The following is a 52,760-nucleotide window of genomic DNA, read 5'->3' as shown; positions in this document are numbered from 1 at the left end:
AGTCAGCTACTGCCAATATTAAAAGAGGTTGGAACAAATCAATATTGTCCCAACCTCTTTTAATAATGCCGAAAATAAATTATACTCGTTTATCTTTCGTCCACCACAATGCTTTATCCGGATTTTCAACAAAATAATCATAGTCTTCTTGATTGTCGACATTTGGATACGAACCTTTAAGTGATTTATGTGATGTACTAACATGTAATAAACCTACAACTAAAATCCCCACAATACTCATCGCCATTAAATAGTATGCTGGTGATAATGGATCGCCCGTTTTCGCTACTAAAGAAGATGCGATTAATGGCGTCGTACCACCAAATAACGAAACAGAGACGTTAAATGTTACAGCTAATGTACGATAACGAATATGTGTGTAGAACATTGTCGGTAATGAACCAGGCATCGTTGCTTCATATGTTGATAGGAAAAATCCTAAAATGAACACACCGATCACAATAAATGCAATATGTTCTAATTGCATTAGTGAGAATGCAAATACACTTGTCAATGTTAACCCGATTAACCCAATTAAAAAGACCTTTTTCTCTCCAACTTTATCAGCTAATCGTCCAAACATTAAAGCTAACGGTATCATAAATGCCATTACTAGTGTGATAATGACTGATACTGTTCCACTCTCCATTTTAATTGTACCTTGCAAATACGATGGTAAATATGACGTTACCATGTAATTTGTACAGTTGAAGAATGCCACTGCCACAAAGCAGACAATAATATCTTTATAGTAATAACGTATAATCGTATAGAAACGAATGGTGTCACGTTTTGGTTGTTTTTGAATGTCATTTTCATATACTGGTGATTCTTCTAGTTTTCTACGTAAATAGAAACCAAAAATACCGAAGAATAATCCTAAGATAAATGGAATTCTCCAACCCCATGTTGCCATTTGCTCATCATTTAACGCATAAAATAAAATTGCTGTAATTACTGAAGCACAAATGTACCCTGATAATGTCCCAACTTCTAGGCCACTACCTAAAGTATTTCGCTTTTTATCTGGAGAAGATTCAGCTACATACACCATTGCACCTGCATATTCTCCACCGGTTGAGAATCCTTGCAAAATACGAGCAACTAATAATAATATCGGTGCCCAAATTCCAATTTGATCATATGTAGGTAGTATACCTATTAACAATGTAGAAAATGCCATCATGATAATAGTTGTTGTTAATACTACTTTACGTCCGTACTTATCACCAATGATACCAAAGATAATGCCTCCTACTGGTCTCAGTAAGAACGCAATAGCGAAGGTTGCAAAAGTGAAAATTAATTTTAATTGGTCATTTTCAACTGAGCTGAAAAAGTTTTGACTAATGATGACTGCCAAGTAGGAATAAAGACCAAAATCAAACCATTCCATAGCATTGCCAAGGCCAGTAGCAAAAACAGTTTTTTTCGCTTTCTTGGCATTGACCATGTTTATTTCGTTTTTATCAAAATCCATTGAACATGTCACTCCTTTAACATGTTATAACATTATACGTAGTTAAAATTTTTTGTCAAATTTTAACAAAAATTATTTATTTAATTTTTAATAATCATACAATAGTCAGTTTTTTAGCATTTGTAATAATTATTTTTAAAATTAAGAAACGCATAACTTTATAGTTCATCGTTTTTAGTTAAGATTACTTTCTTTACTCCATTATCCGCATTCGAAACTATAATACAGGAGTCTGACAAGTCGCTTATGGTAATTTGTTCATTTATTTCAATCGGTTCAACGTATTTTATTTTAAAGTATTGCCAAGTTATATTGCACTCTGCAAAGACTATTTCTACCACTAATTGTCCAGGTACAATATCCTGATGTATGGGATTAGGGTCATTCACTAACGTTAAATATTGTTGCAACATCTCCTCAGAAATTTGCATTTTCAGACCTCCATTCTATGAACTGTTGTGTTATGGCTAGACACAATGAATGGTGTTCAAAAATTTCTAAAACAAATGTATATTTCGTATATTTTTTAAGTTGTTTAATATTTTTACATGTTAATTTAGCTTGATATGTCATATCACAGTTTAATTTATGATGTTGTGTTAAGTCAGTGCTGACAAGTGCAATACTACGGTCTTTAAATATTTGAAATAGCTTAAAATTTTGCCACACCCGAGCACATAGTAAAGGTGGTACTTCATCTGTTGCACCGTGTTTTATTTGGCATAAGTCTTTATAGTCTGTTACAAGTTGTGTGGAAAAGTAAATAGTTTGCCATTCACTACCAACGTTCGAAAAGTATTGCATTGCCCATGCCACCTCCGATACCCATCGTAGCAATAGATTTACGCGCTGCCGTCATATAGAATAAGCGCGTCACAAGTGCAGCACCACTGGCGCCATACGGGTGACCGATTGCAATGGCTCCTCCATATTTATTTAACTGTTGCGGTGTAATATGTAACTGTTGTTGACTTGCAATTACTTGAGAAGCAAAGGCTTCGTTTAATTCTATGGCATCAATATCTTCTATAGTTAATTGTTGACGCTCCAATAATTGTTGCACTGCTGGGAATGGTCCAATACCCAACAGTTGAGGGTCGACCCCAGTTGTACGACCATCAACAAAACGTAAGCCGGTAGTATAACCGTAACGTTGTGCAGTTTTCGCCTCCATAATCAACAGCATGACTGCCCCATCATTTTTCATACAACAATTACCAACTGTAACAGTACCATCAGGCAATATTGAACGTAAGCGTGATAATTTTTTCAATGTTAATTTAGGCTTGATGCTTTCATCTAGTGCAACCTCTTCTCCTTTAACTGTTAAAGGAATTATTTCCTGGGACATAACCCCTTGTTGATGCGCTAATAGAGATTTTCTATGACTCTCATGGGCATATTTGTCTTGTGCTTCTCGCGACACATGATAAGTACGTGCCACATTTTCTGCTGCTTGAATCATAGATGGGTCTTGACCCTCTGGTGCAAAAGCAGCACGTTCATAAAATTCAGGTAATTTTGTATCATAGACGGATTGTGGTCTTTTAATTTTCCACGGTGCCCGACTTGTACTTTCGACACCACCAGCAATATAAATTTCGCCTGCGCCAGCTTGAATCATTCTACATGCATGCATGATTGCCTCCAAACCAGAACCACATTGTCTATCAAGCGTGACCCCTGGTATCGAGTGCGCTAATCCTGCTTCTAGCAATGATTTTCGTGCAATGTTACCACCATTTCCAACAACATTACCTAAAATAATATCATCCACACCGGCCAAACTATCAGAGTGTTGTAATTTAAAGTGATCATATAAAGTCATCAATAAATCTTCCGGCTCAAGGTGCTTCAAAACACCGCCATATTTACCAAATGGTGTACGCTTAGCTGCCACTATAACTGGTTGTTTCATCCCTTAAACTCTCCTTTTAAATAACGTTCCTTCATATGTGCACGTGCTATTTTACCGCTATGGGTATATGTCATTTTAGGTACTTTTACTACTTTAGATGGCACTTGATAACGTGCCAAATGCGTAATCAAATGACTTTTCATTGCTGTATATGAGATTTCACTTGATCCGGTATAAAGTAAAATAGCCAGTTCACCTAATTGTGCATGCGGACGACTAATAATCACAGCTTCTTCAATATCTGGATGTAACACTACTGCTTTTTCAATTTCCATAGGATAAACATTTTTGCCTCCGATAATCAGGCGATCATTTTCTCTACCATGTAAAAATAAATATTGATGAGTATCTAAATGAGCATAATCACCAATAGTAATCCACTCTTTAGTAGGTGTGCTTGCATCGACATAACCATCAAAGACCATGTCGCTGTTTACATACAACAAACCTATGCCCTCATTATCAGGTTCGACAATCTGGACTTTTACATTTGGAAATACTTTGCCAACGGATTGTGCTGGCGCACTATTATCAATGTTATAACTAATAAAACTAGCCTCTGAAGAACCAAAAAATTCTATCAGTGTTGCCTGACTAAATAATTGCTGAATGCGTGTTCTCAACGCAATATGTAATTTGTCACCTGTACTAAAAATATAGTGCAGGTATGGTATATGTGCGTAGTAATTAACTAATTGTTGGAGCATCGTTGGCACTCCCATAAATGCGAAAGTACCATCGTTCTGTTGCATGTTCCGTATACACTGTTGTGCTTCGAAGTGTTGTTGCCCAATAAATGTTCTACCAGTATATAAGGCAAACACACACGCATATAATGATAGTGAATGCGCAAGCGGTCCTGGAGCTACAATAACTTCAATGGGGTGAACCATTAATGCCTCATTTTGTTTATACGATGCAATCCAAGAGTTTTCACCACGATAATAAGCTTTAGGGATACCTGTCGTTCCTGAAGTAAATCCAATATGTAATAAATCAGTCACCTGTTGTACATGGTTATATTTGTGTTTTTCTGTTAATACGCCATCATCGTTAAGTTGATAATTAATATGATAATGTGCACAAATCTCTCTTAATTTGGCATCAGGCCATCTAAAATCACATACACACGGAACGCCACCCTTTAGTAATACCGCAAAATAGGCAATCATCGTAGCTAATGGATTCGTCATCGTCAAGGCAACACGTTGCCCATCGCTAATACTATCTAACATATCCGCTTGTTCTTTGATAGCGTGACACAGTTCCTCATACGTGACACAGTTAGCATCAAATATCAAAGCTTTTTTGTCAGGTTGAGTTTGTGCGAAATACTGTATATTGCTCCAAACTTTCATCTTTTCACCTTCACCCCTTTGTTAACCTATATATATTATATATTAACATTTATAAGCTAACAACGTATATGGCATTACAGTAGTAACCTTAACCCAATTTATCCTATAAAAATAGCTAACATACCTTTTAAAATGGTAAAGATACGTTAGCTCAAATCGTTTATCAACACTCATGTGGTGAACAATCCCACTTCTCCTTCAACAATAAACAATCTTATTATTTAGGGAAGCGTGAAAATACTGTGACAATATAACATTGTCTCCACGTTTGAAATTTATCGAAGATAGAAAAAAGTCTGAAACAGCTTACTGTTCCAGACTTTTTATTATTACTATTATTCTAAATTAGCGTGGTTCTGTTGCATTGTTTCTTCATCAACTGATAATTTTTCCATTAAATTCAAAACTAAACTATCTAGGAAAATTTGTGATGCTTGCTCAAACAAACTACCTAAAGGTTGAGCTGAACCTTCAGCATCATATTTAGTGCCAGCTGGAAGCTCGATGACTGAGTCTGCCAATGTGCCGATTGGTGACTCAGGTTGTGTTGTTAATACAACAACCTGCGCCCCACTCTCTTTAGCTTTTTCTACTAATATTTTCAGGTGAGCAGTTGAACCAGAGCCAGAAATGACTACAAACAAATCTTCTTGATGAATAGAAGGTGTGGTAGATTCTCCCACAACATGTGCTTGTTTACCAAGTTGATTTAGGCGCATAGCAAAACTATTTGCTACAAAACCAGATCTACCTTTACCAGATACAAATACGTTTTTAGCATCCAATAGCTGCGTTAAAAAAGTACTCGTTTCTTCTGATTTAATATTAGATAGTGTTTGTTCTATTTCATCTAATATTAAACGATAATTTGTAATTTCTGCCATAATTATTTACCTTCTATAGCTGCTTTACAAGCTTTTGCTGCAGCAACTGGATCATCTGCATTAGCAATGCCGCCACCAACAATAATTAAATCAGGATTTTCTGAAACAATATCTTTAATTGTATCTGGTTTAATACCACCTGCAACTGCTACTTTAGAATTACTAATTACAGATTTAACTTTACGTAAACTTTCTAAAGGAGATTGACCTTCAGCTTGTAAGTCATAACCAGTATGAACAGCGATATAATCTGCGCCTAAATCATCTAAATCTTTCGCACGTTTTTCTAAATCTTGTACTGCAATCATATCTACTAATAATTGTTTGCCATGTTTATGTGCTTCATCAACTGCTGCTTTAATTGATGCATCTTCTGCAACACCAAGGATGGTTACAACATCTGCGCCAAATTTAACTGCTTGGCTTACTTCGTAATCGGCAGCATCCATAATTTTTAAATCTGCTAAAACTTTAACGCCGTCAACATTGTCATTTAAATGCTGTACAGATGGTAAACCTTCATTGATTACTATTGGTGTACCAATTTCTACAATATCAACATAGTCTTTTACTTTATTAGCTAACTCTGCTGCTTCTTCTTTGTTTAATAAATCAATTGCTAATTGTAATTCCAATAATCTCATCCTTTCAATATTTCATCATATCTTAATGCTACTAAAATACACTTCAATATGCATAAAAACTGCTTATATTTCGTACATTACATCTCTACCCTGAGAAAACATGATTAAAACGATATGTTAATTAAAAAGGTGCTGCCGCATCGTCTACATATATTTCCACATTGGGATGTGCATGTAATATAGTTGCTGGCACATCTTTATTTACTTCTTTTTGTGCTAATTTTGTTATAGCTGCTTGTTTTTTCTCTCCAAATGCTAATAAAATAATCCGCTTCGCCTTTAAAATTGATGCTAATCCCATCGACACTGCTTGTTTTGGTACTTCAGCTTCATGTTCAAAATAGCGACTATTTGCCTGAATGGTACTTTCTGTTAAATCTACAATGTGTGTTGGGCTATTAAGATCAGTGCCTGGTTCATTAAAGCCAATATGACCATTTTCTCCAATGCCTAATATTTGAATATCAACCGGCCCTAACTCATCTATAAGTTGTTCGTAGCGCTTAGCTTCTTGATCTAAATCATCAGCATCGCCTCTTGGAATATAAGTTTGTGTTGTAGTAAAGTAAGGATATTGATTAAATAATATATCATTCATATAATAATGATAACTTTGTGGATGGTTTGAAGTTAAACCGACATATTCATCTAAATTGAACGTTATAACATCACTCACATCAAGTTGATTTTTATGCAATAACTCTACTAAAAATCGATACACGTCAACCATCGTCCCGCCAGTAGCTAGGCCTAACTTACTATGCTTATCACCGTTCATCTGCTTAAATAATTCACACGCTACATAAAAAGATGCATAAGACTGCGAACCTAAATTAGTTATTTTCACAAAACTTCCCCCTCTATAAACTTTTCGATACTTTTATTTAAATGTATACTGTTGGCATCATTAACAGCAAATAACATTATCAACTCTTAGTTTATCATGGGGCTAGTTATTTAACCTAAAATCCTGTATCATTAATATTCAATTTATAAAATTAATTGAGCATAGTTATACATTTCTACCGCAGTTTTTAGTAGAATAGAAAAATAATAGTAATTAAATGTAGTTATTTTAATAAACTGGTATAGGATGTTTTTTCCTATTTAAAATATATTCTTATTCCGATTTTTAGTATTAGCATTCATGATATTAGTGAATGTTATGTTTAATCACTTAAATTACTAAACATCAAACAGGGAGTGAAGTTGTTGGAACTTATCGAACGAGAAAAAGTACAATCCATACTAACATCATATGCAAATAAGCCTGTTTATATCCATGTTGAGACTACAAATGGCGCGTATGCCAACCATTTTGATCAACGTGTTTTTAATGCAGGGACATTTTTAAGAAATATCAATATTACCTTTGAACATGCACAATTAAAAGGTGGCGACAAAGACCCATTTCGCGTTGGTTTAAAACTTACAAATAATGGATGGGTTTATGTACAAGGATTAACACATTACGAAATCAATGATAATGGAGAATTTCTAATTGCAGGTTTTAATTATGAAGGTCAACTTGCAGCTACATTAGAAATCAGCACACAACCATTTAATATTTAAAGGAGGACACCACATATGTCAGAAGAAAATCACGTACTGGTTGTCTTTCCACATCCAGACGATGAAACATTCTCATCAGCCGGAACACTTGCACGCTATATTGATAACGGCGTTCCCGTCACTTATGCATGCCTAACTTTAGGTCAGATGGGTCGTAACCTCGGGAATCCACCGTTCGCAACTAGAGAGTCGTTACCAGATATTCGCGAAAAAGAGCTAGAAGCAGCAATGGAAGCAATAGGCATCACAGATTTACGTAAAATGGGATTGCGTGATAAAACTGTCGAATTCGAACCAAATGATGAAATGGACGCTATGATAAAATCATTGATAGATGAATTAAAACCGTCAGTGATTATTTCATTTTATCCACAATTTGCAGTGCACCCTGACCATGAAGCCACTGCAGAAGCAGTCGTACGTACTGTCGGTCGTATGCCTAAAAATGAAAGACCAAGATTACAATTAGTAGCATTTAGCAATGATGCTCCCGAAAAATTAGGTGAGCCTGATATCTTAAATGAGATCAGTGATTATAAAGAGGTAAAACTACGCGCATTTGAAGCACACGCATCACAAACAGGTCCTTTCTTACAACAATTGGCCACACCGGAACTATCTGGTGAAGCAAAAGGCTTCTTAGAAGTTGAACCTTATTGGACTTATAACTTTGAATCTTAAGTGGAGGCAATAGCATGACTGAATTTGATTTATCTACAAGAGAAGGCAGATGGAAACACTTCGGTTCTGTCGACCCTATCGAAGGTACTAAACCAACAATTAAAGAAAAAATGAAAGACCTACAAAGTACGCATAAAAATTTCTTGTTTGAAATAGAAGAAGTTGGCATTAAAAACTTGGTCTATCCTGTACTAATTGATCGTTTCCAAACTGCTGGTACATTTAGTTTTTCAACGAGTTTAAAACTAGATGAAAAAGGCATTAACATGAGTAGAATTTTAGAAAGTGTGGAAAAACATTACAATAATGGGATTGAGTTAGATTTCACTGCTTTATATCAAGTATTACAAAGCTTACAAAAAAGTATGAATCAAAATGATGCCGGTGTCGATGTGTCTGGTAAATGGTTCTTCGATCGCATTAGCCCAGTAACTAACATTAAAGCAGTCGGACATGCAGATGTTACTTATGGTTTAGCTATCGATAAACACTCCGTTACCAGAAAAGAATTAACTGTCGAAGCGGCAGTTACTACACTGTGCCCTTGTTCAAAAGAGATTAGTGAATATTCTGCACATAATCAACGTGGTATTGTTACGGTCAAAGCATATATGAATAAAGATAAAGAACTTATCGATGATTATAAAGAAAAAATCTTAGATGCTATGGAAGCAAATGCAAGTTCTATCCTTTATCCAATTTTAAAAAGACCTGACGAAAAAAGTGTCACTGAACGTGCCTACGAAAACCCTCGTTTTGTCGAAGATTTAATTCGTTTAATCGCTGCAGATTTAGTAGAATTAGACTGGATAGACGGTTTTGATATTGAATGTCGTAACGAAGAATCAATCCACCAACATGATGCTTTTGCTAAATTAAAATATCGTAAATAATTTCATATAAACATTTTAAGAGACTGGGACAAAATTGATTCGTCCCAGTCTCTTTTTGTATTAGCATTAAATTGCCCTTAAATTTTAGGTCTCCTAAGCGTTTATCTATAATATTGGCAGTCTTTTGTGCCAACTCCTGCGGGAATAGCACTTGCCGAAGACTACAGGCTAAGGCAGTGCCCGCGGAAAGCGTGCACAAAAACTGCCAACAAAGCCGGAAACTTGGTCAGTTTTAGCCATCCATGTCGAAGTAAGACAACGCAATCCATTTAATAAATTCAGATTTCTATCCCACCCCCATTTTGTTAATTTGTAAATAAAAGCATTATTTATTAATATTTTAACAATATCTAGATTATCAACATTTTATATAGTAAATATTTAGCTACTAAGAGTAAAAAAACTTTATTTCTATCTAGTCAAAAAAATATTACAATAATGGGCATATAGTAAATACTTATATGGCTACTACTTAATACCTGTTAACCATCTTATTTTAAATTTATTTTCCACCTATTATACATACATTAAAGTGACACAATGTTCGATAACACACTATCATTTCAAACACAGAAATAACTCAGCTTAATTGATTTTTTATATAGCCGGAATTTATTAAAAATCCGACTCACTGACATTGTCACTTTATTCATTGGAGGTTTTATATTATGAATATTATTCATTACGAAGAAAAACGTACTTTAATAAAACGATTAATCAAGCAAGATTTAAATTTAACATTAGTTGAAATTGTTATATTAGATAAAATTGCGACAATTAATAAGCACAGCATCGAAGCAACTGAATTAAAACAAGCACTGTACAACAAAAACACACCCATTTCAACACAACTCAGTAACCTTATCGCTTTAGGTTTACTCAAGAAAGAACGTGATTTACACGATGAACGCCGCATACACTTATATGATATTCAATTAGCTAAAATCAACAACTTACTTTTACGGTTCAAAGAAATTGTTAACACTGTAATTATGACGCCACAATAAAAGCTACTTAAGTACGACGCCTTACGTAGACCGATGTAACTGTCTCTAACGCAAACATCATATTTAAGTAGCTAAGAAAAATGGTTTATTTTAAATGTTCATATGGACTATTTTGAGCAAATGAAACAATTTGATCTACGAACAATCTCGCACGTAATTGGAACTCTTCATTTGCTAAATAATATGTACCATCATCTAATTTTTTATAATCAGAGTCATGTGTAGCAATTTGAGTTGGTATCGCGATACCTAATAATGTACGGACGATCAAACGTAAATGAGATAGTGGTTCTGCACTGACAATTCCACCACTGTTACCAATTAAGCCAACTGGTTTCATTTTAAAATCATCCATAGTTAAATGATCTAACGCATTTTTTATAATACCAGAGTACGAACCGTGGTAGTTTGGTGTACCTAGCACGAAAAAGTCCGCTTCGCGTGCTTTAGTTTGTAGCTCTTGTAAATTTGCTTTGTAAGTTTCTAGAGGCGCTAACGCTCCTGAAACATCTAACTGATGTATAGGTTTATCAGCTAAATCAAAAATTTCTACTTCAAAATCATGCGTTTCAAAATGACCTTTCAAATATTTTGATAACGCTGTTGTATGAGAGCCAACTTTGGCACTTCCAACAATTATTAAACCTTTCATTTATGTCACCTCATAGTATTATTTGTTACATTCTGCAAGCAATTTCATGATGGCTTTGCCCACACCACTGTTTTCATTTGTTTCAGTGATATATTTAGATGCTGCTTTCACTTCTTCAGTACCATTTGACATTGCTACCGGATAACCAACACGTTCTAACATAGAAATATCATTGAGATTATCTCCTATCGCCATAACATTATCCATATCAATATGTAGTTTTTCGGCAATTGTAGCTAATGCAATTCCTTTTTGAGCATCCGCATGTGTGATTTCAATATTCCCTCTAGAAGAAGAAGAAACAGCTAGACTACCAGACTCGGCCAACTTAGCACTGACACGATCAATCTTCTCCAAATCGCTATCAAATGCTAATATTTTCATGACGATTTCTCCGGGAGTTTCTTTAATTTTATCGTAGTTTTCCACCACTTTTAACGTACCATTATCAATACGTTTTTGAATACCAGCTTTAATCTTTTCAACATCTGCTTGTTGACCTGCACGTTCTGCAATATCGATATAAATTTCTAAATCACGTTCTGGATTTTCCGTATAAATACCAATATTCGTATAGATTTGATAATAAATATCTTCACTGTTCAGTTCACCAGTAATTCTATCAATTAACTCACGGTTTAAATTTGAAGTACTACTAATATTGAAAGATTCATCCCTAACTTCTGCACCATTCAAACATATATATGGTACTTTTAAATCAGTTTGTGCAACGGGTGTACTCGCTTCATAAAAAGCTCTTCCTGTGGCAATAACTACTGTGATACCTAGTGATTGCGCATAATGAATCGCATTTATATTCTCCTCTGAAATCTCATGTGCCGCATTTAATAACGTCCCGTCCATATCTGTTGCAATTAAATTTATCATTATTAATGACCTCATTTCCTTCTTTTCTCAATCACACAAACACTATGAATTATTCTCATTTGCCACAAATTTGTAACACATTATATAGTTTAACAAATCTTTAGCTATTTGTATTATCCTCTGTTCGACTGATTTTTTTCTGTTTTCTAATGTTTTTAAAAAAACACGTTAACATTTCAGCACAACTTTGCTCTAATATACCAGATGTTACACTGGCACGATGATTAAATCGTGCTTCTTGTATTAAATCCATCAAGCTACCGCCACATCCACCCTTCGGATCTGGTGCGCCATACACAACATGTGGTATACGACTCATAACAATAGTCCCTGCACACATCACACAAGGTTCCAAAGTAACATACAATGTACAACCTTCTAAGCGCCAACTACCTATTACTTCAGCTGCCTTTTGAATTGCAATATGCTCTGCATGCGCTGTTGGGTCTTGCAAATTTTCTCTCAAATTATGTGCTCTAGCGATAACTTCTTCATCTTTCACAATGATTGCACCAATCGGTACTTCTCCAATATTATTTGCTTTGCGTGCTTCTGCCAACGCAATTTCCATATAAAATTCATCTCTTGTCATGGGTCTTACTCCTCACATATGGTACAATACTTATTGTCTATTTTAACATTGGAGCGTTAATTATGAAAAACACATTTATAGCAATAGAGGGACCGATCGGTGTCGGTAAATCCTCATTAACACATAAACTCAGTTGTGAGTTCAATTTTTACGAAGAAAAAGAGATTGTCGATGAAAATCCTTTTTTATCAGAGTTCTATGAAGACATTTCAAAATGGAGCTTCCAAACCGAAATGTTTTTCTTATGTAATCGATATAAACAATTTCAAGACATTGCCCAAATTCAAAATGGTATTGTCAGCGATTATCATATCCACAAAAATAAAATATTTGCACATAACACACTTACACCTGTAGAGTTTGAAAAATTCTCCCGTATCTATGATATTTTAACTGAAGACTTACAAATGCCTAATATGATTATCTTTCTGGATGCCGACTTACAAGTGTTAAAGTCACGAATTGCACAACGCAATCGTAGCTTTGAGCATCAAATTTCAGATGACTATTTATTATCATTGAAACGAGATTATAATCAATATTACGATACGTTAAAAGCTGAAGGTGCGAATGTCATTAAAATTGATACGACCCATCTTGATTTTGTACAACACGCAGATGATTATGCTTATATATTAAATTTAGTGAAACCCATGATTGGAGGAAATGTACATGAATAATTACGGTATACCACAAGACGCAGTGATTACCATTGCGGGTACAGTAGGTGTAGGTAAATCAACGTTAACTAAAGCATTAGCCGAACGCTTAAACTTCCGTACTTCTTTTGAGAACGTAGAACATAACCCATATTTAGATAAGTTTTATCACGATTTTGAACGTTGGAGCTTTCATTTACAAATATATTTCTTAGCCGAACGTTTTAAAGAACAAAAACGTATGTTTGAATATGGTGGCGGCTTTATTCAAGATCGTTCTATTTATGAAGATGTCGATATTTTTGCGAAAATGCACGAAGAACAAGGAACTATGACTCCTGAAGATTTCCATACGTATTCTGAATTATTTAATGCTATGGTTATGACACCATACTTCCCAAAACCAGATGTCCTTATTTATTTAGAATGTGATTATAATGATGTCATTGAACGTATTAAACAACGTGGCCGTCAAATGGAAATTGACACAGATCCTGCATATTGGCAAAAACTATTCCAACGCTATGACAATTGGGTTAGCGAATTTAACGCTTGTCCAGTAGTCAGAGTTAACATCAATGAATATGACTTACATGATGACCCAGACTCCCTTGACGGTGTCATCAATAAAATCAAAACAGTTATTGATACTTATAGAAACGTAGATCAACGACAACATTAAATATTCAACCTAAAAAGAGGAGCTATGAGTAAACTCATGCCCCTCTTTTTTTATTCTAAATGATGTCGATGAATAATTTTTTCTATGTCTTCTTCAGCCACCACTGCACTATAATAATCATCAAGTGATGCAACTAAACCAAACGTATTCGCTTTTTCTTGATCATTTGTACCTATATAATGATTGCCTTCATTATCTTGATAATAGTCAAATATAGCCCCTTGATATCGTGCTTCTTGAAACAACTCATATAACTCATCTAACTTATCACGTTGCACATGTTTATAATACAGCGTATGTAATGTGTGTGTTGTAGTTTCTGCTTGAAATCCCTTTAGTTCGCTCGCTGCATCTTCTGTAACAAGCAACACTTCACTACCACTTATATCAACAACTTTATATGTTTCGCTTTGATATACAGCATACTTCCCATCAATCACGTCTCTCACCTCTGTTATAAAAAAGTCATAATATACGTTTCGTATATTATGACATATCTTAGAAAACTCTACTATTAATTTAATATATCTAACACTTGATTGGCAGTAGGTAAAATATAATCTGCTTCTGTAAACGTTTCTTTAATATCCACACCCGTTAATACTGCAACACTAAGCCCAAGTTGTGCATTTTTCCCAGTTTTAATATCATTAGCTGTATCACCGACGATCATAACATCAATTGAATCGACATCATAGTTATCAAATAATGGTTTTAGCACCTCTGGATTAGGTTTCTCTACTGCATTTGCTTCAGTTGAAATAACCACATCAAAGTATTTATGCATATTTGTATCAGTTAAAAATTGTTCGACACCTTTTTTCGTATCGCTAGTAACAATACCTAGTTTATAGCCCTGCTGATGTAAAGCTTTGACTGTTTGATCGACACCTTCTACCCACACATTTTCAGGCACACGTTGATCAACTAATGTTTGACTTCGTTGTTGTGCCCATGATGAGACATCTTGACCTGCTAGGTTATCAAAGGCATTAATGATTTCATCTAACGAGCCAGACGCCATAACTGTACCTTGTTGAATTTCATTATTCACGATACCTAATCGCTTATAAGCCTCTGTCACATCACCTATAGCCGATTCATATTGTGTCATAAAGTCATCTACTAATTGGAGACCAATCTTCATCCAACTCCTATCAAAATGTATCAATGTGCCATCTTTATCAAATAAAATCCATTTCATAAGTGCCTACTCTCCCATACTTACATCCATTTTATTAAGTTCATATCAATTATGCCATGCTATAGCATAACTATTAGTATTATACTTTCTCATCATATCAAAAAATGATACTCAATTTAATTAAAAAAGAAGTAGCGCTGAAATCAATAGATTTTCATGCCCTACTTCACTGTACTATGTTACAATTTTAGTTAATTTTTGCGTCTAATAATATTAGTTATAACATAAAAAGTTTAATATTTAGGAACAACTACTCTCCAATTTTGTGGATCAGCTAATTGACCACTTTGAATGCCAACATAGTTGTCATAAAGTTTTTGCGTAACTGGACCTGTTTCATTATTATTAATAATAATTTCTTGTTCACCATACTTCAATTGGCCTACTGGTGAAATAACTGCCGCTGTACCTGTACCAAACACTTCAGTTAACTCACCTTGTTTATGAGATTCAATTAATTCCTCAACGGATACACGGCGTTCTTCTACTTCATAACCTAATTGTTTGGCTAGCTCAATTACCGATTTACGTGTAATACCTGGTAAAATACTGCCATTCAATTCTGGTGTTATAACTTTACCATTTTCGACGAAGAAGATATTCATACTGCCAACTTCTTCTACATATTTTTGTTCCACACCATCTAGCCATAACACTTGATCATAACCTAATTTAGAGGCATTCGTTTGCGCTAATAAACTCGCTGCATAGTTACCTGCTACTTTAGCATGGCCAACGCCACCACGAACTGCACGCACATATTCATCTTCTACATAAATTTTAGTTGGACTTAATGATTCACCACCATAATAAGAACCAGACGGCGATAAAATGATAAGTAATTTATAAGAGTAAGATGGACGTACTCCTAAAACACCTTCTGTAGCAAAGACATAAGGTCTTATGTATAATGATTGTCCTTCACCTTCTGGTACCCAATCACGTTCAATATCTACAAGTTGTTTTAATCCTTCTAACACTGTCTCTTCATCTACTTGGGGCATTTCTAATCTTGCTAAAGAGTGATTGATACGTTTAAAGTTTTCATCAGGTCTAAACAAGACAACTTCGCCATTATGTTTGTATGCCTTCAAACCTTCAAATACAGCTTGACCATAATGTATTGCTTGAGCGGCTGGAGAAATTTCAATTGGACCATACGGCACAATTTGTAAATTATGCCATCCTTTATCTAAATCATAGTCGTAGCTCAACATATAGTCAGTGAAATACTTTCCAAAACTTAAATCAGTTGGATCAGGTTTTTCTTTAAGATTTTCACGTTGCACAAATTCAATTTTTTCTGACATAGCGTATTCCTCCAGTATATTCGTAATTCATATGTATTATAAAGTATATCAATCCATATAGTCGCATTCAATAATTTTCAAAAAATTTAAACAAATTGACTAATAAGAAACAACGACCTTTGCGTTATAGAGGTCTAATCAATAGATTATCTACTCTACATATTATTTTAATTGGCTAATCAAGATAATTCTTACGAATAAAACTGCCACTCATATTTATTTTCAAATATATCTAAACTTTTAAAATAAGCTAATAACTATATTAAATGTGCCTATCTACTTGCGATACGTTAAATGATGTTTCAACATAAAATTACAAACAATATTCTTTTGCTTATTAATTTACTTGCTTATCATAGTTTGCTAAAAATCGTTGTAGTCTATCACATGCTTCTGCTATTTCTTGCATAGTACAAGCAAATGACAATCTAATATGTCCCTCACCAAATTGTGAAAATGATTTCCCTGGTACTACGGCTAGTTGCTCACTTTCTAAAAGCTCCGTACAAAATTCAAATGAATTTGGATTATATTGACTAATATCAGGAAAAATATAAAAAGCACCTTCTGGTTTTTCAACAGGTAAACCCATCTTTTGAATTCGACTATATATATAATTACGTCGTTCCACATACGCTTGACTCATTTTTTTAATATCTTCATCACCATGTTTCAATGCGCTGATTGCTCCATATTGACTTGGTGTAGCAACACATATTGAATTATATAAATGTACAGCTGTTACTTGCTCAATTAGATGGGGCGTAGAGAGTACATAACCTATTCTTGCACCCGTTAATGCATGGGATTTAGATAAGCCATTTATTACAAATAGTTGATTGCGAATTGCTGGAAATTCCATAAATGAGCGATGTTTCCGTTCATAAACATTTTCACTGTATATTTCATCGGTAATAATATAAATGCCTGTACCTTTTAGTACATTGACAATCGATGCTATTTCATCATAAGTCAGCGTCGTGCCTGTTGGATTTGTAGGATAATTAAAAATAACTGCTTTCGTCTTTTCAGTAATAGCTTGTTCAAGATTGTTCGCCGTAGGTTTAAAATTTGTAGTTGTGGTATCTACCAATTTAGTATCACAACCTGCTAATTTTATAATAGGTTCATAACCTAAATACGTAGGAGAAGGCAAAATCACTTCATCACCCGGATTTAATATTGTCCTCAATACGTCATCTATACCTTCAGAGCCCCCATTAGTCACGACAATTTCATTTTCAGGATTAAAATATGTTTGATGCCTGTTAAAAGTATATTCTGAAATAGTTTCTCTTAACTCCAACAGACCTTTGTTATGTGTGTAACGTAATTTGTTGTCTGTTATTGCCGCAATCATTGCTTCTTTAATATATTCAGGTGGGTCAAATCCTGATTGCCCTAAGGTTAAATCAATCGTATTTTCATATTGATCAACTTTATTTGCAAATTGACGGGTACCAGGTACTTCAATATCATAAATATATTGATTTAATGGCTTCATCGAAAAACCTCCTTTTATTTCACTCGGTACGCGTTGAATCAATACTATTCTTTTTCTTTGCTACGTTATTATCATAATACGATATACCTAGTAAAGTAAGTGTGTTTAAAATAATCGCATAAATAATTGTTCCGGTTGAACTTGGACCAACAATAATTAAAGATAAAAAAACTGTAATAATACTAACTAGAATTGCCAAAAATGCTGCTCTACCAGTAATCCATTTGAAAAATATTCCTAACATAATTGGCATAAAAATAGCTCCTGTTAAAATAGCATAAGCGATATCGATTGCAACGAGCACTTCTTTAATCGACATTGCAATTACAATGGCAATAATAGCAAGGCACAAAGTCGTTATACGCGTTAATAATAAAAACATTTTGTCCTCGATATTTTTAAAGAAAAACGGCTTTAATAAATCATTGGCAATAATGGTAGCTGATGCGAGTAATGTTCCAGAAGCAGTAGACATAATAGCAGCTGCGAGTGCTGCAAATACAATGCCTAATAAACCGGGTTGTAATGTCTCAAATGCCATATGCATAAATACATTTTGTGTATAAGGAAAATTTAGTTTACTGCGATTTATTTGAACACCTAATATTACACACGCTAATTGCGAAAGAATCTAATGGTATTCATGGACTAGCAGGATATCTTGTATTCATCTTACCCAATATTGAGGAATGGTATGTGAGTGAAATAGATCCTATACTAGAATGGCAAAAGTATTGTAAAGATAAGGCTAACTTATCAAAAGAATATACTGAACAATTATTAATAGAGATTGATAAAAAAGTAAATAATACTGATATGTATAAACAATATAAACAAGAAATATCTAAAAATATCTAAATTCATAGAATTAGGGCAAGCTTGCATAGCTCTTCCTGGGGGCCCAGGTACTTTGGAAGAAATAACAGAAGTGATATCTTGGGCAGGTGTTGGCAAAAATGATAGTCCTTGTATATTCTATAACATAAACAGTTATTATCATCCAATGGAAAATATGTATGATGACATGGTTAAAAATGGCTTTTTAACTATAACTGATAGAGAAAAAACACTTTTTAGTAATTCTTTAGATTCTATAGAAGAATTTATTTCTAATTATGAAAAACCAGTAGTACGTAGTTATAAATAAAAAGCAGCGATAATTATCGCTGCTTTTTTAATACCTTTGAAACCTCGTTTATTGCAGTGGTGGAGTAAAAAAGTACACCTAATTCACTTATATAGTATTTCCGCTTTTTCGTTTGTTAATAATAACTAATAATAAGGAGGATAAACTACCTAAAATAGCTATTCCTATACCTATTTTAAATATCAATTCGTAAGCAACGATTTTATCATCAGAATACAAATCAAGTAATGACCCATTCATGGTATAAACCCAAAATATTGGAGCGTAAGCAACAAAAGATCCTATGCTCATTGCAGACCCCATATATTTCTCAGGTATCTTAAGTTCTGCTATCGGAGCTAAAATAACGCTTTTAGATAAAAAGGTAGTTACTGAGAATAAGATTAAAAGTACAAAACTGAAAATCATATCCACTTTAAAAAATACAACAATCGATAATGTGACAGCCGAAATTAATAAAGCAACAGAAATCATTTTAGATGAGGATTTAAAAACGAAATCTGAAACAACTCCAGCTACAAGCCCCATTAAAACGCCCATTAAACCAGTATTAAAAATCCCAAATAATGCTGTTTGCGACGTCGATAAATTATACATGTTTTGTAAATATGGGACACTATAGATTAAAATTATGTAACACCAATATATAGTTAAAGCACTGATTGAAGCAAGCCAAACCTTTGGTTTTGAGAAAACAAAAAAGATTCCCTTAAGCGCTTCGAGTGACTTATTTGATGTATCACTTTCATTGATTTCTCCCTCTACGGCTATACCATTCTTAGGTACATACTTAATAATTAAGAAAATAAGAGGTATTATTAATAAATTATATATCAACATACCTCCTTTAAATATAATAAGTCCACTAAAGAGTGCCATAACAGCAACGATTAATAAATTCATTAGCATTTCTTCTGCTCGTCTCACCGATTCTAAGAGACCAAAACCGAGTGCACGTTTATTTTCGTTAGTAAATAAAGTAACTCCATTTAATACTGCTGGCCAAAAGAAAGCGTCCACTATTCCCCATATAATGGCAATTATTTTTAAAATACTAAATGAGGGAGAAAACATTATTACGACAGTCATGGTAACAAAGCGAACGACCAAACCAAAAATTAATATAGATTTAACAGAAAACCTGTTGTTTATCCATCCGCCAGGTATATAGAAAAATACAGATATACCAATTAAACTAAATATAACGCCTAACTCTGAATTAGATATGTTCAAAACTTCAAGTAATAAATTGTAAAAAGTTCCTTTGAAGGCTTCAAAACCTGAGTATATAAGTTGTCCTGCTGTTAAAACAGAAAAGAAACCTACTAGGTCTTTTCTATTTTTTAAGCCTAATTTTTCAATTAACATATTCATATTACTGCACCGTTTCTTCCGAACTTAGGTGTAGTAACTCATTGGCTATATCTGTAAATATGCCGTTTACGCCCCAATTAAACAGTTCGTTAGCTCTTTCTTTATCGTTTACTGTCCAAACATTTAAAGTATAACCTTGAGTAATAATATGATTAACCTTTTCTTTTGTTAATCCTTTATCCTCTATATGTATAGTTTTAGATCCTAAATAATCGACGATTGATTGCCAATCTGGATAAAATGCATGTTCTTCAAATAAAACAGCTCTTTCAACTTCAGGCAATGATTCTTGAGCTAATTTTAATAACGTAAAATTAAAACTAGATATAAGCACTTTAATATTGTCATTCAATAAACCAAGATTTTCTTTTAAAAGTTGGATTAACTTTTTCGATTGGTTTACACTATTATTGCCTGTAACACCTTTCAATTCAATATTCACATTAAGATCATATTTGTTTACAATATCGATTAATTGTTTGAATGTAGGAACTGTTTCTTTATTGTATTGTTCCCCGAACCATAGTCCAGCTGAAGCATTTTTAATATCTTCATAATATGATTTAGATACTTCACCCGTCGTGTTTGTTGTTCTATCTAAAAAGTCATCATGTATAATAATTAATTCTTCATCAGCTGTAATAGCTATATCTATTTCTATCCAATTTAAACTATCAATTTCCCCACATTTTACAAAAGAAGCTAATGTATTCTCTGGTTTGATTTTAGGTAAACCTCGATGTGCAAATATTGTATTCATTTATAAGACTCCTTATTATTTTATTCGACAATATATGATACTACATTATGTAAACGCGTCCAACACCTTTTTCAAAATTTGTTAATAATGTTCAATTTATATTTAACATTATTAACAAAGAGGGCATATAGAAACAAATTAATAATATAAAAAAGACTTCTTAGAATTGATGTGCACCCCAATAGTTAGATTTTTAGTCTAACTTTTGGGGTGTATTTTTATGGGTAAACATTATAAATATGAATTTAAATTAAAGGTAGTTCAAGAATATTTAAATAGTTCATTAGGTTATAGAGCATTAGCAAAGAAATATGAAATATCGACTAAAAGTTTAATCGAAAGATGGATTGCACAATATAAAGAATTTGGACCCGAAGGGTTAAGTAAACGTTCGTTTTTGAGACTAGAATTTTATGCCCTACTTACTTCTTTTATTTTCATTCAAATATTTGCTTACATGATGAGTCGAAAATGTTATAATATATTCAAATAAATATTTGAATGAAGATGGGATGATAATATGAAAAAGAAAGATACTTGTGAAATTTTTTGTTATGACGAAGAAAAGGTTAATCGAATACAAGGGGATTTACAAACAGTTGATATTTCTGGTGTTAGCCAAATGTTAAAGGCTATTGCCGATGAAAATAGAGCAAAAATTACTTACGCTCTGTGTCAGGATGAAGAGTTGTGTGTTTGTGATATAGCAAATATCTTAGGTGTTACGATAGCAAATGCATCTCATCATTTACGTACGCTTTATAAGCAAGGGGTGGTCAACTTTAGAAAAGAAGGAAAACTAGCTTTCTATTCTTTAGATGATGAACATATCAGGCAGATAATGATGATCGCCCTAGCACATAAGAAAGAAGTGAAGGTCAATGTCTGAACAAAAGGTTAAACTAATGGAAGAAGAAATGAACGTCTATCGGGTCCAAGGATTTTCATGTGCAAATTGTGCAGGAAAGTTTGAGAAAAATGTTAAAAAGATTCCAGGCGTTCAGGACGCAAAAGTAAATTTTGGAGCTTCAAAAATTGATGTCTTCGGCAGTGCAACTGTTGAAGAACTAGAAAAGGCTGGTGCTTTTGAAAATCTTAAAGTGGCACCAGAGAAACCTAAAAGACGGGTAGAACCTGTGGTAATTAAAGATAAAAACGTTTACCGTGTGGAAGGATTTTCCTGCGCAAATTGTGCGGGGAAGTTTGAAAAAAATGTAAAACAAATAGCTGGAGTTGAGGATGCAAAAGTAAACTTTGGCGCTTCTAAAATTGATGTATATGGAAATGCATCGGTTGAAGAACTTGAAAAAGCAGGTGCTTTTGAGAATCTAAAAGTATCTCCTGAAAAACTAGCGAATCAAACGATACAAAGGGTTAAAGATGACACTAAGGCTCATAAAGAAGAGAAAACACCATTTTATAAAAAACATAGTACATTGCTGTTTGCCACACTACTAATTGCTTTTGGTTACCTTTCTCACTTTGTAAATGGAGAAGATAACCTCGTAACTTCCATGTTATTTGTAGGTTCTATTGTAATTGGCGGATATTCATTATTTAAAGTCGGTTTTCAAAATTTGATACGCTTTGATTTCGACATGAAAACCCTGATGACCGTTGCCGTTATTGGAGCTACCATTATTGGTGAATGGGCAGAGGCATCTATTGTTGTTATTCTCTTTGCAATCAGTGAAGCACTTGAACGCTTCTCTATGGACAGAGCAAGACAATCCATACGTTCATTGATGGATATCGCCCCAAAAGAAGCACTAGTTAGACGAAATGGTCAGGAAATAATAATCCATGTGGACGATATCGCTGTGGGTGATATCATGATTGTCAAACCAGGGGAGAAAATTGCCATGGATGGAATCATTGTGAATGGCTTGTCGGCTGTCAATCAGGCAGCTATAACAGGAGAATCTGTTCCCGTCTCCAAAGCGGTAGATGACGAAGTATTTGCAGGTACGCTTAACGAAGAGGGACTAATTGAAGTAAAAATCACCAAATACGTAGAAGATACAACCATTGCCAAGATTATTCATCTTGTTGAAGAAGCACAAGGGGAGCGTGCTCCAGCCCAAGCATTCGTTGATAAATTTGCGAAATACTACACTCCGATCATTATGGTTATTGCAGCCTTGGTTGCAGTCGTTCCACCCCTATTCTTTGGTGGCAGTTGGGATACATGGGTTTATCAAGGATTAGCAGTTCTTGTAGTTGGATGTCCTTGTGCATTAGTTATTTCTACTCCAATCTCGATTGTCTCGGCAATTGGAAATGCAGCGAAAAAAGGTGTGTTGGTTAAAGGTGGTGTCTATCTCGAGAAATTAGGAGCCATTAAGACAGTCGCATTTGATAAAACAGGAACACTGACAAAAGGTGTACCAGTGGTAACAGATTTTGAAGTATTAAATGACCAAGTGGAAGAAAAAGAGCTATTCTCTACCATTACAGCTTTAGAATATCGTTCACAACATCCACTTGCTTCAGCAATAATGAAAAAGGCAGAGCAAGATAATATCCCTTATTCTAATGTACAAGTGGAAGAATTCACTTCGATTACTGGGCGAGGTATAAAAGGGATTGTAAACGGAACTACTTACTATATTGGAAGCCCAAAACTTTTCAAGGAATTAAATGTTTCCGATTTTAGCCTTGGGTTTGAAAACAATGTGAAAATCCTACAAAACCAAGGAAAAACAGCCATGATTATTGGAACGGAAAAAACAATTCTCGGCGTAATTGCCGTTGCAGATGAGGTTCGTGAAACAAGTAAAAATGTGATTCAAAAACTTCATCAGTTAGGTATCAAGCAAACAATTATGCTGACAGGTGATAATCAAGGTACTGCAAATGCAATCGGTACACATGTAGGCGTTTCTGATATTCAGTCTGAATTGATGCCACAGGATAAATTAGATTATATTAAAAAAATGCAATCGGAGTATGATAATGTAGCTATGATTGGCGATGGCGTTAATGATGCTCCAGCACTTGCTGCATCTACTGTTGGAATTGCAATGGGCGGTGCTGGAACGGATACTGCAATTGAAACAGCTGATATTGCATTAATGGGAGATGATTTAAGTAAGCTTCCATTTGCAGTAAGACTCAGTCGAAAAACTTTAAATATCATTAAAGCTAACATCACTTTTGCTATCGGAATTAAAATAATTGCCTTACTATTAGTTATCCCGGGATGGTTAACCCTTTGGATAGCGATTCTTTCCGATATGGGAGCTACTATTTTGGTAGCATTAAATAGTTTACGACTGATGAGAGTGAAGGATAAATAGGTAGAAAACAGAATAGTAAGGTCACGCTGTGCGCAATTCAAGGGGGGCTTTTCAATTTGAAGAAAAGTCCTACCCCTAAAATATAAAATATTGGAGATGGAAAAATGATCGCAACGATACTTACAGCAGCTGCGGTATATGTAGCAACAGGAATTGATTATCTCGTTATATTAATTCTTTTGTTTTCGCAAGTAAAAAAAGGTCAGGTGAAACATATTTGGATAGGACAATATATAGGGACTGCAATTGTTATAGGAGCAAGTCTTTTAGTTGCACAGGGGGTTGTAAATTTAATTCCTCAGCAATGGGTTATCGGACTACTTGGGCTTTTACCACTTTACTTAGGTGTGAAAATGTGGATTAAAGGAGAAGAGGATGAAGATGAAAGTAGTATTTTATCTTTATTCTCCTCTGGAAAATTTAATCAGTTATTTTTGACGATGACTTTCATCGTATTAGCTTCCAGTGCGGATGACTTTTCGATTTATATACCGTACTTCACGACCTTAAATATGTCTGAAATCTTTATTGCTGTTATTGTCTTTATGATTACGGTTGCTGTTTTATGTTATGTCAGCTATCGCTTAGCTTCCTTAGATTTTGTATCAGAAAAAATTGAGAAATATGAACGTTGGATTGTACCTATTGTATTCATTGGGTTAGGGATTTATATATTGTTTGAAAATGGTACATTTAACGCTTTATTCTCATTTCTTTAACAATCGGAACGCTTTCTCTAATAAGAATCAGCGCTCGTTTGACATATAAGACCGCCTTTTGGGAGTCACGATAGAAGTCCAATTTCTTAATTTTAGAACTGAGAAATTGGACTTCTATATACCTCCTGACTCTAACCTTATTAACTTGTAATGCAAAATAACGATTAAAATAGGTGCAAAATAACTCCTAAAGTGACAAGCTAAGTGTCACTTCACTTGATATATGAGAATATTTTTATCTAATAAATGAGAAAGACAACGTACATTTTTAAATAGTACGTTGTCTTTCTGTGTCAATTTACTTGCTATATGAGAATTTTTTAACTTTATAAATAAGAAAGAGAAGTACAAATATTAGTTGTACTTCTCTTTCTTATTTATAAAACAATTTGAATAATCGCAATAATAATTAAAATACTGATGATCCACTTTTGTACAAAACTAGGGACTTTTTTACCTAATTTTAAACCTAACGGAGCGAAAATAATACTCCCTATTATTAAAAATAACGCATCTTCTAAAGGAATGTAACCTTGTATAAGTTTAATGATAAAGGCGCCAATTGAAGATATAAAAGCAATTACTATACTATTAGCAACCACCGTATTCATTGGTAATTTGAATAAAACTAGCAATATAGGAATAATAATAAAAGCGCCGCCTGCTCCAACTATACCTGAAATGATACCAACGAAAAGACCAACCATAACTAATAATGCTTTGTTAAAGGAAGACTGATTTAAATTCGGTTTTACGTTAATAAACATTAAAATTAATGCGAGTAAAGCAATGATAATATATATCGTATTTACAAATGCAGCATTAAATAAATTTGCTAGGAGTGCGCCTAACATGCTCCCTGTAATCATACCTCCACTCATATAAATAACTAATGGTGGGGAGAATTCGGTTTTTTTTCGCGCTTTTAATGACCCACTTAAAGTACTGAAAAAGACTTGACTGGAAGTAAGTCCTGATGCGATGTATGCACTGTATGCAGGAACGCCAAATAGTGGTGGTAATAATAAAATGGCCGGATAAATAATGATAGCACCACCTATACCTACTAGGCCCGAAATAAAGCCCCCGAACACCCCAATAAGTAACATCATAATAACAGTTGAAATATCCATTATTTACTTTTTACCAATAAGTTAACGGCTTCATTAATCAATTCTTCAGAATTTTCACCATTATCCTCTGCTGCTTTTACACATTCTATTAAATTTTCACTAATGATAATTCCCATCAAACGTTGGATTGAACTTTTTGATGCACTGATTTGAGTAATGACATCTTTACAATCTTTTTCTTCTTCCATCATTTTAATAACGCCATTGAGTTGTCCTTGTATTCTATTAATACGATTAATCATTTTTTTATCATAATTCATAGTTATTTCCTCCACTTTTAATTGAATAAAGTCATAATAAGGGATAAAAGCAAAAATGTCAAATACCCCCTATGGTATTTGACATAATATAAATGATTAGTTAAGATACCCCTATAGGTATTTATTAGGAGGTTACTATGAATCAATATAACGAAAAGCATATCAATAATTTCAGTAAACAAGAATTAGAAAAATTAGGCGCACAAGGTCAACTGATTGACGTTAGAACACAAGAAGAATTTGAGCTTGCACACATAAATGGTGCGACATTACATCCTGTAGATAAGATTGAATCGTTCAATAAAGATAAAAACACAACCTATTTTGTACACTGTAAAAGTGGTACCAGAAGTGCTAAAGCGAGCGAATATTTAGCTGAACAAGGCTACGACATTGTTAATTTAGACGGTGGCTATAAAGCGTATGAAGCAAAAAACGACGATGATAATACATTCGAAGAAAATACTAATGTAGAAATTAAAGCAGAGCGTAAACAATTTAACTATAGTGGTCTTCAATGTCCAGGTCCAATTGTAAACATCAGTAAAGAAGTGAAAAATATTGAAGTAGGCGAGCAAATAGAGGTTACAGTCACAGATCCTGGATTCCTTAGTGACATTAAAAGCTGGGTCAAACAAACAGGACATACGTTAGTTAAACTGGATGAAGGTAATAATGGAATTAATGCCATTATTCAAAAAGAAAAACCAAAAGACTTGGAAGTGAACCATACTGCCAAAGGTACTACAATTGTGCTATTTAGTGGTGAGTTAGATAAAGCAGTGGCAGCAATGATTATTGCGAATGGTGCTAAAGCTGCAGGAAGAGATGTAACCATCTTCTTTACTTTCTGGGGACTTAACGCGTTGAAAAAAGCGCAAACAGTTAACGTTAAAAAGAAAGGTATCGCAAAAATGTTTGATTTTATGTTGCCAAAAACACCTTTGAAAATGCCACTCTCTAAAATGAATATGTTCGGTTTAGGTAATATCATGATGCGCTACGTAATGAAAAAGAAAAACGTTGATTCATTACCATCACTCATTAATCAAGCGATAGCTCAAGATATTAAATTAATCGCATGTACCATGAGCATGGATGTCATGGGCATTACAAAAGAAGAATTAAGAGATGAAGTTGAGTACGGCGGTGTAGGCACTTATATAGGTGATACTGAAAACGCGAGTCATAATTTATTTATTTAATTAAATCTATCAAAATAAGGAGTTCTTTATATGTTTTTCAAACAATTTTACGATAACAATTTATCTCAAGCATCTTATTTAGTTGGCTGTCAACGCACAGGAGAGGCAATAATAATTGATCCTGTACGTGACTTAACAAAATATTTGGAAGTTGCAGATAGTGAAGGTTTTACAATTACACAAGCTGCAGAAACCCATATTCACGCTGATTTTGCTTCAGGCATTAGAGATGTGGCAGAACAATTAGATGCAAACGTATATGTATCTGGAGAAGGTGACGATGAATTAAGTTATCGTAATATGCCAGAACAAACACATTTTGTTAAACATCAAGATATTATTCATGTAGGTAACATTAAATTAGAAGTATTGCATACACCTGGTCATACCCCTGAGAGTATTAGTTTCTTACTCACTGATGAAGGGGGCGGCTCAAGTGTTCCAATGGGCTTGTTTAGTGGCGATTTTGTTTTTGTAGGTGATATTGGGAGACCGGATTTACTAGAAAAGTCAGTTCAAATGGAAGGCTCTACAGAAGTTAGTGCGAAACAAATGTATCAATCTATAGAAAGTATTAAAGATTTACCAGATTATCTTCAAATTTGGCCAGGGCACGGTGCTGGAAGTCCTTGTGGTAAGGCATTAGGTGCGGTACCAATGTCTACGCTAGGTTATGAAAAAATAAATAACTGGGCGTTTAATGAAACTGATGAAAGCAAGTTCATTGAAACGTTAACATCAAATCAACCAGCACCACCCCATCACTTTGCACAGATGAAAAAAATTAATCAGTTTGGTATGAACATGTATCAACCATACGACGTTTTTCCTAGTTTAGATAATGCAAGAAGAGCCTTTGATCTTCGTAGTAAAGAAGCCTTTCATGGTGGTCATACTGAAGGTACAATCAATATTCCCTACAACCAAAACTTCATTAACCAAATCGGTTGGTATTTAGACTATGAAAATAGTATAGATTTAATTGGTGATAAATCTACCGTTGAGCAAGCAACACATACTTTACAATTAATTGGCTTTGATAATGTAGCAGGTTATCGTTTACCAAAATCAGAAATTTTAACCCAATCCATCCATAGCGTTGATATGACTGGTAAAGAAGAATATATACTTGACGTACGTAATGAAAAAGAGTGGAATAATGGGCACTTAGATCAAGCAGTCAATATTCCGCACGGTAAATTATTAAATGAAAATATTCCATTTAATAAAGAGGATAAAATATACGTACATTGTCAGTCAGGTGTTAGAAGTTCAATCGCCGTGGGTATCTTAGAAAACAAAGGATTTGAAAATGTCGTAAATATTAGAGAAGGCTATCAAGATTTTCCAGAATCATTAAAATAATTTAAGAGTGTACAGAAAATGACCATTTTCTGTACACTCTCTTTTTATGTCGAAATAAGTGAGTATTACATATATTTTCGTGTTCAAAAACCCAACAAAAAATCTATGTTCACAAAAGACCTTGAAATTAAGTTATGGTACACTGGATATGTATATAGGAGGGTTGTATTTTGAAAATAGGTTATGCAAGAGTTTCAACTGGATTACAAAATTTGAATTTACAGGAGGATCGATTAAACGCATATGGTTGTGAAAAGATATTTAGCGACCATATTAGTGGTTCAAAAAGTAAAAGGCCTGGTTTAGATAAAGCAATTGAATTTGCGAGATCAGGAGACACGATTGTTGTTTGGAGACTAGATAGACTAGGACGTAACATGGAAGATTTAATCACATTAGTTAATGAACTTAACGAACGAGGCGTGAGTTTTCATAGTTTAGAAGAAAATATAACTATGGATAAATCAAGTTCTACAGGACAATTATTATTTCATTTATTCGCAGCGTTTGCAGAATTTGAACGTAACTTAATTTTAGAACGTTCTTCGGCTGGTCGAATTGCAGCTCGTGCCAGAGGACGTTATGGTGGAAGACCTGAAAAATTAAGTAATCAAGATTTGAATTTACTCAAAACACTTTATGATAATGGTACACCAATTAAGACAATTGCAGAACAATGGCAAGTTTCACGCACAACAATTTATCGTTACCTCAATAAATTGGAGGAAAAGGAAGATGAAAAACAAGGAGAAATACCTCACTAATTTTTCTGAAACCAAGCGTAAAGAGGCTATACAAAAGTACGATGTTATTAAACCTTTTATTTTAGGAAACAAATCCTTATCAAGTATTTCTAAAAATACAGGCATTGCGTTAAGTACACTTTATGGGTGGAATAAGTTATATAAAGAACAAGGGCTTAAGGGGCTAATTTATACAACAAGAACCGATAAAGGGACACGTAAAATAGAACCAAAGATAATTGATGAAATTGAACGCCTTGCACTTAAAAATAAAAGAAATAGTATTGCTACAATTCATAGGAAAATCGCTAATTATTGTAAAGAGAATAATTTTGATCCACCAAATTATAAACAAGTTTACAGTGTTATTAAAACAATACCTAAGTCTGTGGTTGATTTTTCTCATCATGGCGAAAAATATTATCAAAATAAGTACGACTTAATACAAATAAGAGAATCATCAAGGCCAAATGAAATATGGCAAGCTGACCATACTTTGCTAGATATCTATATATTAGATCAAAAAGGTAATATCAATAGACCCTGGTTAACCATTATTATGGATGATTATAGTCGTGCAATTGCAGGCTATTTTTTAACTTTCGATAGCCCCAATTCCAAAAATACAGCACTAACACTACATCAAGCCATTTGGAGTAAGAGTAATACAAGCTGGCCGATATGTGGTATTCCTGAAAAATTTTATACTGACCATGGAAGTGATTTTACTTCACACCATATGGAACAAGTCGCTGTTGATTTGAAAATTAATTTAATGTTTTCAAAAGTTGGAGTACCAAGAGGTCGTGGGAAAATAGAACGATTCTTTCAAACTGTTAATCAAATCTTCTTAGAACAACTTCCTGGATATATAAATAATAACGATACACTTAGTTATTTAATTGATTTTCAAAATTTCGAAGAAAAATTACGATACTTTTTAATTGAAGATTATAATCAAAAAGAACACAGTGCTATCCAGAGTACTCCTATCAATCGTTGGAACAGTAATCATTTTTTCCCTAATATGCCAAGCAGTTTAGAACAACTTGATTTATTATTATTAGAAATACCTAAATCCAGGAAAATTCATTCAGATGGCATTCATTTTCAAGGCTTTAGATACAGTAATACGAATCTAGCTGCTTATGTAGGTGAGTATGTACTGATTCGTTACAATCCTAATGATATGGCTGAAATACGCGTTTTTTATAGAGATGAGTTTCTTTGTACTGCTATATCTCCTGATTTAGCTGATTATTCAATTGATATAAAAGATATACAACACGCACGTAGTCAGAGAAGAAAACACTTAAAACAAAACATTGTTAGCCCAAGTACCACTGATTTAATAAAGGAAGAAAAGAATTATGGTTATTCACCTCAAGAAACGACTAAAAACGTCAAAAAATTAAAGAGGTATCGTAATGACTAAAAATCAAAATTTCATTGAAACGAAAGAGTATAAACGCTTTGCTGAATTTTGTGATGCTTGTATTAAATATCAGTATATTGGTATATGTTATGGTCAACCAGGTGTGGGTAAAACATTATCTTCACGATATTATACCAATTGGGATATTATTGAAAACCAGGTTAACCATAGGGGCTGGAAAGATTTAGCTAATAAAACAACGGACGATATATTATCTGTAGACAAAATATTTTATACTGCACCAGCAGAAAAGCAAACAAGATTGAGTAGTGACTTACACAGTATTAATGGAAGTATTGATTTGGGTCAAAAATTACATGTTTTAAATAAATACGAGCATGAATATAGTGAAAATTTTAGTGATGCATTCCAAGACATTGAACTCATTATAATAGATGAAATTGATAGACTTAAAGTGCAACATTTAGAGCAATTAAGATTTATCTATGATGAACGTGACCTAGCAATGGTATTCATTGGTATGCCAGGTATTGAGAAAAAACTATCTCGTTATCCTCAACTATATTCTCGTATAGGTTTTGCACATGAATTCGATAATTTAAGCAAGGATGAAACACATCATATATTAGAGTATAAGTGGCAAGATCTAGGAGTTGATTTAAAACTTGAATACTTCACTGACTATGAAGCCATAACAACCATTATTAAAATTACTAAGGGGAATTTTAGACTTATTCATCGCTTATTTGCACAAATAGATAGAATTATGGATATAAATGGCTTAGATAAAATCAGTACTGAAGTTGTAGAAACAGCGAGAGATAGTTTAGTTATAGGAATTCGATAACAGAAAGACAACGTACTATTTAAAAATGTACGTTGTCTTTCTCATTTATTAGATAAAAATATTCTCATATATCAAGTGAAGTGACAATCAGACTTAATGCAACAATTAAATGTAATCTTTTGACCTTACCCTTATTACTACATGGGACGTTCTGAAATGAACATGCCCGAAATGAATATGGAGCAAATGCAGCAGATGCAACAAATGATGATGGAACATATGGAAACAACAAAACAAATTAAACAAAAACTAGGCTACTTATCCCCTGTAAAATACAGAGAATTAGCAGCCTAGAACATAGTGTTTTTATTAAGTTCCCATTTTAAGGGTTCAGTGCCTTGTAGTTATTGTGTTTTTATATACTTTACTACTTATTTTCTTTGTTATCATCAAAGGACTGCATGAAGTTCGTGCATGCATTTATCATATTATCCATTCTCTGGTCATAATCAGAACCTTGGGCAAAACCAGTTTGTCCAATGACGATTAAACCAGCTAGTACAAACGACAGCACTAAAGGTAACTTCTTTTTCATCGCTTATTTCCCCTTTCATTCAAAGTATCCCTAATCTTTTTTTAACACTTTCTTTAATTTTTCATATTCATCTTCATTAATTTCCCCTTGGGCCAGCCTTTCCTTTAAAATTTGTAAAGAATCATCTGATCTTACACCTTTTGGTTTTTCTGAAGCTTTTGCAATTAATATATATACACCATAAAATAACAAGCCAAGAATGATAATCCAAAAAATCATGCCAATGCCCCCCATTCCGCCCATCATATTTCCTATACCCATACAATTTGTCAGTCCTTTCCTTCTTTCTTGTTTTACAATTATACCATATGGGGGTATTAGTATCCAAAAAAAGTGTTTTTAATATTAGTAGGGGTAGCGTCAGGAAAATGCGGATTTACAACGTTAAGGAAATCCAAATTTAAAAAAGCCTAATTTCGCGGTGTTGTAAGTGAGAAATTAGGCTTTAGTTACTTCATTAAAGCCCCCTATTATTGAATAGGAATTGATCGTTAATTTATAAAACAAGGGTGAATCCACCCTTGTTTTATATTACCTAATCCTGTCTCTTTTATATTTGCATTACCTTTCCACTTCGCTTCATTTCTAGCTTTTTATACGCTAAAACTGAACCAAACAGAAATACACATATAATTAATGAACCTAACGGCAACAACGCTACGATTTTATCTGGAAAGATAAACGGGAGCAGTGGAAAAGCGTACACAGCCGGGATACGGACACCAACAATATGCAATAGAATGTACATTAAAATCATATTTATCAGCGTTATCAATATCCACGAGTCAAGAGCGAAGTATAACATCGTACCAACAGTCGCAGAGATGGTCAATACAAGACTTTGCTTAAAAGCTACTTTCCCATTGTACTTAGGCTTCTGAAGTGATTCATAAACAACGACAAGGATCGGCGGAATAGCTGCTAGTTGGGGATAGTCAACGGCCCAAGTTAAACCAATCCAGACGAAATTCAACATTAAAAACACGACTATGTACTTGTACTGTATCTTCACTTTCTTTTCAAGCCCGTTATTTAATCTAAATAGCAGAACCCCTAGCATCAATATAAAAGTAAGAATGAAAGTCGATATAATAAATGACCATCCGTCTACATCTATCACCACTGGTAGTAATCCTGTTGCAATAGATGGTGCCAGGTTCGATCGAATTAGACGCAATAAGAGCATCGAAAGTACAAGTGTGATACCTACTTTTCCTACATAAAAAATTGGTAATAGATTGACCATAAATCCAATGACAGCAGTTAGGGATGGGGCAAAAAGAATCTTCGATGGTTGCCTGATCCATCCGGCTTCCCGATATACCCACATGGCAATCGCCATTGCAGCAAGTTCCGGCAAAATAATTTGGTGATTATCCAATATCACCGAAGCCGTTATCATGGCAATAATAAATGTAATGGCAATGATATATGAAATAATTGTTACATTCTTCGAAACCGCCGTATTCACGGACAACTCTCCTTTTTGCATAAGAAAGCAAGGGTAAGAATTTCACCCTTGCCATTCGTTATTTATTGGCCTAATCCTACTGCTTTTAATGCTTCGGTGTCGATGCCGGGTTCTGTTGCAAAGTTAATTTTATAGTATAATTTTAACAAAAAAGGAGCGTTCTCTATGAATTATTTTAGATATAAGCAATTTAATAAAGATGTAATAACTGTAGCCGTTGGCTATTACTTAAGATACGCGCTTAGTTATCGTGATATATCTGAAATACTAAGAGAACGCGGCGTTAACGTTCATCATTCAACGATCTACCGTTGGGTTCAAGAATATGCTCCTATTTTGTATCAAATTTGGAAGAAAAAGCATAAAAAAGCTTATTATAAATGGCGCGTTGATGAGACATACATTAAAATAAAAGGAAAATGGTGCTATTTATATCGTGCCATTGATGCAGATGGTCATACATTGGATATTTGGTTACGTAAGAAACGAGATAATCATTCAGCATATGCGTTTATTAAGCGACTTATTAAACAATTTGGTAAACCTCAAATGATAATTACAGACCAGGCACCTTCGACGAAGGTGGCAATGTCTAAGTTGATTAAAGATTTTAAACTTAATCCCGACTGTCATTGTACATCTAAATATCTTAATAACCTCATTGAGCAGGATCACCGTCATATTAAAGTGAGAAAGACGAGATATCAAAGCGTCAATACGGCAAAGAATACACTCAAAGGTATTGAATGTATTTATGGTCTATATAAAAAGAACCGTAGGTCTCTTCAGATCTACGGATTTTCGCCGTGCTACGAAATTAATCACATGTTGGCCAGTTAAGGGAATACTACCATGTTAAAATGATAATTAGTTATATTTTTTCTGACTTTGCAACAGAACCAAACTATGGCTATTCCCCCAAAGATCCCCAAATAAAGTGGCTTCCCTTCTCTGAGACATAACCAAATTAGATAACCACCACCAATTTCAGCTAATCCTGCAACAATGAATACTACAATTGTATAAATCATAAAGCACTCCTTGAACATTTAATCAATATAGCAATTATAACGTATCCTTTTTGAACTATGATAATTATTTCAAGCATAGAGTGATTAACAACAGTTTGGAGGGATAGTATTGAACGAGGATTTTATATATGCAAATCAAATACTTAATAGTCGAGGTACCGTCGGAAAAATACGGACGTTAAGGATTTTGAAAGATAAAAAAGCTTAATTCCTCCGTATTTTTAGTGAGAAATTAAGCTTTTGATTTTCAACAATCGCCCTTTTCTGAATAAGCGTGTACAAGAGATAATGGAAAAATCATGCTGGAAAAACATATGATAAAAATTACAACATGTGTGCAATGTCTGAAGCTACTGTTGGATAGGCAAATATCATTTGTTTCAATTCTTTGGTTGAAATCCCAAAACGAATGGCTGTTGCAAAATGATTAATCAGTTCATCGGCTTCATTACTAATCAAATGAGCACCAACAATTTGATCATGATCTTCGTCAATCAGCACTTTAAACGCAGCAAAGTCCTCATTTGTCCGTTTATACGTAAACCAGTCGGAGATGTTTTTCTGCTTTACTTTAATATTCCGGCCAGAGTTTTTGGCTTCCTCCTTGCTCATACCTACCGATGCCATTTTAGGTACGGTAAATACAGCAGATGGAATCACGGGATATTCAATTTTTTTGCTGTTCCCTTTCAATAAATTAGATGCTACGACATGAGAATCTGCACTGGCTACAGGTGTGAGGGGCAAGCCATCCGTTGCTGCAGCATCTCCAGCTGCATAGACATTCGGGTTACTTACACTTTGCAAATACTCATTAACATGGACACCATGTTTTTTCCTTTCTATATTCCCTTTTTCAAGATTCATATCTAAGGCAGGGACCCGTCCAGCACCATGAATAACAATGTCTGCTTCAAACCGCGTTATATCCTCTTTTTTTCGAGCGTACACATGAAACTTTCCTTGTTCTTTTTCAATGGATTCAACGGAATGTTGAAGATGTACCTGTATGCCAATCTCTTTCGACTTTTCTAAAAGGATATCTACAAGATCTATATCAAAATTCTCCAAAGGTCTTTGACCTCGATGGATAATATGAACTTCTGATCCAGCACGTGCCGCGATATGAGCAAATTCAAACGAAATATACCCACCACCAACAAAGACGATTCTTTGTGGTAATTCATCCAACTCCAAAAACTCATCACTATAAGTAAGATGTTCTTCTCCTTCTATGGGTAAAGGGGTAGGTTTCGCACCACTAGCGATCAAGAAATGACTCCCCTCGAGCACTTCTTTATTCACTTCAAGTTTGTCCTCACTCACGAAAGATGCATTGCCATGATACGTATCGATTCCCTGTTTATTCAATGCTTCCTCTTTTTTTTCCGGGACATCATCTGTAAAGGTTCTTTTAAAATTCATAAGATCTTTCCAGTTGATGGAGACTTCAGACGGTACTCCATTCTTAACCATCCGTTTGTTCCAATCAATAAGCTCGGCAGCACCATGTAGAACCTTTTTTGGGTCACATCCACGTAGTGCACACGTGCCTCCAAACGGCCTGTCATCTACCATAGCTACATTCCAGCCGGCTTTATTACATTTTGCTGCTGTGATTGAACCCGCAGAACCTGTACCAATCACAATAAGATCGTATTTCTTTATCATCATTAACCTCCTCGCAGAATTGACTCTATAATACGTTTGCCTTATTTCTATCTAATGAAACCGCGTACCTTGTCCAAGGTTGAAAGAATCCACCGTCTTAACCAAACGGTGGATTCATTGTGTTGTTATCCCGCACAACAAGATAATTTTGAAACATCTTTATCAAACGTCAGGGCAGCTAATTTCAATCCTTCTGCCATTGTTAAATATGGTGCAAGGATTTCTTTTAAATCATCTACGGTTAAACCAAACTTAACGGCTAAAGTCGCTGCATAAATCACTTCACCTGCATTTTCAGATACAACATGAACCCCTAACATTTTCAATGTTTTCGAATCAGCAATAAGCTTAAAAACACCTGTTGTTTCATGATTTACTATCGCTCTTGGAACAGCATCTAAAGGCAATACGGAGGTTTTGACCTCATAGCCTTTTTCTTTTGCTTGTTCTTCTGTTAAGCCTACTGTTGCTACCCCTGGATTTGTAAATGTCACGCCGGGAACCACTGATAAATCTAGTTTTTTATTTAATCCACCGATTGCATTATCGGCAACAATTCCACCTTCATATGCTGCTAGATAGACAAATTGAGGCCCTAATGTAACATCTCCTGCCGCATAAATCTTTTCATTACTTGTTCTAGCATAATCATTTATCAGTATTTCTTTTCGTTTTCCGACTTTAACCCCAGCTGCATTTAAATTCAACGTATCCGTATTTGGTTTTCTTCCTGTTGCAACAAGCAGCTGCTCTGATTCAATCACTTTTTTCTTGCCATCTACTGTAACATGAACCTTCTTTATCTCTCCAGATTGTTCTACACGCTCAAAAGATGCCCCTTTTACAAGGTTTATTCCTTGTTCAATTAAAGCTTTTTCTACTACTTCAGAAATCTCTGGGTCATACTCTTTTAACAGTCGCTCACTTCTTTGCATAAGCGTTACTTCTGAACCTAAGTTATGAAACAATTGGCCAAGCTCCATTCCGATATATCCTGAACCGATCACCGTTAATCGTTTAGGTACATTTTTTATTTCAAGGAGCGTTGTACTTGTTAAATACTCCACTTCTTCAAGTCCTGAAATCGGCGGGAGAGAAGGAGATGCACCCGTTGCAATTAAAAAGCGTTTTGCGGAAAGTTTCTCCCCATTGACTTCAACCGTCTGTTCATCAGTAAATTTTGCTTCACCTACAATTAAGTCAATTCCATATTCATCAATTAGATCCACATATTTTTGATTGCGAAGCTCACTCACTAATTCATCTTTTTGCTTGATTAAGGGTGCTAATTCCACTTCTCCAGCAGATGTTTGTAATCCCGTAAATGGATTTACTTTTGCTAAATGATTAATTTCTCCAGCCCTAAGAAGTGTTTTTGATGGAACACAGCCAATGTTTACACATGTTCCGCCAACGGTTCCACGCTCAATCATGGCTACTTTTGCCCCGTATTCAATCGCTTTGATCGCAGCTGAAAAAGCCGAACCACCGGAACCAATGATAAGTAAGTCATAATCGCCTTCATTACCTAACACCACATTTTCTTGTGATGATATTTCTTCTATTTCTCCAGGTTGATATTTCGCCTCATCAATAGCCTTTTTTGCACTTTCAATCCCAATATCATCGGGTAATTCAAATAATACTTCACCGTGACGAAAACTAGCTTCTACATTCTTGGCACCAATATTTTCAAGTGCAACTGCTACATGTTCTTCACAACCCATACAAGTCATGCCACTAACTTTCATACTGATTTTCTTAGTCATTTTTTAACACTCCTTTTAATTATCGAAATATGCCACCCGGACCAATCCCCCAATAATAAGAAATATAAATTCCTGAAATTAAAATAACAATGGAGGAAATAAATTGGATCATTGCCATATTTTTAGAAAGTAATTGTTGGACATATCTTTTTGAAATCAAAGAAACAATGGTTATGGAAGTAACGACAACACCCATACCGATTGAGTACACAATAAATTTAAGTATAACCATCAATAACGAATTATCTTGCATAGATTCAGTGAGTACAAATAAAAAGGCTGGCAACGTACAACTTAATGATGTGATTCCATAAGCAATACCATAGAAATAAACTGATCGTTTACCCTGTTTAATATTAACTCTTAAAGGTAGAGAAACTTTTTTTCCAAGCAACATCCCTAGTCCCAAAAGAAAGATAAGTACGCCCATTAGAAATGACCAAATTGGAAAAACATTGATTAAAGCTCTACCTAATAACGATAATAGAAAACCGGCTATCACAAAAATAGTTAGAAATCCCAACGTCATAGACAATCCTAACCATAGCCCCTTTGAGATTGTCCTTATTAAGGAACGCCTTGTTTCAACCTCTCCTTCACCAATTAAATAACTAATATATGAAGGCAACATAACAATCCCGCAAGGATTAAACGCAGCAACTATTCCTGCTGAAAAAATAAATATAAAGGGAAACGTCATGAACTACTCACTCCAATACGTGTTAGTTCCTTTTGTAAATCATCGAAGGAAGGGTTAACCGCGTGATATATAACTTCTTGATTGCTATCTATTAAAAAAACTTCTTCCAATTGTTTTACTTTATACTTTTTAGTGAGTTCATATTCTTTATCGATTAAATGTGTCCATTCTCCACCATATTGACGTTGGAAATCCTTTAAATCTTGTTCTGTATCTTGTAGGGGATCCATATCAACAGTTATAAGTTGAACATTGTTCCCATATTTATTATGAATCTGTTTAAATACCTTTTCCCCTGCTACACAAGTCGGACACCAAGATGCCATGAAATAAATGAGTGTTGGCTTCTCGGAACTTATTGGTTGTGTTTTTTCATTGTTTATCGTGTTGGTTCCATTGGATATTCCACATGCTGAGAGGCTTACAATAATGAGAGCTGATAATAAAATCTTTTAAAGAACAATATTGATTTCAAATCACTCCCCCCCTTTTTCTTCTGTTTCACTGAATTTAGAATGGCAACAATCCGACTGACATGTATTACGACTACCTCTTCTTTTTACCAACATAATCAGTCCGACAATTAACAAAACAGCACCAAATATCCAAACTTGTTTTCCTATTAAGAAAGCACCCATAGAACTCAATCCAATTGCAATTAAAAGGATTGGTAAAGCGCAACATAGAACCAACAATGCTGGTATTCCTAAAAACAATAATTTATCATTATCCTTTACATTTTTTCGCTTTTGTACAGTCAATTTACATCACCTGCTAAAAAGTTGATTTTAACCCTCAAACATTTTCTCAATAATAGGGCAAGAATATAAATATTCTTCATTCGGACAACATTCTTTTAAATCATTCAACATATTCTCAACACGCATTAAATCTCTAATTTGTTGTTGTACTTCATCAACTTTTTGAGAAACGAACTCATATATATCCGAACACCGCACATCATCCTTATCTACAACACCAAGCAACTTGTGGATTTCACTTAAAGAAAAACCAAGCTCTTGCATCCGTTTAATAAACCATACACGCTTAACATCATCATCTGAATATATCCGATAACCAGCTTTCGTTCGGGAAGGTTCTTGTAATAAATTTTTTTGTTCGTAATATCTAATCGTCTCTTTATTTACCCCACATTTTTCTGCAAATGCAGTAATACGATAACTCACATAGTTCACCTCTAAATAATAATAAACCGCGTACCATAGTACGCGGTCAAGTATAATACATTTTTCTTCTTCAAGTGTCTTGCTTGTACTTTAAGGGAGCCTATCAACTCCACTTGGTTATTATTGTGATCTACTCAAACATTATAGTCAAATGGTATATACCCCTATACCGTATATGTTATACTCAAATTGTCTTATTACTATCTTTAAAAATATAAAATTAGGAGGTTTAATTTTGTCGAATAACAAAAAACACCAAAATCATGAGCATCATAGTCATCAAGAACATGAAAATCACACTAGTCATGGTAATCATGAACATCACCATCATGGAAATTTTAAAAGTAAATTCTTTATTTCTTTGATTTTTGCGATACCGATTATTATTTTATCGCCCATGATGGGAGTTAAATTACCGTTTCAAATTTCATTTACAGGGTCAGATTGGATTGTATTAATTCTTGCTACAATTTTATTCTTTTACGGAGGAAAGCCATTTTTATCAGGGGCTAAAGATGAAATTTCAACTAAAAAACCTGGAATGATGACGCTTGTTGCTCTAGGTATTTCAGTAGCTTATATTTATAGTTTATACGCCTTTTATATGAATAACTTCAGTGGTTCATCCACACATACAATGGACTTTTTCTGGGAATTAGCGACTTTAATTTTAATCATGTTATTAGGTCATTGGATTGAAATGAACGCAGTAGGTAATGCAGGCAATGCACTGAAGAAAATGGCAGAACTTTTACCTAATACTGCAGTGAAGCTGATTGATAACAATCAACGAGAAGAAGTTAAAATATCAGATATTCATATTGACGATATTGTGGAAGTCAGAGCAGGCGAAAGTATACCCACAGACGGAATCATTGTTCAAGGAGAAACATCAATTGACGAATCATTAGTTACTGGCGAATCAAAAAAAGTTCATAAAACTCATAATGATGATGTTATTGGAGGTTCAATTAATGGTTCAGGTACAGTACAAGTTAAAGTGACTGCTACGGGTGAAAATGGCTACCTATCTCAAGTTATGGGTCTTGTTAACCAAGCTCAAAACGATAAGTCAAAAGCTGAACTCCTCTCTGATAAAGTCGCAGGTTATTTGTTTTACTTTGCAGTAAGTATTGGCCTGATTTCATTTATTGTATGGATGCTTATTCAAAACAACGTCGATTTCGCACTTGAACGGCTAGTAACCGTATTAGTCATTGCTTGTCCACATGCATTAGGCTTGGCAATACCTTTAGTTACAGCACGTTCTACCTCTATAGGCGCACATAATGGTTTAATCATTAAAAACAGAGAATCTGTAGAAATCGCACAACACATTGATTACATCATGATGGATAAAACTGGGACACTAACTGAAGGTAACTTTTCAGTGAATCACTATGAAAGTTTTACAGACGAGTTAAATAATGAAGAAATATTGAGTCTATTTGCTTCATTAGAAAGTAATTCTAATCATCCACTTGCCACTGGTATTGTTGATTTTGCTAAAGGCAAAAATATTTCATATGCTACTCCTCAAGAAGTTAATAATATTCCAGGTGTAGGCTTAGAAGGCACAGTTGATAATAAAAAACTCAAAATAGTGAATGTTTCTTATCTCGATAAAAGCAATTTTGATTATAATAAAGAACAATTTACGAATCTCGCTCAACAAGGGAATTCTATTAGTTATCTAATTCATGACCGACAAGTTATTGGTATTATCGCACAAGGCGATAAAATTAAAGAAAGTTCAAAACAAATGGTTTCGGATTTATTATCGAGAAACATTACGCCAGTCATGCTTACAGGCGATAATAAAGAAGTGGCACAAACAGTGGCTGAAGAATTAGGTATTAGTGATGTCCACGCGCAATTGATGCCCGAAGATAAAGAAAGTATTATCCAAGATTATCAAAGCAATGGTAGCAAAATCATGATGGTTGGTGATGGTATCAATGATGCGCCAAGCCTTATTAGAGCAGATATTGGTATGGCAATTGGCGCAGGGACAGATGTAGCTATTGAATCGGGGGATGTCATACTCGTTAAAAGTAATCCTTCTGATATTATCAATTTTTTGTCCCTTTCAAAAAATACGATGAAAAAAATGGTTCAAAATTTATGGTGGGGCGCAGGATATAACGTGATTGCAGTTCCTCTTGCAGCTGGTATATTAGCTTCTATTGGTTTAATATTATCACCTGCTGTGGGTGCAATACTTATGTCTTTAAGTACGATCATCGTAGCAATTAATGCATTTACATTAAAATTAAAATAAAAGAGGTAAATATAATGTATAAAAAAATGTTCACAATTTTAATTACGTTATTTTCTATAATGTTTATGGTTCCTAATGATACTTTTGCAGAAGGTAAGCACAACATGATGGACATGAAAGAAAATGATCAAAAGCGAAATGATATGATGGATATGAAAAGTCATGACGAAAGAAAAAATTTGAATTCTTCACAAGGAAAAAATGAAATAACATTTCCCAAAGTTTTAGATCCTAAAAAAGATAACAATGGTTATAAAAGTTATACATTAAAAGCGCAGAAAGGAAAGACAGAATTTTACAAAGGTAATTTCTCTAACACTTTAGGATACAATGGAAATTTACTTGGGCCAACTTTAAAATTAAAAAAAGGAGATAAGGTTAAAATTAAGTTAGTCAACAACTTAGATGAAAATACAACATTTCATTGGCATGGGTTAGAAATAGATGGAAAAGTGGATGGAGGCCCTTCTCAAGTTATAAAACCAGGAAAAGAAAAAACAATAAAATTTGAGGTTAAACAAGAGGCTGCTACATTATGGTATCATCCCCACCCCTCCCCAAATACAGCTAAACAAGTTTATAATGGTTTATCAGGGTTATTATATATAGAGGATGACAAAAAGAATAATTATCCTAGCAATTATGGGAAAAATGATTTGCCTATAATAATCCAAGATAAAACATTTGTATCTAAAAAATTAAATTATACAAAAACGAAAGATGAAGATGGTACTCAAGGTGATACAGTCCTTGTGAATGGGAAAGTAGATCCTAAATTAACAACAAAAGAAGGAAAAATACGTTTGAGACTTTTAAATGGCTCCAATGCTCGGGATTTAAATCTTAAGCTAAGTAATAATCAAAGTTTTGAATATATTGCTTCAGAAGGCGGCCATTTAGAAAAGACTAAAAAGTTAAAAGAAATTAATTTAGCTCCTTCAGCAAGAAAAGAAATAGTAATAGATTTATCTAAAATGAAAGAAGAAAAAGTCAATCTTGTTGATAATGATGAAACAGTAATTTTACCAATTATTAACAAAGAAAAAAGTACTAACAAAGACACTACTCCAAAAGTAGATAAAAAAATCAAATTAGAAGGTATGGACGATAATGTTACTATTAATGGCAAAAAATTCGATCCTAACAGAATAGATTTCACACAAAAGGTAAACCGTAAAGAAACTTGGGAAATTGAAAACGTCAAAGATAAAATGGGTGGTATGAAGCACCCGTTCCATATCCACGGAACGCAATTTAAAGTTTTATCAGTGGATGGGAAGAAACCTTCAGAAGATATGAGAGGCAAAAAAGACGTTATATCTCTGGAACCTGGACAAAAAGCCAAAATAGAAGTGGTTTTTAAAAATACTGGGACATACATGTTCCATTGTCACATACTTGAGCATGAAGATAATGGAATGATGGGACAAATAAAAGTAACAAAATAATTTATAAGGATAATTCAATATGATGAAAAAATTGAGCTCAATTATAGTAGCTTCAGGATTAGTATTATCAGCTTGTTCAACTGGTAACGAAGAAGAAGAAAATTCTAAAGATCAAAAACAAGAAAAACATATGAATCATAAGAGTGAAAGTAAAGCCCCAGATAATATGAAAAGTACAGATGACAGTAAATATAAAAAGGACGATAAAATAACAATTACAGCTGATCATATGCCTGGTATGAAAAATGCCAAAGGTACTGTGAAAGGTGCTTATAAAACGTATGCTTATGTCGTGAGTTACACACCTACAAATGGTGATGAAAAAGTTAATAATCACAAATGGGTCGTTAATGAGGAAGTTGCAGATGCCCCTGAAAATGGATTCAAGAAAGGTGATACAGTTAAATTAGAAGCTGACCATATGCCTGGTATGAAAGGTGCAGAAGCTCAAATTGATGATGTAGAAAAAACAACCGTTTATATGGTGGATTATAAATCAACAGAAAACGATGAGATGGTTAAAAATCATAAATGGATGACAACTGACGAACTAAAATCTCGTTAATGTCTATCATTTTAAAGCTTTAAAGTATTTAGTTAGTTATTCACAAATGCAATGAGAATCCCCTTTGTTAAATAGACAAGTAAACAAATAAAATTTATGGCCACTCTCATATCCACAATAATGAGAGTGGCCATTTGTTTAGAAAAATTAAATGATTTTAATGAAAATGAGGGGATCTTTTATAATTTATCAATGGAATTTCGAAAAATATAAAAAATGGAATAGTGAATGTATTGAGCTTTATCATTTATCAAGAAAAGTTATTCTAAATTAGCAGGTAAAGTCACATAGGAGGTTTTTCTTAGATATTTAAGTCTATAAACTTGTGCTATAATCAATGTATCATAAATATCAAAAATCATGAGTTTTTAGACGATGAGAGACGCGTTTATTTGCATCGAGAATTAGATTTCGTTAATAAGTACCCATAAAACGATTAAAAGAGGTGGTATTCAAATGGCTAAAATTGGTTATGCACGTGTATCAACACAAGATCAAAGTCTTGATGGACAGATTGATACACTTGAGGAATATGGTTGTGAACGTATCTTTAGCGAGAAAGCGAGTGGCCGTAAAACGAATAGAACAGAACTTGATAAATGCTTAGATTATTTACGTGAGGGAGATATTCTAGTGATTTATAAACTAGATCGTCTTGGACGTACAACGAAACAATTAATTGAGTTATCACAATGGTTAGATGAAAACAGCATTGATTTACATATTATAGATATGAACGTATCGACTAAAGATGCGATGGGCAAGATGTTCTTTACCATGATGAGTGCATTCGCTGAACTTGAAGCTAACTTATTAAGTGAACGAACAAAAAAAGGATTAGAAGCAGCACGAGCAAGAGGGCGAAAAGGCGGCAGACCTTCATTGCCTGACCATAAGAAAAGAGAAATTAAATTTCTATACGATGAACAAAAACTTACAGGCGAAGAGATTGCTAAATAAACAGGAGTGAGTCGTTCTACTGTATATAGAATAATAAAAATGAAGTAGTAAAAACAAATAATCACAGGAAGAAAACTAATGAAAGGAGAATCTCTAATTTGAAGATTCTCCTTTCATTAGTTTTTATAACCTATATTATAATTTAACGAGAATTTTTGCTTGTGATTTATCGTTTACAAGTTGTTCAAATCCTGACTCTACAATATCATTTAACTCAATTTCATCAGTAACGACGTCTTTTACTTTTAAATTACCTTCGTTAATTAAGTCTATTGTTTGTTGAAATGTAGTAGGTGTATAAGCAATCGTCGAAGTAAGTTTTACACCTGTATTCGTTAATTGCATTGGATTCCATTCAATAGGATGGCCGAATATAGAAACTATAACAACAATACCTCTTGCTTTAGTAACATCTATTGCAGATTTAAGTGTTGGCGCTACACCAGCTACCTCAAATGCTACATCAACGCCATTATCAGTGTATTTACTAATAATATCACTTGGGTTTGATTCACCAGAATTTATCGTATGAGTAGCACCTACTGATTTAGCTTTATTAAGTCGCTCTTCCGATAAATCGAAAACAAATATTTTGCTAGCACCAGCTGCTTTGGCTGCTATAGTTGTTAATAAACCGATTGGCCCTGCTCCAAAAATAGCAACAGTATCGCCAAATAGAACTTCGCCTTCTTTAATTGCTTGAACTGCAACAGCCGTCGGTTCTACAAGGGCGCCTTCTTTATCAGAAACATTATCTGGTAATTTATAAACATTCTCTTCTGGGGCGTTTGTAAATTCTGCAAATCCACCATCAGAACCTAAGCCTATAAATGAATAACCATCATAAAGGTCAATATTTTCTTCTTTTTCACGATTTGAAACTGTAGGATTAATAACAACACGATCGCCTTTGTTAAATTTTGTAACCTTAGAACCAATATCATCTACTATGCCTGCAAATTCGTGGCCTAATGTAACGGGCGCTTTTTGGCCAAGGAACGGGTCTGGTTTGTCTGTTGAAATAAATATAGGGCCTTCTAAGTATTCATGTAGATCTGTACCACAAATGCCAGCCCAAGACACTTTAACTTTAACCTCATTATCTTGTAACTCTTTAGATTTTCGATCTTCAACTCGTACATCCTTTTGACCATACCAAACTGCTGCTTTCATTGATAAAACCTCCTTGTTTTAGTTAATTTAATAGTATGCCTTTTAAAAATTACTTTCAAATAAACTAACCTTTTAATATAGTGTTTCTAAATTATTATATGATTAGAGTGTACTTATATAATACAATTATAATTTATCAACTTTTTCTAATTTCATTTTACCCCAATTTTTATTATTAGCAGGGTCATTAAAATAATTGCCTTCCATTGAATTTTCATCAATTTCTAAATTTGCATATCCTCGATGATTACTAGTTCCCATCTTATAATATTCTGGTTTTTTATCATTATAGTAAGAGTAAAGTAACTTAACTTCTTTACCTAAATTAACTTTTATTGAAGCTGTATTACTTGATGAATTAGAATGATTAAACTTCCCTTTAATACAAATTTTTGACCATGATTGTTCAATAACTAATGTAACTGGGAGATATTCTTTGAATCCATGATAAGAAGATTGAAATTGACCTTCCCATTTTCCATTTAAATTTGGAATTTTAATTATACCTAACTTATTAAGAATTTCCCATTTCCAAATAAATTTATCGAATAAAGAATATAAAATACCAAAAATACTTATTGCCGTAATAGATATAGTAATCTCAATATAAGGAATTTTGGTTATCAATAAATTTATAATCGTAGTTAATCCACTTGAAATAAAAATTGATATTACAGATAAGTAAAAGATAATTTTATTATTTTCTACATCAATACTATATTCATGCATTATTTAACACTCATCCCAAAATTTATTTACTTCAAAAATAAAATTACGTGCATCTTCTTCATTCCACTGTTCTTGAGTAGATCCAAATAAATTAATTTGATTATTTTGACATACAAACATTGGAAAGGAATCGACATTGCTAATCAACCAATTGAGAATATTTGCAACCCTAATAGAAGAATTCTCAATATTGAAATATCGATCTGGAACATTATACAATAAATTCTCTATAAAATAAGAAGAAGTTACTTTTGAGGTGATTTTTTTCTGTTCAAGTAATCTTTTTTTTATATTTTTAAATATTCTTACAGTTGGTTTATATTTATTATTTGTTCGATTATTTTTATCAACTCCAAAACTGTAATGCTTTTTCGGGTAATTAATAACAATATTATTTTCGTTAGTAGTATAAAATTGAATTCCAGGAATATACGTTCTCTCCTTTTCGTTATTTCCAAAATATTCATATTTCCGATGCTCAAAACACGGTATAACATCAGCTTCATAGTTTTCTGTAATTATTTTTATTGATTTATTACCAACTTTTACATTTGAACTACCAAAAGCATTTTTCAAAGTTTCTATCACATCATTTTTAAAATATCTCCAAGTATAAGTTGCATCATCAAATGTCTTATTATATATTTCTCGTTCATAAGTATCTAATTTTGAAATATTACTAAAAAAAGTAGCATTGCTTTGAACAACAATATCTACATCACTACTCCCTAATATATTCGTATTATTACGATATGATCCTTGAAGATATATATCCAGTTGATTTTTTTTCTTAATTTTCGACCTATCATTAGTAAGTACTTTCTCTATTCTTTCTCTTAAAATTTTAGGTGCTTTTGTAGCCCCTTGTTTTGACCAAGAATCCAATATTTCTTTATGTATAGTCATAAATATCTCCCAACTTCTTTATTATTATAAATATAGCACAAATACTAAATACAATAGACTTAAGTTTCTACTTAAAATAGAACTTTGCATTCCTCTACACTATGATGTTATAATACAATTAACGCATAGAAAGTCCATAGATATACACCGAGCCCCAACCTATTGCCGTAGGTTTGGGGCTCTTTATGTGATATGGATAGTCGCCTATTTATTGTGCTGATTTAGCCAATAGGTAAACCAAGCTACAATACATCCAGTTATCACAGGTGCAATAACCGTTACGAATAAAAAGTCCACAGATGCTCACCTCCTTCCATAGTAATTTCGCCTATGGAAGTTAAGGCGACTCTGTTATTATACCATCTGTATCTTTTGAAGCATATGCACTTCCGATAAGTTGCGTTATGTATACTGCAACGAATATGTACAACAAAATAAATATACTTATTCTTATCGCCTTAGCAGTCATTTTAGGTGTTGCAATTCATTACATAAGTGAATCTATTTTCAATCAAATAGAAAAATATCAAAATAAGTAATTTTATAAAGAAGGCGCATTAAAAGATTACTTTATGTATTACATTAACCACTACATGGTTGATTATAAGCATGTGTTACAATGTTATATATTTAAGGCACAAGAAGAAACTCGTTTCAAAAACCACAAAAGTGAGGTCAGTTTATGTTTCTCGAAAAATTAAAATGCAATAAATGTCAAAAAGAAATTAACAACAACGAAAACATCACAATATACACAAATACTAAAAATCTTAATGGAATAACAAATCTAAAAAGTTGGGCTAAACTCCAAAAAGTATTGTGCGAAGCATGCTCAAAATAAAAAATTGCTTTATTGACTTTGACCCTCAGAACCGTTAACTTCAATAAATTTTCATGGTAAAACCGTCCAACCATACCGGTTGAACGCTATAGTTCCTACAGGGGCAAAAATATATAAAAAAAACGCTAGCTTTTTAGCTAACGTCATTAATTTGCTTTTATAAAAACTTCTCTCAAAAACATAATTCTTCCTTAATCACCAATATGTCCTCTACCTCTTTTTACTGCTCTTCGAAAATAAATACCACCACGTAAATGAAGAAATCAAAAACGTTAACACATCAAAATTTCCCATATACCAAAAGGAGGCTTTTTAACACATATAATTAAAATATTAGTTACTCAGAAGAAATACTATTAAAATTTTGCCACTCTTCTCTTAGAATACCCATTTGTATGGCGTCATAGAATTCCCCTTTAACTACTCTTCCTCTACGTATACGAGCCTCTTCTATCATTCCAGATTTACTTGCTACTTTCATCATTCTAATATTACCAGACCATGTTGAAATACCTATTCTATTAGCATTTGTTGCTTTGAAAAGGTAGTCAATCCATTCTTTGAACACTTGAAAGCCAAAGCCTTGTTCCCAATTATTATTTTTGTATATTACAATACCACATTCTAGCCATTTAGATTTCTTATCTTTCCAATATGATGTGACTACACCTAAGAAGTCATTTTCATACTTTATTGCTAAGGTAGATAACGTATTTTTATAAAGATATTTATTTTCTCTATATTTATTTTTGAATTCAATAAATTTAATTTTTTCTTCTTCGATGTATGGTCCATTCCATTCTTTAGCTTTTTGTAAAGGCTCTAAATATTTCCAATAATAATAAATTTTTAAATCATCTTCATTTAACTCTTCTAGAAGTACTTTCTTATTTGTATTTTTCAACTTTAATCTACTCCTACATTATTCATAATTTATTGATAGTATATACTCTTTCTTGAATTAATTAAACATACTAAATTCTATTAGCTTAAGTGCCTGAAATATTAGTTGATGAGAAATATTTGATTTTGAAACGATTAAAAGACTCCTTATTGAAATAAGGGGTCTTTTAACATGTTTTCTGATAAAAATGAGTTATACTGTTTCAGGTGGTTTTTAATAAAACTAATTTAATGTTAAATAATGTTAAAGTTTTTTCGAACAATATTTAGAAGCGTGGTAAATTATGTTTAGGGAGTGAATATATTGAAAAACAATGATAGGCCTAAATGGATGATGAATTTAGAAAAAGAAGATTTTGAATTTGTTAAAAATTTCGTTATTAATTCTGGATCACTAAAAGTACTAACTAAATATTATGAAGTGTCTTATCCAACTGTTCGAAATAGATTAAATAGCGTGATAGAACGAATAAAATCTGCAAAAGATAATGAAGAAAGTTCACTAGTTAATTATATAAGGAAGTTAGCTATCGAAGAAAAATTAGATTTAAATGACGCTAAACAATTATTAGAAATATATAATCATGAAAAGGAGAGTGAGTGAGCTTGAGTAACTTATTAACATTTTTTCCAGCAATCTTATATGCCTTATTATTTGCTATACAGTATTTTTTATCTAAGACAGGAAATAAGATAATAGGTAGTATTGTTCCTCTTTTATTTATAGTAGTATTAGTGGTTCTTTATATGACAGGTAAATTAGGATTAAATATTTGGGGAACTCTTATTTTTGGTGTAATAGGTTTATTATTCTTATTAGGTCAGTGGGATAGTGCTCAAAAAGATAATAAAAAGAAAAAACAAAGAGAATTAGATAAAATGATAGGCAAAGATTTAAAGTAAAAGTTCAGATAACTCTACCAACTTTAACCAAAGTGGTGGGGTTATTTTTGTATTCACTATCGAAATGATTTGTTATTGGGACATAATTTTGAATAGATTATTAGTAAGTTAATTACTTATATAGAAAAAGTTCAAATCACGGCTCTTTTTTCTTGCTTTTTATATTAAAATTTCAAGTTAATCATATACTATGCGATTCAGGACTCTGGACCTCTCCTCTGCATCGTCAATCAATTTATCAAGATAATCCCCTTATCGTGTTTAATTCTATAAATCGTCTGTCTTGTAATATTAACCTCTTTTGCGATCTTACTAATCGATTTGCTTTATTAGGTACAGTATTTCCTTAAAATTTCAAGTCTTCGAATAGAATTTGATAGATAAAAAAGGACCACAGGATCGATACGACGAAAGACAACGTAAAATATTCATTGAAATACTCGCGAAAAGTTTTATTTGGATTATCTATTGCATGTTATTTTCATTATTACTTAGATTTACTGGTTTAACACCTACCCTTAAAAATACTTGGTTTTCTCAATACCCTGAAGTATTCTTTATCATTGCTGTAATACTACTTGTGGCTTTTAATTACTATACTACAAATAAAAAATATACATCCAAAGGGTAAACTAATGAAAAATAAAATTAGAGAATATAGAAAGCAAAACGGTATTTCTCAAGAAGTATTAAGCAAAAAGTTAAATGTCTCTAGACAAACGATTAATGCAATAGAAAACAATAAATATGATCCCACATTAACGTTAGCATTTAAATTGGCAAAGCTATTTGATACAACCGTAGATGAACTATTTTCTTAATCGTTGCTTCATCAAAAAAAGAGTGCAAATATGCACTCTTTTTTGCATGGTTAGGGTGTTCTCTAATTACATTGATTATTCACTTATAGTGCTCCACACTTTTTGCGCTATTTTTTTATTATATGCTATTAATCCAACTTCTCTTGAATAATCTTCCAACTCTTTGCTTAATAGGCTCATATTTTCAACTCGCCCTATTAATGATTGAGGAACGATTGTTATGCCTTGTTCAGCCTTAACATTAGCCAATATAGATTCTAAATCACTTTTGTGTTCAATATTCATTTTAGTCTTAGAAAAATATTTTTGTATAAAAGCTAAAGTATCACATGGTGGATTAAGTATAAGTATCTGCTCGTTCATTAAATCACTAGCATATATATTATCAAATAGTCTTAAGCTACTAGTTTTTGGAAAAACCACCATATAGAACTTAAATTTATCAACACTTCAGACGTAATAAGAGATGGAAAGATAGTTAATGTCTATCATAATGTCATACCTTCTTATGAATTAACAACAACCCATCCAACAAGTTCAAGAATATCTTTAGAGGGCGAACGTACGAAGTCAAACATTAAATTTTATCAAGATATATACAAAATATTTCCTATAGCAACTAGAGCTGAAGATATTGCTTATTATTCATCATTAAAAAGAGAGAAAATCATGCAATTACATAACATATTG

Annotated in this window: 61 protein-coding genes and 4 pseudogenes; 28 read left to right on the top strand and 37 right to left on the bottom strand. The window is 33.4% G+C overall.

Annotated features, from left to right (window positions below):
* Positions 1–79: 79 nt before the first annotated feature.
* From JVU85_RS04310 to nagB, 8 genes are all read right to left on the bottom strand, one after another.
* Entirely contained in the window at positions 80–1,480 is a 1,401-nt protein-coding gene (locus tag JVU85_RS04310; protein ID WP_021459288.1) for an MFS transporter, read from the bottom strand.
* A gap of 158 nt (positions 1,481–1,638) precedes the next feature.
* Positions 1,639–1,911 (bottom strand): hypothetical protein, encoded by a 273-nt coding sequence (locus JVU85_RS04305; protein ID WP_021459287.1) that lies wholly within the window; start codon positions 1,909–1,911, stop codon positions 1,639–1,641.
* Entirely contained in the window at positions 1,898–2,284 is a 387-nt protein-coding gene (locus JVU85_RS04300; RefSeq protein ID WP_021459286.1) for a hypothetical protein, read from the bottom strand. Before JVU85_RS04300 ends, JVU85_RS04305 begins: the two co-directional genes overlap by 14 nt.
* The gene (locus JVU85_RS04295; RefSeq protein ID WP_021459285.1) at positions 2,259–3,398 is read right to left on the bottom strand and encodes a thiolase family protein; all 1,140 of its coding nucleotides are present in this window, start codon (positions 3,396–3,398) and stop codon (positions 2,259–2,261) included. Before JVU85_RS04295 ends, JVU85_RS04300 begins: the two co-directional genes overlap by 26 nt.
* Complete coding sequence (locus tag JVU85_RS04290; protein WP_002510766.1) at positions 3,395–4,756, bottom strand: AMP-binding protein; 1,362 nt, start codon at positions 4,754–4,756, stop codon at positions 3,395–3,397. The genes JVU85_RS04295 and JVU85_RS04290 overlap by 4 nt, the downstream gene beginning before the upstream one ends.
* Positions 4,757–5,091: 335 nt before the next feature.
* Positions 5,092–5,640: a 6-phospho-3-hexuloisomerase gene (gene hxlB / locus JVU85_RS04285; protein WP_021459284.1), complete on the bottom strand. Its 549-nt coding sequence runs from the start codon at positions 5,638–5,640 to the stop codon at positions 5,092–5,094.
* Between the two features lie 2 nt (positions 5,641–5,642).
* Positions 5,643–6,275 carry a 3-hexulose-6-phosphate synthase gene (gene hxlA / locus JVU85_RS04280; protein WP_151507937.1) on the bottom strand — a complete coding sequence of 211 codons (633 nt, stop codon included), beginning with the start codon at positions 6,273–6,275 and terminating at the stop codon, positions 5,643–5,645.
* Positions 6,276–6,405: 130 nt separating this feature from the next.
* Entirely contained in the window at positions 6,406–7,131 is a 726-nt protein-coding gene (nagB, locus tag JVU85_RS04275; RefSeq protein ID WP_021459106.1) for a glucosamine-6-phosphate deaminase, read from the bottom strand.
* Positions 7,132–7,496: 365 nt separating this feature from the next.
* Between nagB and JVU85_RS04270 the strand changes: the two genes are divergently transcribed.
* The 4 genes from JVU85_RS04270 to JVU85_RS04255 all read left to right on the top strand — a co-directional run bounded on the left by JVU85_RS04270 (position 7,497) and on the right by JVU85_RS04255 (position 10,437).
* Positions 7,497–7,856, top strand: coding sequence for a YojF family protein (locus tag JVU85_RS04270; protein ID WP_002509531.1), 360 nt, complete (start codon positions 7,497–7,499; stop codon positions 7,854–7,856).
* A gap of 15 nt (positions 7,857–7,871) precedes the next feature.
* Positions 7,872–8,537 (top strand): bacillithiol biosynthesis deacetylase BshB2, encoded by a 666-nt coding sequence (gene bshB2 / locus JVU85_RS04265; protein ID WP_002509530.1) that lies wholly within the window; start codon positions 7,872–7,874, stop codon positions 8,535–8,537.
* Between the two features lie 14 nt (positions 8,538–8,551).
* Entirely contained in the window at positions 8,552–9,430 is an 879-nt protein-coding gene (gene folE2 / locus JVU85_RS04260; RefSeq protein ID WP_002509529.1) for a GTP cyclohydrolase FolE2, read from the top strand.
* Between the two features lie 668 nt (positions 9,431–10,098).
* Entirely contained in the window at positions 10,099–10,437 is a 339-nt protein-coding gene (locus JVU85_RS04255; protein ID WP_002509528.1) for a transcriptional regulator, SarA/Rot family, read from the top strand.
* 85 nt (positions 10,438–10,522) lie between these two features.
* On the opposite strand, the gene JVU85_RS04250 is transcribed toward JVU85_RS04255, so the two are convergent.
* The 3 genes from JVU85_RS04250 to tadA all read right to left on the bottom strand — a co-directional run bounded on the left by JVU85_RS04250 (position 10,523) and on the right by tadA (position 12,569).
* Complete coding sequence (locus JVU85_RS04250; RefSeq protein WP_002509527.1) at positions 10,523–11,089, bottom strand: NADPH-dependent FMN reductase; 567 nt, start codon at positions 11,087–11,089, stop codon at positions 10,523–10,525.
* An 18-nt stretch (positions 11,090–11,107) separates the two neighbouring features.
* Positions 11,108–11,977: a Cof-type HAD-IIB family hydrolase gene (locus JVU85_RS04245; protein ID WP_002509526.1), complete on the bottom strand. Its 870-nt coding sequence runs from the start codon at positions 11,975–11,977 to the stop codon at positions 11,108–11,110.
* 100 nt (positions 11,978–12,077) lie between these two features.
* Positions 12,078–12,569, bottom strand: coding sequence for a tRNA adenosine(34) deaminase TadA (gene tadA, locus JVU85_RS04240; protein ID WP_021459105.1), 492 nt, complete (start codon positions 12,567–12,569; stop codon positions 12,078–12,080).
* Between the two features lie 62 nt (positions 12,570–12,631).
* On the opposite strand from tadA, the gene JVU85_RS04235 reads away from it, so the two are divergent.
* Both JVU85_RS04235 and JVU85_RS04230 read left to right on the top strand, forming a co-directional pair.
* Positions 12,632–13,249, top strand: a complete 618-nt coding sequence (locus JVU85_RS04235) for a deoxynucleoside kinase (protein ID WP_021459104.1) — start codon at positions 12,632–12,634, stop codon at positions 13,247–13,249.
* On the top strand, positions 13,242–13,910 hold the full coding sequence (locus JVU85_RS04230) for a deoxynucleoside kinase (protein WP_002509523.1): 669 nt from the start codon (positions 13,242–13,244) through the stop codon (positions 13,908–13,910). The genes JVU85_RS04235 and JVU85_RS04230 overlap by 8 nt, the downstream gene beginning before the upstream one ends.
* 50 nt (positions 13,911–13,960) lie before the next feature.
* Here the strand turns inward: JVU85_RS04230 and JVU85_RS04225 are convergent, their stop codons facing one another.
* From JVU85_RS04225 to JVU85_RS04205, 5 genes are all read right to left on the bottom strand, one after another.
* Entirely contained in the window at positions 13,961–14,350 is a 390-nt protein-coding gene (locus JVU85_RS04225) for a hypothetical protein (RefSeq protein WP_002509522.1), read from the bottom strand.
* 74 nt (positions 14,351–14,424) lie between these two features.
* The gene (locus tag JVU85_RS04220; protein ID WP_021459103.1) at positions 14,425–15,114 is read right to left on the bottom strand and encodes an HAD family hydrolase; all 690 of its coding nucleotides are present in this window, start codon (positions 15,112–15,114) and stop codon (positions 14,425–14,427) included.
* Positions 15,115–15,347: 233 nt separating this feature from the next.
* Positions 15,348–16,424: a branched-chain amino acid aminotransferase gene (locus JVU85_RS04215; protein ID WP_021459102.1), complete on the bottom strand. Its 1,077-nt coding sequence runs from the start codon at positions 16,422–16,424 to the stop codon at positions 15,348–15,350.
* Between the two features lie 337 nt (positions 16,425–16,761).
* Positions 16,762–17,928, bottom strand: coding sequence for an aminotransferase class I/II-fold pyridoxal phosphate-dependent enzyme (locus JVU85_RS04210; protein WP_021459101.1), 1,167 nt, complete (start codon positions 17,926–17,928; stop codon positions 16,762–16,764).
* A gap of 19 nt (positions 17,929–17,947) precedes the next feature.
* Entirely contained in the window at positions 17,948–18,520 is a 573-nt protein-coding gene (locus JVU85_RS04205) for a sodium:solute symporter family transporter (RefSeq protein ID WP_269432112.1), read from the bottom strand.
* Here JVU85_RS04205 and JVU85_RS14155 point away from each other — a divergent pair.
* The 3 genes and pseudogenes from JVU85_RS14155 to JVU85_RS04195 form a co-directional block, all read left to right on the top strand.
* Positions 18,487–18,567 (top strand): annotated as a pseudogene (locus tag JVU85_RS14155) (hypothetical protein); the annotation flags it as partial. The gene JVU85_RS04205 and the pseudogene JVU85_RS14155 sit on opposite strands and share 34 nt — an antisense overlap.
* Before the next feature lie 57 nt (positions 18,568–18,624).
* Positions 18,625–18,786, top strand: coding sequence for a hypothetical protein (locus JVU85_RS13925; RefSeq protein WP_021459099.1), 162 nt, complete (start codon positions 18,625–18,627; stop codon positions 18,784–18,786).
* Positions 18,734–19,075 (top strand): LOG family protein, encoded by a 342-nt coding sequence (locus JVU85_RS04195; RefSeq protein WP_082435626.1) that lies wholly within the window; start codon positions 18,734–18,736, stop codon positions 19,073–19,075. The genes JVU85_RS13925 and JVU85_RS04195 overlap by 53 nt, the downstream gene beginning before the upstream one ends.
* 87 nt (positions 19,076–19,162) lie before the next feature.
* Here JVU85_RS04195 and JVU85_RS04190 read toward each other — a convergent pair whose 3' ends face one another.
* On the bottom strand, positions 19,163–20,449 hold the full coding sequence (locus tag JVU85_RS04190) for an MFS transporter (protein WP_021459097.1): 1,287 nt from the start codon (positions 20,447–20,449) through the stop codon (positions 19,163–19,165).
* A 1-nt stretch (position 20,450) separates the two neighbouring features.
* Positions 20,451–21,209: a glycerophosphodiester phosphodiesterase family protein gene (locus JVU85_RS04185; protein WP_021459096.1), complete on the bottom strand. Its 759-nt coding sequence runs from the start codon at positions 21,207–21,209 to the stop codon at positions 20,451–20,453.
* A gap of 220 nt (positions 21,210–21,429) precedes the next feature.
* On the opposite strand from JVU85_RS04185, the gene JVU85_RS04180 reads away from it, so the two are divergent.
* The 4 genes from JVU85_RS04180 (at position 21,430) to JVU85_RS04165 (ending at position 25,227) form a co-directional block, all read left to right on the top strand.
* Positions 21,430–21,702: a helix-turn-helix domain-containing protein gene (locus JVU85_RS04180; protein WP_204172102.1), complete on the top strand. Its 273-nt coding sequence runs from the start codon at positions 21,430–21,432 to the stop codon at positions 21,700–21,702.
* Between the two features lie 27 nt (positions 21,703–21,729).
* Entirely contained in the window at positions 21,730–22,098 is a 369-nt protein-coding gene (gene cadC / locus JVU85_RS04175; protein ID WP_011304078.1) for a Cd(II)/Pb(II)/Zn(II)-sensing metalloregulatory transcriptional repressor CadC, read from the top strand.
* On the top strand, positions 22,091–24,508 hold the full coding sequence (locus JVU85_RS04170; RefSeq protein WP_021459094.1) for a cadmium-translocating P-type ATPase CadA: 2,418 nt from the start codon (positions 22,091–22,093) through the stop codon (positions 24,506–24,508). Before cadC ends, JVU85_RS04170 begins: the two co-directional genes overlap by 8 nt.
* A gap of 104 nt (positions 24,509–24,612) precedes the next feature.
* Entirely contained in the window at positions 24,613–25,227 is a 615-nt protein-coding gene (locus JVU85_RS04165; protein ID WP_002510812.1) for a CadD family cadmium resistance transporter, read from the top strand.
* A 377-nt stretch (positions 25,228–25,604) separates the two neighbouring features.
* On the opposite strand, the gene JVU85_RS04160 is transcribed toward JVU85_RS04165, so the two are convergent.
* Positions 25,605–26,360, bottom strand: a complete 756-nt coding sequence (locus tag JVU85_RS04160; protein WP_021459093.1) for a sulfite exporter TauE/SafE family protein — start codon at positions 26,358–26,360, stop codon at positions 25,605–25,607.
* Positions 26,360–26,620 (bottom strand): persulfide-sensing transcriptional repressor CstR, encoded by a 261-nt coding sequence (gene cstR, locus JVU85_RS04155; protein WP_002510747.1) that lies wholly within the window; start codon positions 26,618–26,620, stop codon positions 26,360–26,362. Before cstR ends, JVU85_RS04160 begins: the two co-directional genes overlap by 1 nt.
* A gap of 137 nt (positions 26,621–26,757) precedes the next feature.
* On the opposite strand from cstR, the gene cstA reads away from it, so the two are divergent.
* From cstA to JVU85_RS04125, 6 genes are all read left to right on the top strand, one after another.
* Positions 26,758–27,825, top strand: a complete 1,068-nt coding sequence (gene cstA, locus JVU85_RS04150; protein WP_021459091.1) for a persulfide response sulfurtransferase CstA — start codon at positions 26,758–26,760, stop codon at positions 27,823–27,825.
* Positions 27,826–27,855: 30 nt separating this feature from the next.
* Positions 27,856–29,190 (top strand): persulfide dioxygenase-sulfurtransferase CstB, encoded by a 1,335-nt coding sequence (gene cstB / locus JVU85_RS04145; protein ID WP_204172101.1) that lies wholly within the window; start codon positions 27,856–27,858, stop codon positions 29,188–29,190.
* 170 nt (positions 29,191–29,360) lie between these two features.
* On the top strand, positions 29,361–29,954 hold the full coding sequence (locus JVU85_RS04140; RefSeq protein ID WP_021459089.1) for a recombinase family protein: 594 nt from the start codon (positions 29,361–29,363) through the stop codon (positions 29,952–29,954).
* Complete coding sequence (locus tag JVU85_RS04135) at positions 29,926–31,368, top strand: Mu transposase C-terminal domain-containing protein (protein ID WP_021459088.1); 1,443 nt, start codon at positions 29,926–29,928, stop codon at positions 31,366–31,368. Before JVU85_RS04140 ends, JVU85_RS04135 begins: the two co-directional genes overlap by 29 nt.
* Positions 31,361–32,176 carry an AAA family ATPase gene (locus JVU85_RS04130; RefSeq protein ID WP_204172100.1) on the top strand — a complete coding sequence of 272 codons (816 nt, stop codon included), beginning with the start codon at positions 31,361–31,363 and terminating at the stop codon, positions 32,174–32,176. Before JVU85_RS04135 ends, JVU85_RS04130 begins: the two co-directional genes overlap by 8 nt.
* 156 nt (positions 32,177–32,332) lie before the next feature.
* Positions 32,333–32,470: a hypothetical protein gene (locus JVU85_RS04125; protein ID WP_021459086.1), complete on the top strand. Its 138-nt coding sequence runs from the start codon at positions 32,333–32,335 to the stop codon at positions 32,468–32,470.
* A gap of 73 nt (positions 32,471–32,543) precedes the next feature.
* Here JVU85_RS04125 and JVU85_RS04120 read toward each other — a convergent pair whose 3' ends face one another.
* From JVU85_RS04120 to JVU85_RS04110, 3 genes are all read right to left on the bottom strand, one after another.
* A complete protein-coding gene (locus JVU85_RS04120; RefSeq protein WP_021459085.1) occupies positions 32,544–32,711 on the bottom strand; it encodes a hypothetical protein in 168 nt (55 codons plus the stop codon).
* A 30-nt stretch (positions 32,712–32,741) separates the two neighbouring features.
* A complete protein-coding gene (locus JVU85_RS04115) occupies positions 32,742–32,972 on the bottom strand; it encodes an SHOCT domain-containing protein (protein ID WP_021459084.1) in 231 nt (76 codons plus the stop codon).
* A 289-nt stretch (positions 32,973–33,261) separates the two neighbouring features.
* On the bottom strand, positions 33,262–34,203 hold the full coding sequence (locus JVU85_RS04110; protein WP_239441163.1) for a hypothetical protein: 942 nt from the start codon (positions 34,201–34,203) through the stop codon (positions 33,262–33,264).
* A gap of 144 nt (positions 34,204–34,347) precedes the next feature.
* Between JVU85_RS04110 and JVU85_RS04105 the strand changes: the two genes are divergently transcribed.
* Complete coding sequence (locus JVU85_RS04105; protein WP_002512555.1) at positions 34,348–35,022, top strand: IS6 family transposase; 675 nt, start codon at positions 34,348–34,350, stop codon at positions 35,020–35,022.
* A 56-nt stretch (positions 35,023–35,078) separates the two neighbouring features.
* On the opposite strand, the pseudogene JVU85_RS13920 reads toward JVU85_RS04105, so the two are convergent.
* From JVU85_RS13920 to merR, 7 genes and pseudogenes are all read right to left on the bottom strand, one after another.
* Positions 35,079–35,213: pseudogene (locus JVU85_RS13920) on the bottom strand (YnfA family protein); the annotation flags it as partial.
* Positions 35,214–35,537: 324 nt separating this feature from the next.
* Positions 35,538–36,884, bottom strand: coding sequence for a dihydrolipoyl dehydrogenase family protein (locus tag JVU85_RS04095; RefSeq protein ID WP_204172099.1), 1,347 nt, complete (start codon positions 36,882–36,884; stop codon positions 35,538–35,540).
* Positions 36,885–37,009: 125 nt separating this feature from the next.
* Complete coding sequence (merA, locus tag JVU85_RS04090; RefSeq protein WP_204172098.1) at positions 37,010–38,653, bottom strand: mercury(II) reductase; 1,644 nt, start codon at positions 38,651–38,653, stop codon at positions 37,010–37,012.
* A 19-nt stretch (positions 38,654–38,672) separates the two neighbouring features.
* Entirely contained in the window at positions 38,673–39,353 is a 681-nt protein-coding gene (locus JVU85_RS04085) for a cytochrome c biogenesis CcdA family protein (RefSeq protein WP_021459891.1), read from the bottom strand.
* A complete protein-coding gene (locus JVU85_RS04080; protein ID WP_348635048.1) occupies positions 39,350–39,712 on the bottom strand; it encodes a TlpA family protein disulfide reductase in 363 nt (120 codons plus the stop codon). The genes JVU85_RS04085 and JVU85_RS04080 overlap by 4 nt, the downstream gene beginning before the upstream one ends.
* 117 nt (positions 39,713–39,829) lie before the next feature.
* The gene (locus tag JVU85_RS04075; RefSeq protein WP_002510753.1) at positions 39,830–40,114 is read right to left on the bottom strand and encodes a hypothetical protein; all 285 of its coding nucleotides are present in this window, start codon (positions 40,112–40,114) and stop codon (positions 39,830–39,832) included.
* A 27-nt stretch (positions 40,115–40,141) separates the two neighbouring features.
* Positions 40,142–40,540, bottom strand: a complete 399-nt coding sequence (gene merR, locus JVU85_RS04070; protein WP_002510754.1) for an Hg(II)-responsive transcriptional regulator — start codon at positions 40,538–40,540, stop codon at positions 40,142–40,144.
* Positions 40,541–40,775: 235 nt separating this feature from the next.
* Here merR and copB point away from each other — a divergent pair, with 235 nt between their 5' ends.
* The 4 genes from copB (at position 40,776) to JVU85_RS04050 (ending at position 45,794) form a co-directional block, all read left to right on the top strand.
* A complete protein-coding gene (gene copB / locus JVU85_RS04065; protein ID WP_019169200.1) occupies positions 40,776–42,821 on the top strand; it encodes a copper-translocating P-type ATPase CopB in 2,046 nt (681 codons plus the stop codon).
* 14 nt (positions 42,822–42,835) lie between these two features.
* On the top strand, positions 42,836–44,269 hold the full coding sequence (gene mco, locus JVU85_RS04060) for a multi-copper oxidase Mco (protein ID WP_000277153.1): 1,434 nt from the start codon (positions 42,836–42,838) through the stop codon (positions 44,267–44,269).
* A 19-nt stretch (positions 44,270–44,288) separates the two neighbouring features.
* Positions 44,289–44,834, top strand: coding sequence for a YdhK family protein (locus JVU85_RS04055; protein WP_002510756.1), 546 nt, complete (start codon positions 44,289–44,291; stop codon positions 44,832–44,834).
* A 456-nt stretch (positions 44,835–45,290) separates the two neighbouring features.
* Entirely contained in the window at positions 45,291–45,794 is a 504-nt protein-coding gene (locus JVU85_RS04050) for a recombinase family protein (RefSeq protein WP_204172097.1), read from the top strand.
* Between the two features lie 135 nt (positions 45,795–45,929).
* Here the strand turns inward: JVU85_RS04050 and JVU85_RS04045 are convergent, their stop codons facing one another.
* The 5 genes from JVU85_RS04045 to JVU85_RS04025 all read right to left on the bottom strand — a co-directional run bounded on the left by JVU85_RS04045 (position 45,930) and on the right by JVU85_RS04025 (position 50,347).
* Positions 45,930–46,967: a 2,3-butanediol dehydrogenase gene (locus JVU85_RS04045; RefSeq protein ID WP_204172096.1), complete on the bottom strand. Its 1,038-nt coding sequence runs from the start codon at positions 46,965–46,967 to the stop codon at positions 45,930–45,932.
* A gap of 126 nt (positions 46,968–47,093) precedes the next feature.
* On the bottom strand, positions 47,094–47,696 hold the full coding sequence (locus tag JVU85_RS04040; protein ID WP_021459890.1) for a Cap15 family cyclic dinucleotide receptor domain-containing protein: 603 nt from the start codon (positions 47,694–47,696) through the stop codon (positions 47,094–47,096).
* Between the two features lie 3 nt (positions 47,697–47,699).
* Positions 47,700–48,602 (bottom strand): nucleotidyltransferase domain-containing protein, encoded by a 903-nt coding sequence (locus JVU85_RS04035; RefSeq protein ID WP_021459889.1) that lies wholly within the window; start codon positions 48,600–48,602, stop codon positions 47,700–47,702.
* Positions 48,603–48,806: 204 nt separating this feature from the next.
* On the bottom strand, positions 48,807–48,899 hold the full coding sequence (locus tag JVU85_RS14045) for a type I toxin-antitoxin system Fst family toxin (RefSeq protein ID WP_021459888.1): 93 nt from the start codon (positions 48,897–48,899) through the stop codon (positions 48,807–48,809).
* Positions 48,900–49,780: 881 nt separating this feature from the next.
* Positions 49,781–50,347 (bottom strand): GNAT family N-acetyltransferase, encoded by a 567-nt coding sequence (locus JVU85_RS04025; protein WP_021459886.1) that lies wholly within the window; start codon positions 50,345–50,347, stop codon positions 49,781–49,783.
* 303 nt (positions 50,348–50,650) lie between these two features.
* Here JVU85_RS04025 and JVU85_RS04020 point away from each other — a divergent pair, with 303 nt between their 5' ends.
* The gene (locus JVU85_RS04020; RefSeq protein ID WP_021459885.1) at positions 50,651–50,950 is read left to right on the top strand and encodes a DUF2089 family protein; all 300 of its coding nucleotides are present in this window, start codon (positions 50,651–50,653) and stop codon (positions 50,948–50,950) included.
* A gap of 2 nt (positions 50,951–50,952) precedes the next feature.
* Positions 50,953–51,249 (top strand): hypothetical protein, encoded by a 297-nt coding sequence (locus JVU85_RS04015; RefSeq protein WP_021459884.1) that lies wholly within the window; start codon positions 50,953–50,955, stop codon positions 51,247–51,249.
* A 230-nt stretch (positions 51,250–51,479) separates the two neighbouring features.
* Here JVU85_RS04015 and JVU85_RS04010 read toward each other — a convergent pair.
* Positions 51,480–51,572: pseudogene (locus JVU85_RS04010) on the bottom strand (helix-turn-helix domain-containing protein); the annotation flags it as partial.
* 53 nt (positions 51,573–51,625) lie between these two features.
* Between JVU85_RS04010 and JVU85_RS14090 the strand changes: the two are divergent.
* Together JVU85_RS14090 and JVU85_RS04005 are read left to right on the top strand one after the other, a co-directional pair.
* Positions 51,626–51,880: pseudogene (locus tag JVU85_RS14090) on the top strand (hypothetical protein); the annotation flags it as partial.
* Positions 51,881–51,884: 4 nt separating this feature from the next.
* The gene (locus tag JVU85_RS04005) at positions 51,885–52,070 is read left to right on the top strand and encodes a helix-turn-helix transcriptional regulator (RefSeq protein ID WP_021459883.1); all 186 of its coding nucleotides are present in this window, start codon (positions 51,885–51,887) and stop codon (positions 52,068–52,070) included.
* 75 nt (positions 52,071–52,145) lie between these two features.
* Here JVU85_RS04005 and JVU85_RS04000 read toward each other — a convergent pair whose 3' ends face one another.
* A complete protein-coding gene (locus tag JVU85_RS04000; protein ID WP_021459882.1) occupies positions 52,146–52,496 on the bottom strand; it encodes a LysR family transcriptional regulator substrate-binding protein in 351 nt (116 codons plus the stop codon).
* Positions 52,497–52,760 lie beyond the last annotated feature (264 nt).

The sequence above is a fragment of the Staphylococcus sp. GDY8P72P genome (assembly GCF_016890655.1).
GTDB classification, from domain to species: domain Bacteria; phylum Bacillota; class Bacilli; order Staphylococcales; family Staphylococcaceae; genus Staphylococcus; species Staphylococcus arlettae.
Note: the sequence above shows the minus strand (reverse complement) of the source record. Positions and strands in the feature narration are given on the sequence as shown.

Excerpts from the sequence above, each read along its gene's own strand:
- hxlB (WP_021459284.1), bottom strand. The coding sequence starts at position 5,640 with ATGGCAGAAATTACAAATTATCGTTTAATATTAGATGAAATAGAACAA.
- JVU85_RS04180 (WP_204172102.1), top strand. The coding sequence starts at position 21,430 with ATGGGTAAACATTATAAATATGAATTTAAATTAAAGGTAGTTCAAGAA.
- cadC (WP_011304078.1), top strand. The coding sequence starts at position 21,730 with ATGAAAAAGAAAGATACTTGTGAAATTTTTTGTTATGACGAAGAAAAG.
- JVU85_RS04160 (WP_021459093.1), bottom strand. The coding sequence starts at position 26,360 with ATGGATATTTCAACTGTTATTATGATGTTACTTATTGGGGTGTTCGGG.
- JVU85_RS04165 (WP_002510812.1), top strand. The coding sequence starts at position 24,613 with ATGATCGCAACGATACTTACAGCAGCTGCGGTATATGTAGCAACAGGA.
- JVU85_RS04185 (WP_021459096.1), bottom strand. The coding sequence starts at position 21,209 with ATGAATACAATATTTGCACATCGAGGTTTACCTAAAATCAAACCAGAG.
- JVU85_RS04130 (WP_204172100.1), top strand. The coding sequence starts at position 31,361 with ATGACTAAAAATCAAAATTTCATTGAAACGAAAGAGTATAAACGCTTT.
- JVU85_RS04300 (WP_021459286.1), bottom strand. The coding sequence starts at position 2,284 with ATGCAATACTTTTCGAACGTTGGTAGTGAATGGCAAACTATTTACTTT.
- tadA (WP_021459105.1), bottom strand. The coding sequence starts at position 12,569 with ATGACAAGAGATGAATTTTATATGGAAATTGCGTTGGCAGAAGCACGC.
- JVU85_RS04040 (WP_021459890.1), bottom strand. The coding sequence starts at position 47,696 with ATGCATGAATATAGTATTGATGTAGAAAATAATAAAATTATCTTTTAC.
- folE2 (WP_002509529.1), top strand. The coding sequence starts at position 8,552 with ATGACTGAATTTGATTTATCTACAAGAGAAGGCAGATGGAAACACTTC.
- JVU85_RS04095 (WP_204172099.1), bottom strand. The coding sequence starts at position 36,884 with ATGATAAAGAAATACGATCTTATTGTGATTGGTACAGGTTCTGCGGGT.
- JVU85_RS04235 (WP_021459104.1), top strand. The coding sequence starts at position 12,632 with ATGAAAAACACATTTATAGCAATAGAGGGACCGATCGGTGTCGGTAAA.
- cstR (WP_002510747.1), bottom strand. The coding sequence starts at position 26,620 with ATGAATTATGATAAAAAAATGATTAATCGTATTAATAGAATACAAGGA.
- JVU85_RS04005 (WP_021459883.1), top strand. The coding sequence starts at position 51,885 with ATGAAAAATAAAATTAGAGAATATAGAAAGCAAAACGGTATTTCTCAA.
- JVU85_RS04170 (WP_021459094.1), top strand. The coding sequence starts at position 22,091 with ATGTCTGAACAAAAGGTTAAACTAATGGAAGAAGAAATGAACGTCTAT.
- JVU85_RS04245 (WP_002509526.1), bottom strand. The coding sequence starts at position 11,977 with ATGATAAATTTAATTGCAACAGATATGGACGGGACGTTATTAAATGCG.
- JVU85_RS04230 (WP_002509523.1), top strand. The coding sequence starts at position 13,242 with ATGAATAATTACGGTATACCACAAGACGCAGTGATTACCATTGCGGGT.
- JVU85_RS04120 (WP_021459085.1), bottom strand. The coding sequence starts at position 32,711 with ATGAAAAAGAAGTTACCTTTAGTGCTGTCGTTTGTACTAGCTGGTTTA.
- JVU85_RS04290 (WP_002510766.1), bottom strand. The coding sequence starts at position 4,756 with ATGAAAGTTTGGAGCAATATACAGTATTTCGCACAAACTCAACCTGAC.
- JVU85_RS04190 (WP_021459097.1), bottom strand. The coding sequence starts at position 20,449 with ATGAATATGTTAATTGAAAAATTAGGCTTAAAAAATAGAAAAGACCTA.
- JVU85_RS04035 (WP_021459889.1), bottom strand. The coding sequence starts at position 48,602 with ATGACTATACATAAAGAAATATTGGATTCTTGGTCAAAACAAGGGGCT.
- JVU85_RS04045 (WP_204172096.1), bottom strand. The coding sequence starts at position 46,967 with ATGAAAGCAGCAGTTTGGTATGGTCAAAAGGATGTACGAGTTGAAGAT.
- JVU85_RS04255 (WP_002509528.1), top strand. The coding sequence starts at position 10,099 with ATGAATATTATTCATTACGAAGAAAAACGTACTTTAATAAAACGATTA.
- JVU85_RS04115 (WP_021459084.1), bottom strand. The coding sequence starts at position 32,972 with ATGGGTATAGGAAATATGATGGGCGGAATGGGGGGCATTGGCATGATT.
- cstB (WP_204172101.1), top strand. The coding sequence starts at position 27,856 with ATGTTTTTCAAACAATTTTACGATAACAATTTATCTCAAGCATCTTAT.
- JVU85_RS04135 (WP_021459088.1), top strand. The coding sequence starts at position 29,926 with ATGAAAAACAAGGAGAAATACCTCACTAATTTTTCTGAAACCAAGCGT.
- JVU85_RS04110 (WP_239441163.1), bottom strand. The coding sequence starts at position 34,203 with ATGCAAAAAGGAGAGTTGTCCGTGAATACGGCGGTTTCGAAGAATGTA.
- cstA (WP_021459091.1), top strand. The coding sequence starts at position 26,758 with ATGAATCAATATAACGAAAAGCATATCAATAATTTCAGTAAACAAGAA.
- JVU85_RS04220 (WP_021459103.1), bottom strand. The coding sequence starts at position 15,114 with ATGAAATGGATTTTATTTGATAAAGATGGCACATTGATACATTTTGAT.
- JVU85_RS04085 (WP_021459891.1), bottom strand. The coding sequence starts at position 39,353 with ATGACGTTTCCCTTTATATTTATTTTTTCAGCAGGAATAGTTGCTGCG.
- JVU85_RS04250 (WP_002509527.1), bottom strand. The coding sequence starts at position 11,089 with ATGAAAGGTTTAATAATTGTTGGAAGTGCCAAAGTTGGCTCTCATACA.
- JVU85_RS04305 (WP_021459287.1), bottom strand. The coding sequence starts at position 1,911 with ATGCAAATTTCTGAGGAGATGTTGCAACAATATTTAACGTTAGTGAAT.
- merA (WP_204172098.1), bottom strand. The coding sequence starts at position 38,653 with ATGACTAAGAAAATCAGTATGAAAGTTAGTGGCATGACTTGTATGGGT.
- JVU85_RS04125 (WP_021459086.1), top strand. The coding sequence starts at position 32,333 with ATGAACATGCCCGAAATGAATATGGAGCAAATGCAGCAGATGCAACAA.
- JVU85_RS04310 (WP_021459288.1), bottom strand. The coding sequence starts at position 1,480 with ATGGATTTTGATAAAAACGAAATAAACATGGTCAATGCCAAGAAAGCG.
- mco (WP_000277153.1), top strand. The coding sequence starts at position 42,836 with ATGTATAAAAAAATGTTCACAATTTTAATTACGTTATTTTCTATAATG.
- JVU85_RS04050 (WP_204172097.1), top strand. The coding sequence starts at position 45,291 with ATGGCTAAAATTGGTTATGCACGTGTATCAACACAAGATCAAAGTCTT.
- JVU85_RS04000 (WP_021459882.1), bottom strand. The coding sequence starts at position 52,496 with ATGGTGGTTTTTCCAAAAACTAGTAGCTTAAGACTATTTGATAATATA.
- JVU85_RS04055 (WP_002510756.1), top strand. The coding sequence starts at position 44,289 with ATGATGAAAAAATTGAGCTCAATTATAGTAGCTTCAGGATTAGTATTA.
- JVU85_RS04105 (WP_002512555.1), top strand. The coding sequence starts at position 34,348 with ATGAATTATTTTAGATATAAGCAATTTAATAAAGATGTAATAACTGTA.
- JVU85_RS04295 (WP_021459285.1), bottom strand. The coding sequence starts at position 3,398 with ATGAAACAACCAGTTATAGTGGCAGCTAAGCGTACACCATTTGGTAAA.
- JVU85_RS04215 (WP_021459102.1), bottom strand. The coding sequence starts at position 16,424 with ATGTCAGAAAAAATTGAATTTGTGCAACGTGAAAATCTTAAAGAAAAA.
- JVU85_RS04210 (WP_021459101.1), bottom strand. The coding sequence starts at position 17,928 with ATGAAGCCATTAAATCAATATATTTATGATATTGAAGTACCTGGTACC.
- bshB2 (WP_002509530.1), top strand. The coding sequence starts at position 7,872 with ATGTCAGAAGAAAATCACGTACTGGTTGTCTTTCCACATCCAGACGAT.